This window comes from Chryseobacterium sp. 3008163, from assembly GCF_003669035.1.
In the GTDB taxonomy this organism is placed as follows: Bacteria; Bacteroidota; Bacteroidia; order Flavobacteriales; family Weeksellaceae; genus Chryseobacterium.
In genome coordinates this window covers 1,211,104-1,268,774 of sequence record NZ_CP033070.1, presented here as the reverse complement: position 1 = coordinate 1,268,774, position 57,671 = coordinate 1,211,104, and the positions used below count along the sequence as shown (strand labels likewise).

Annotated in this window: 55 protein-coding genes, 4 pseudogenes and 1 riboswitch (1 of these 60 running past the window's edge); of the genes and pseudogenes, 30 read left to right on the top strand and 29 right to left on the bottom strand. The window is 34.8% G+C overall.

Going from position 1 to position 57,671, the window contains the following annotated elements:
- Nucleotides 1–67: 67 nt before the first annotated feature.
- The 3 genes from EAG08_RS05680 (at nucleotide 68) to EAG08_RS05670 (ending at nucleotide 4,533) form a co-directional block, all read left to right on the top strand.
- The gene (locus tag EAG08_RS05680) at nucleotides 68–2,986 is read left to right on the top strand and encodes a SusC/RagA family TonB-linked outer membrane protein (protein WP_129534616.1); all 2,919 of its coding nucleotides are present in this window, start codon (nucleotides 68–70) and stop codon (nucleotides 2,984–2,986) included.
- A gap of 12 nt (nucleotides 2,987–2,998) precedes the next feature.
- Nucleotides 2,999–3,814, top strand: a complete 816-nt coding sequence (locus EAG08_RS05675) for a RagB/SusD family nutrient uptake outer membrane protein (protein ID WP_129534615.1) — start codon at nucleotides 2,999–3,001, stop codon at nucleotides 3,812–3,814.
- A gap of 86 nt (nucleotides 3,815–3,900) precedes the next feature.
- Nucleotides 3,901–4,533 carry a RagB/SusD family nutrient uptake outer membrane protein gene (locus EAG08_RS05670; RefSeq protein ID WP_164998528.1) on the top strand — a complete coding sequence of 211 codons (633 nt, stop codon included), beginning with the start codon at nucleotides 3,901–3,903 and terminating at the stop codon, nucleotides 4,531–4,533.
- A 103-nt stretch (nucleotides 4,534–4,636) separates the two neighbouring features.
- On the opposite strand, the gene EAG08_RS05665 is transcribed toward EAG08_RS05670, so the two are convergent.
- Nucleotides 4,637–5,065: a hypothetical protein gene (locus EAG08_RS05665; protein WP_228446786.1), complete on the bottom strand. Its 429-nt coding sequence runs from the start codon at nucleotides 5,063–5,065 to the stop codon at nucleotides 4,637–4,639.
- A gap of 136 nt (nucleotides 5,066–5,201) precedes the next feature.
- Nucleotides 5,202–5,471 (bottom strand): hypothetical protein, encoded by a 270-nt coding sequence (locus EAG08_RS05660; protein ID WP_129534613.1) that lies wholly within the window; start codon nucleotides 5,469–5,471, stop codon nucleotides 5,202–5,204.
- A 266-nt stretch (nucleotides 5,472–5,737) separates the two neighbouring features.
- On the opposite strand from EAG08_RS05660, the gene EAG08_RS05655 reads away from it, so the two are divergent.
- From EAG08_RS05655 to EAG08_RS05640, 5 genes are all read left to right on the top strand, one after another.
- A complete protein-coding gene (locus EAG08_RS05655) occupies nucleotides 5,738–6,751 on the top strand; it encodes a nucleoid-associated protein (RefSeq protein WP_129534612.1) in 1,014 nt (337 codons plus the stop codon).
- A 222-nt stretch (nucleotides 6,752–6,973) separates the two neighbouring features.
- Nucleotides 6,974–7,888 (top strand): GAF domain-containing protein, encoded by a 915-nt coding sequence (locus EAG08_RS21875; RefSeq protein ID WP_228446785.1) that lies wholly within the window; start codon nucleotides 6,974–6,976, stop codon nucleotides 7,886–7,888.
- The gene (locus EAG08_RS21870) at nucleotides 7,873–9,183 is read left to right on the top strand and encodes a sensor histidine kinase (protein WP_228446853.1); all 1,311 of its coding nucleotides are present in this window, start codon (nucleotides 7,873–7,875) and stop codon (nucleotides 9,181–9,183) included. The genes EAG08_RS21875 and EAG08_RS21870 overlap by 16 nt, the downstream gene beginning before the upstream one ends.
- Before the next feature lie 14 nt (nucleotides 9,184–9,197).
- Nucleotides 9,198–9,665, top strand: coding sequence for a biliverdin-producing heme oxygenase (locus EAG08_RS05645; RefSeq protein ID WP_228446784.1), 468 nt, complete (start codon nucleotides 9,198–9,200; stop codon nucleotides 9,663–9,665).
- A gap of 192 nt (nucleotides 9,666–9,857) precedes the next feature.
- Nucleotides 9,858–10,784, top strand: a complete 927-nt coding sequence (locus EAG08_RS05640; protein WP_129534611.1) for a malate dehydrogenase — start codon at nucleotides 9,858–9,860, stop codon at nucleotides 10,782–10,784.
- Between the two features lie 55 nt (nucleotides 10,785–10,839).
- On the opposite strand, the gene EAG08_RS05635 is transcribed toward EAG08_RS05640, so the two are convergent.
- The 6 genes from EAG08_RS05635 to EAG08_RS05610 form a co-directional block, all read right to left on the bottom strand.
- Entirely contained in the window at nucleotides 10,840–11,979 is a 1,140-nt protein-coding gene (locus EAG08_RS05635) for a hypothetical protein (protein WP_129534610.1), read from the bottom strand.
- 1 nt (nucleotide 11,980) lies between these two features.
- Nucleotides 11,981–12,451 (bottom strand): GIY-YIG nuclease family protein, encoded by a 471-nt coding sequence (locus EAG08_RS05630; protein WP_129534609.1) that lies wholly within the window; start codon nucleotides 12,449–12,451, stop codon nucleotides 11,981–11,983.
- Nucleotides 12,452–12,903: 452 nt separating this feature from the next.
- Nucleotides 12,904–13,293 (bottom strand): RidA family protein, encoded by a 390-nt coding sequence (locus EAG08_RS05625; protein ID WP_129534608.1) that lies wholly within the window; start codon nucleotides 13,291–13,293, stop codon nucleotides 12,904–12,906.
- Between the two features lie 67 nt (nucleotides 13,294–13,360).
- Nucleotides 13,361–13,930 carry a Crp/Fnr family transcriptional regulator gene (locus tag EAG08_RS05620; protein ID WP_129534607.1) on the bottom strand — a complete coding sequence of 190 codons (570 nt, stop codon included), beginning with the start codon at nucleotides 13,928–13,930 and terminating at the stop codon, nucleotides 13,361–13,363.
- Nucleotides 13,931–13,960: 30 nt separating this feature from the next.
- Nucleotides 13,961–14,809: a GLPGLI family protein gene (locus EAG08_RS05615; protein ID WP_129534606.1), complete on the bottom strand. Its 849-nt coding sequence runs from the start codon at nucleotides 14,807–14,809 to the stop codon at nucleotides 13,961–13,963.
- A gap of 57 nt (nucleotides 14,810–14,866) precedes the next feature.
- Nucleotides 14,867–15,775: an NAD(P)/FAD-dependent oxidoreductase gene (locus EAG08_RS05610; RefSeq protein ID WP_129534605.1), complete on the bottom strand. Its 909-nt coding sequence runs from the start codon at nucleotides 15,773–15,775 to the stop codon at nucleotides 14,867–14,869.
- An 84-nt stretch (nucleotides 15,776–15,859) separates the two neighbouring features.
- On the opposite strand from EAG08_RS05610, the gene EAG08_RS05605 reads away from it, so the two are divergent.
- On the top strand, nucleotides 15,860–16,234 hold the full coding sequence (locus tag EAG08_RS05605) for a Fur family transcriptional regulator (protein WP_129534604.1): 375 nt from the start codon (nucleotides 15,860–15,862) through the stop codon (nucleotides 16,232–16,234).
- 4 nt (nucleotides 16,235–16,238) lie between these two features.
- On the opposite strand, the pseudogene EAG08_RS05600 reads toward EAG08_RS05605, so the two are convergent.
- The 5 genes and pseudogenes from EAG08_RS05600 to EAG08_RS05580 all read right to left on the bottom strand — a co-directional run bounded on the left by EAG08_RS05600 (nucleotide 16,239) and on the right by EAG08_RS05580 (nucleotide 21,238).
- A pseudogene (locus EAG08_RS05600) lies at nucleotides 16,239–17,029 on the bottom strand (SDR family NAD(P)-dependent oxidoreductase).
- Between the two features lie 187 nt (nucleotides 17,030–17,216).
- Nucleotides 17,217–17,660, bottom strand: a complete 444-nt coding sequence (locus EAG08_RS05595; RefSeq protein WP_228446783.1) for a TetR/AcrR family transcriptional regulator — start codon at nucleotides 17,658–17,660, stop codon at nucleotides 17,217–17,219.
- A 103-nt stretch (nucleotides 17,661–17,763) separates the two neighbouring features.
- Nucleotides 17,764–18,468 carry a hypothetical protein gene (locus EAG08_RS05590; RefSeq protein ID WP_129534603.1) on the bottom strand — a complete coding sequence of 235 codons (705 nt, stop codon included), beginning with the start codon at nucleotides 18,466–18,468 and terminating at the stop codon, nucleotides 17,764–17,766.
- 109 nt (nucleotides 18,469–18,577) lie between these two features.
- Nucleotides 18,578–20,290 (bottom strand): S41 family peptidase, encoded by a 1,713-nt coding sequence (locus tag EAG08_RS05585; RefSeq protein WP_129534602.1) that lies wholly within the window; start codon nucleotides 20,288–20,290, stop codon nucleotides 18,578–18,580.
- A gap of 51 nt (nucleotides 20,291–20,341) precedes the next feature.
- Nucleotides 20,342–21,238 carry a hypothetical protein gene (locus EAG08_RS05580; RefSeq protein WP_129534601.1) on the bottom strand — a complete coding sequence of 299 codons (897 nt, stop codon included), beginning with the start codon at nucleotides 21,236–21,238 and terminating at the stop codon, nucleotides 20,342–20,344.
- 105 nt (nucleotides 21,239–21,343) lie between these two features.
- Between EAG08_RS05580 and pafA the strand changes: the two genes are divergently transcribed.
- A complete protein-coding gene (pafA, locus tag EAG08_RS05575; protein WP_129534600.1) occupies nucleotides 21,344–22,987 on the top strand; it encodes an alkaline phosphatase PafA in 1,644 nt (547 codons plus the stop codon).
- A 112-nt stretch (nucleotides 22,988–23,099) separates the two neighbouring features.
- Here the strand turns inward: pafA and EAG08_RS05570 are convergent, their stop codons facing one another.
- From EAG08_RS05570 to EAG08_RS05550, 5 genes are all read right to left on the bottom strand, one after another.
- Nucleotides 23,100–23,417 (bottom strand): barstar family protein, encoded by a 318-nt coding sequence (locus tag EAG08_RS05570; RefSeq protein WP_129534599.1) that lies wholly within the window; start codon nucleotides 23,415–23,417, stop codon nucleotides 23,100–23,102.
- Between the two features lie 77 nt (nucleotides 23,418–23,494).
- Nucleotides 23,495–24,106, bottom strand: coding sequence for a matrixin family metalloprotease (locus EAG08_RS05565; protein WP_129534598.1), 612 nt, complete (start codon nucleotides 24,104–24,106; stop codon nucleotides 23,495–23,497).
- Entirely contained in the window at nucleotides 24,093–24,575 is a 483-nt protein-coding gene (locus EAG08_RS05560; RefSeq protein ID WP_129534597.1) for a ribonuclease domain-containing protein, read from the bottom strand. Before EAG08_RS05560 ends, EAG08_RS05565 begins: the two co-directional genes overlap by 14 nt.
- Before the next feature lie 98 nt (nucleotides 24,576–24,673).
- Complete coding sequence (gene nadE / locus EAG08_RS05555) at nucleotides 24,674–25,468, bottom strand: NAD(+) synthase (RefSeq protein WP_129534596.1); 795 nt, start codon at nucleotides 25,466–25,468, stop codon at nucleotides 24,674–24,676.
- 13 nt (nucleotides 25,469–25,481) lie between these two features.
- Entirely contained in the window at nucleotides 25,482–26,009 is a 528-nt protein-coding gene (locus tag EAG08_RS05550) for a GNAT family N-acetyltransferase (RefSeq protein ID WP_129534595.1), read from the bottom strand.
- Between the two features lie 122 nt (nucleotides 26,010–26,131).
- On the opposite strand from EAG08_RS05550, the gene EAG08_RS05545 reads away from it, so the two are divergent.
- From EAG08_RS05545 to EAG08_RS05510, 8 genes are all read left to right on the top strand, one after another.
- The gene (locus tag EAG08_RS05545) at nucleotides 26,132–27,118 is read left to right on the top strand and encodes a gliding motility protein GldB (protein ID WP_129534594.1); all 987 of its coding nucleotides are present in this window, start codon (nucleotides 26,132–26,134) and stop codon (nucleotides 27,116–27,118) included.
- 23 nt (nucleotides 27,119–27,141) lie between these two features.
- On the top strand, nucleotides 27,142–27,468 hold the full coding sequence (gldC, locus tag EAG08_RS05540) for a gliding motility protein GldC (RefSeq protein WP_129534593.1): 327 nt from the start codon (nucleotides 27,142–27,144) through the stop codon (nucleotides 27,466–27,468).
- A 130-nt stretch (nucleotides 27,469–27,598) separates the two neighbouring features.
- Nucleotides 27,599–28,738, top strand: coding sequence for a cystathionine gamma-synthase (locus EAG08_RS05535; RefSeq protein ID WP_129534592.1), 1,140 nt, complete (start codon nucleotides 27,599–27,601; stop codon nucleotides 28,736–28,738).
- Between the two features lie 60 nt (nucleotides 28,739–28,798).
- Nucleotides 28,799–29,245, top strand: a complete 447-nt coding sequence (locus EAG08_RS05530; protein ID WP_129534591.1) for a GNAT family N-acetyltransferase — start codon at nucleotides 28,799–28,801, stop codon at nucleotides 29,243–29,245.
- A gap of 76 nt (nucleotides 29,246–29,321) precedes the next feature.
- Nucleotides 29,322–29,825, top strand: coding sequence for a DinB family protein (locus EAG08_RS05525; RefSeq protein ID WP_129534590.1), 504 nt, complete (start codon nucleotides 29,322–29,324; stop codon nucleotides 29,823–29,825).
- Nucleotides 29,826–29,870: 45 nt separating this feature from the next.
- On the top strand, nucleotides 29,871–30,371 hold the full coding sequence (locus EAG08_RS05520) for a hypothetical protein (protein ID WP_129534589.1): 501 nt from the start codon (nucleotides 29,871–29,873) through the stop codon (nucleotides 30,369–30,371).
- 116 nt (nucleotides 30,372–30,487) lie between these two features.
- On the top strand, nucleotides 30,488–31,036 hold the full coding sequence (locus tag EAG08_RS05515) for an L-threonylcarbamoyladenylate synthase (RefSeq protein WP_129534588.1): 549 nt from the start codon (nucleotides 30,488–30,490) through the stop codon (nucleotides 31,034–31,036).
- Nucleotides 31,037–31,325: 289 nt separating this feature from the next.
- Nucleotides 31,326–32,750 (top strand): CCA tRNA nucleotidyltransferase, encoded by a 1,425-nt coding sequence (locus EAG08_RS05510; protein ID WP_129534587.1) that lies wholly within the window; start codon nucleotides 31,326–31,328, stop codon nucleotides 32,748–32,750.
- An 82-nt stretch (nucleotides 32,751–32,832) separates the two neighbouring features.
- Here EAG08_RS05510 and EAG08_RS05505 read toward each other — a convergent pair whose 3' ends face one another.
- The 5 genes from EAG08_RS05505 to EAG08_RS05485 all read right to left on the bottom strand — a co-directional run bounded on the left by EAG08_RS05505 (nucleotide 32,833) and on the right by EAG08_RS05485 (nucleotide 39,276).
- Nucleotides 32,833–33,840: a T9SS type A sorting domain-containing protein gene (locus tag EAG08_RS05505; RefSeq protein ID WP_129534586.1), complete on the bottom strand. Its 1,008-nt coding sequence runs from the start codon at nucleotides 33,838–33,840 to the stop codon at nucleotides 32,833–32,835.
- A gap of 23 nt (nucleotides 33,841–33,863) precedes the next feature.
- A complete protein-coding gene (locus tag EAG08_RS05500; RefSeq protein ID WP_129534585.1) occupies nucleotides 33,864–35,150 on the bottom strand; it encodes a DUF5074 domain-containing protein in 1,287 nt (428 codons plus the stop codon).
- A gap of 23 nt (nucleotides 35,151–35,173) precedes the next feature.
- A complete protein-coding gene (locus EAG08_RS05495; protein ID WP_129534584.1) occupies nucleotides 35,174–36,298 on the bottom strand; it encodes a YncE family protein in 1,125 nt (374 codons plus the stop codon).
- A 12-nt stretch (nucleotides 36,299–36,310) separates the two neighbouring features.
- Nucleotides 36,311–38,335, bottom strand: coding sequence for a TonB-dependent receptor plug domain-containing protein (locus EAG08_RS05490; RefSeq protein WP_129534583.1), 2,025 nt, complete (start codon nucleotides 38,333–38,335; stop codon nucleotides 36,311–36,313).
- 120 nt (nucleotides 38,336–38,455) lie between these two features.
- Nucleotides 38,456–38,608, bottom strand: a riboswitch (cobalamin riboswitch).
- Nucleotides 38,609–38,793: 185 nt separating this feature from the next.
- Nucleotides 38,794–39,276: a cytidine deaminase gene (locus EAG08_RS05485; RefSeq protein ID WP_129534582.1), complete on the bottom strand. Its 483-nt coding sequence runs from the start codon at nucleotides 39,274–39,276 to the stop codon at nucleotides 38,794–38,796.
- Nucleotides 39,277–39,384: 108 nt separating this feature from the next.
- On the opposite strand from EAG08_RS05485, the gene namA reads away from it, so the two are divergent.
- The 5 genes from namA (at nucleotide 39,385) to EAG08_RS05460 (ending at nucleotide 44,803) form a co-directional block, all read left to right on the top strand.
- Nucleotides 39,385–40,437, top strand: a complete 1,053-nt coding sequence (gene namA / locus EAG08_RS05480) for an NADPH dehydrogenase NamA (RefSeq protein WP_129534581.1) — start codon at nucleotides 39,385–39,387, stop codon at nucleotides 40,435–40,437.
- 31 nt (nucleotides 40,438–40,468) lie between these two features.
- On the top strand, nucleotides 40,469–40,684 hold the full coding sequence (locus tag EAG08_RS05475) for a DUF2752 domain-containing protein (RefSeq protein WP_317126311.1): 216 nt from the start codon (nucleotides 40,469–40,471) through the stop codon (nucleotides 40,682–40,684).
- A gap of 96 nt (nucleotides 40,685–40,780) precedes the next feature.
- Complete coding sequence (locus tag EAG08_RS05470) at nucleotides 40,781–41,101, top strand: CCC motif membrane protein (protein WP_129534580.1); 321 nt, start codon at nucleotides 40,781–40,783, stop codon at nucleotides 41,099–41,101.
- A gap of 268 nt (nucleotides 41,102–41,369) precedes the next feature.
- Nucleotides 41,370–43,865: an ATP-dependent Clp protease ATP-binding subunit gene (locus EAG08_RS05465; RefSeq protein WP_129534579.1), complete on the top strand. Its 2,496-nt coding sequence runs from the start codon at nucleotides 41,370–41,372 to the stop codon at nucleotides 43,863–43,865.
- Between the two features lie 74 nt (nucleotides 43,866–43,939).
- On the top strand, nucleotides 43,940–44,803 hold the full coding sequence (locus EAG08_RS05460) for a lytic transglycosylase domain-containing protein (protein ID WP_129534578.1): 864 nt from the start codon (nucleotides 43,940–43,942) through the stop codon (nucleotides 44,801–44,803).
- Between the two features lie 75 nt (nucleotides 44,804–44,878).
- Here the strand turns inward: EAG08_RS05460 and EAG08_RS05455 are convergent, their stop codons facing one another.
- The 3 genes and pseudogenes from EAG08_RS05455 to EAG08_RS22595 form a co-directional block, all read right to left on the bottom strand.
- A complete protein-coding gene (locus EAG08_RS05455) occupies nucleotides 44,879–46,672 on the bottom strand; it encodes an endonuclease (protein ID WP_129534577.1) in 1,794 nt (597 codons plus the stop codon).
- Nucleotides 46,673–46,861: 189 nt separating this feature from the next.
- Nucleotides 46,862–47,389: a DUF4136 domain-containing protein gene (locus EAG08_RS05450; RefSeq protein WP_129537221.1), complete on the bottom strand. Its 528-nt coding sequence runs from the start codon at nucleotides 47,387–47,389 to the stop codon at nucleotides 46,862–46,864.
- Between the two features lie 102 nt (nucleotides 47,390–47,491).
- Nucleotides 47,492–47,572 (bottom strand): annotated as a pseudogene (locus EAG08_RS22595) (DUF5522 domain-containing protein); the annotation flags it as partial.
- 31 nt (nucleotides 47,573–47,603) lie between these two features.
- Between EAG08_RS22595 and EAG08_RS05445 the strand changes: the two are divergent.
- From EAG08_RS05445 to hemL, 4 genes and pseudogenes are all read left to right on the top strand, one after another.
- Nucleotides 47,604–47,932: pseudogene (locus tag EAG08_RS05445) on the top strand (hypothetical protein).
- 74 nt (nucleotides 47,933–48,006) lie between these two features.
- Nucleotides 48,007–48,909: a 1-aminocyclopropane-1-carboxylate deaminase/D-cysteine desulfhydrase gene (locus EAG08_RS05440; protein ID WP_129534576.1), complete on the top strand. Its 903-nt coding sequence runs from the start codon at nucleotides 48,007–48,009 to the stop codon at nucleotides 48,907–48,909.
- A 90-nt stretch (nucleotides 48,910–48,999) separates the two neighbouring features.
- The gene (locus EAG08_RS05435) at nucleotides 49,000–50,055 is read left to right on the top strand and encodes a glucosaminidase domain-containing protein (RefSeq protein WP_129534575.1); all 1,056 of its coding nucleotides are present in this window, start codon (nucleotides 49,000–49,002) and stop codon (nucleotides 50,053–50,055) included.
- A gap of 86 nt (nucleotides 50,056–50,141) precedes the next feature.
- Complete coding sequence (gene hemL / locus EAG08_RS05430; protein WP_129534574.1) at nucleotides 50,142–51,425, top strand: glutamate-1-semialdehyde 2,1-aminomutase; 1,284 nt, start codon at nucleotides 50,142–50,144, stop codon at nucleotides 51,423–51,425.
- A gap of 137 nt (nucleotides 51,426–51,562) precedes the next feature.
- Here the strand turns inward: hemL and EAG08_RS05425 are convergent, their stop codons facing one another.
- Nucleotides 51,563–53,401 carry a chloride channel protein gene (locus tag EAG08_RS05425; protein WP_129534573.1) on the bottom strand — a complete coding sequence of 613 codons (1,839 nt, stop codon included), beginning with the start codon at nucleotides 53,399–53,401 and terminating at the stop codon, nucleotides 51,563–51,565.
- Nucleotides 53,402–53,613: 212 nt separating this feature from the next.
- Here EAG08_RS05425 and EAG08_RS05420 point away from each other — a divergent pair, with 212 nt between their 5' ends.
- The gene (locus tag EAG08_RS05420) at nucleotides 53,614–54,639 is read left to right on the top strand and encodes a rod shape-determining protein (RefSeq protein WP_129534572.1); all 1,026 of its coding nucleotides are present in this window, start codon (nucleotides 53,614–53,616) and stop codon (nucleotides 54,637–54,639) included.
- A 94-nt stretch (nucleotides 54,640–54,733) separates the two neighbouring features.
- Here the strand turns inward: EAG08_RS05420 and EAG08_RS05415 are convergent, their stop codons facing one another.
- The gene (locus tag EAG08_RS05415) at nucleotides 54,734–55,894 is read right to left on the bottom strand and encodes a hypothetical protein (RefSeq protein WP_129534571.1); all 1,161 of its coding nucleotides are present in this window, start codon (nucleotides 55,892–55,894) and stop codon (nucleotides 54,734–54,736) included.
- A 230-nt stretch (nucleotides 55,895–56,124) separates the two neighbouring features.
- On the opposite strand from EAG08_RS05415, the gene EAG08_RS05410 reads away from it, so the two are divergent.
- Nucleotides 56,125–56,406 (top strand): hypothetical protein, encoded by a 282-nt coding sequence (locus EAG08_RS05410; RefSeq protein WP_129534570.1) that lies wholly within the window; start codon nucleotides 56,125–56,127, stop codon nucleotides 56,404–56,406.
- Nucleotides 56,391–56,699, top strand: a complete 309-nt coding sequence (locus EAG08_RS23105) for a DUF6896 domain-containing protein (RefSeq protein WP_410493337.1) — start codon at nucleotides 56,391–56,393, stop codon at nucleotides 56,697–56,699. Before EAG08_RS05410 ends, EAG08_RS23105 begins: the two co-directional genes overlap by 16 nt.
- Nucleotides 56,700–56,936: 237 nt before the next feature.
- Here EAG08_RS23105 and EAG08_RS22900 read toward each other — a convergent pair.
- Nucleotides 56,937–57,671: pseudogene (locus EAG08_RS22900) on the bottom strand (hypothetical protein); it runs 485 nt beyond the window's last position.

Genomic DNA, 57,671 nt, shown 5'->3' with positions numbered 1-57,671 from the left:
TTAACCTTCTTAAGTTTTAATTTAAATGAAAGCATCAAGTAAATAATCAATAATCACCAATCTTAGAATGAAGAAATCTATAGTAACTCTGGGTATTTTATTAAGTACCACAAGTTTTATCTTCGCACAGGAAAAACAACCGACCGGTACGACCAAGAATCAAGATACGATACAATCCAATAATAAAACTAAGGATATCGAAGAAGTAGTTATCATTGCCTACGGTACCCAAAAAAGAGGAGAAGTTACTGGTTCTGTGGGTAGAGTAAGTGCTGAAAGCTTTAAAGATCGTCCAATTTCGAGAGTCGACCAGGCATTAACTGGTCAGATTGCAGGGGTTAAGACGCGTGCAACTTCAGGAAAACCTGGCGAACCATTAGAAATCAGAGTTCGTGGTACCGCTTCAATTTCTGCAAGTAATTCACCTGTTTATGTTGTTGATGGGATGGTTGTAGACGATATGGCCAACGTTTCTCCTGATGATGTGCAATCGATTGAAGTATTAAAAGATGCTGCATCTACAGCAATGTACGGATCTCGTGGTTCTAACGGTGTAGTCATTGTAACTACTAAAAAAGGAATGACAGGAAAACCATCATTTACCTTCTCTCAATATTACGGTGTTCAAACGATCGAAAAAAAGCTGGATGTTATGAACAGCTCAGAGTGGATTGATTATGCTACAGAATCAATCAATAAAAGATGGGTGGCATTAGCACCCGGTAATTCAGCATCAGATAGTTACGAAGTAAGGGCTAAGTATTTTAATTTAGCAAACACAACCAATTATAATTTGGCGAATGTCAATTATATGATTGATCCTCGATGGGGAACCAATCAGGTTGCAAATATCGATTGGCAGGATGCGTTTTACCGTCCGGCATCCATTCAAAATTATCAGTTGTCTGTGAGAGGTGGGAACAAGAATGTGAAGTATGCTATTTCGGCTGCGTATTTCGATCAGGAAGGTTTGGCTCTTAATACCGGATTCAACAGGTTTAATTTAAGTGCCGTGGTTGATGTTAATATTTCAGATAAGTGGAAAGCTGGGATTGCCTTGAGACCAAGTTATTCTCAAAGTTACGGAGCAGCAGTAGACGGAAAAGATAATGAAGCTCACAAAATGCTTTCAATGGTACCCATAGCAGAGTTGTCCGCAGGTCTTTATACCAATTTTTGGAAAAATGATCGGTACCGATGGGCAAGTTCTTCACAGAGCCCGATTGGAGTGTTAGAAAATACGACCAACAATACCAATGAATTCAGGTTACTATCCAGTTTATATATGTCTTATGATATTTTGCCAAGTTTAAACTTAAAAATTTCAGGAGGGGCAACCAATAACTTTAATCTTAATAACGGATATACACCAACTTTTAACTTAGTGACCAATATTCCGGGGCAGGTGAGTATTGCCAGTAGAAGAACCGTTAATTACAACCGTTATTTAGGAGAAGCTTTATTATCCTACAAAAAAACTTTCGGAGATCATAGTGTTAATGTAATTGCAGGTTATAGTGCCGAAAATTACAGAACAACAAGTCAATATAACCGAAACAGAGGATTTCCTAATGATGATCTAAAGACCTTTAACTTCACACAATCTGCATCTGTACTTAACTCAGAATATACCGCTTCAGAATGGATGTTGGTCTCTATGTTTGGTCGTGTGAATTATGATTACAAAAAGAAATATATGTTGTCTGCCAGTATTCGTAGAGATGGGTCTTCCAGATTTGGATGGAATAATCTTTGGGGAACATTTGCAGCATTCGGAGGTGCCTGGAAAATAGATGAAGAAGAATTTTTAAAGGATTCAAGCTGGCTTACCAACTTGAAGCTAAGATACAGCTGGGGTGAGAACGGAAACAATTCTATTGGTGACTACAGAGCCTTCGGAACTCTTGCAGGCGGAAATTATTCATTTGGCGGAAATCTTTCAAATGGCTTGATTCCAAATACAATTCCCAATCCGGATTTGACTTGGGAAAAAACAAGATCTTCAGATTTTGGTTTTGAATTAGGATTATTCAACAGAATTGATTTCACAGCCGATTATTATATCAAAAAAACCAATGACCTTCTTTTGCAACAGCCAATACCATACGTTACAGGATATAATATCATGTGGAAAAATGTAGGTTCAGTGCAGAACAAAGGTTTGGAATTAGATTTAACGACAAAAAATTTAACAGGAGCTTTCAAATGGAATACTTCAGCGAATATTGCATTTAACAACAACAAGGTTCTGCAGTTAGGTACAGATAATGCGCCTATTTACACAGGTTTTAGTAACACCACAAATATTATTCAGGTAGGGGAAGAGCTTAATTCATTTTATCTGTATGAAGCAATTGGAGTACTTTCTAGCGCCGATATTGCTAATACAGGAATTGCCAAAACAAATGGTGCGATTGCAGGAGATGTTAAATACAAGGATGCAAATGGTGACGGAATTATCAATGAAAATGACCGTCACATTATCGGAAGTCCAACTCCTGATTATTACTGGGGTTTTACCAACACTTTTTCTTACAAAGGTTTTGATCTTTCTGTATTTTTCCAGGGACAAAAAGGTGGGTACAGCTATGCTTTGCTAGGTCGCGCAATTGACCGTCCAGGAATGGGAACCACAACCAATGTGATGGGAAACTGGGCAAACCGCTGGCGTTCTGATGCAGAACCAGGAGATGGAAGAACTCCAAGATTAGATGGTACAACAGGAAGTCTTTTAGATACAAGATGGCTGTATGATGCGACTTATATTCAGTTAAAAAATGTGACATTAGGATATAATTTTGAGCAGGATTTAGTGAATAAATTAAAAATTTCTAACCTGAGAGTGTATGTCAGCTTAGAAAATGTTTGGAGAAAAGATCATTATTATGGTGGCTATAACCCGGAATCTGTGCAGTCAGACGGTACCGATTACGGGGCATATCCAAATGCTAAAGTATATATGATGGGCTTAAACTTTAACTTCTAAATTTAAAAAAAAATGAAAATCAATAAAATAAATACTTCCCTTTTACAATTAAATATGAAATCTCTTACAAAAGCATTGATTTGCGGAACTATGATGCTGGGGATGCTCAGCTGTGAAGACGATTTGATGCTGGAACCCGAAAATAATATTACCCAAAACTCCTTTTATACTACCGAATTGCAGATTCAGCAGGCTTTGTCCGGAGTGTATTCAGCAATGGTGAATGCTTCATCAAGAGGAGGTTATGATGTTAATTTTTATCTGTTGGCATCAGAGGTTCGCTCAAATAATTTTAATGCAATTTCGCAGAACGGAAACAGAGATTATTATGCAATCAACCGTTTTCAGGATACTTCTTCTACCGACGAAATGGAAATTCTTTGGGAAGATGCTTACCAGCAGATCTCTTACGCAAATACGCTTTTAGTGAGAATAGATGCAGTGCCGTTTACAAATCCGGCAACTAAAGAACAATACCGTTCTGAAGCTCGTTTCTTAAGGTCTTACGCATATTTTGAGTTGATGAGAAGTTTTGGAAAAGTTCCGTTGATCGATAAACCAGTGAGTCCTGAAGAGGCCGCTAAAATACCAAGAACAGATCTGGCGACACTTTACAATTTCATTACATCAGAAATTGAAGCATCTGTAGCAGGCCTGAAAGATGTGTATGACGCCGCAAATAAAGGAAGAATAACGAAGTCTGCAGCTCACGCTATGTTAGGGAGAATTTATCTTACAGGGTCAGGATATCCGCTCAATAACGGCTCTTATGTTGCGAAAGCGAAGGATCATTTATTTGCAGTGATTCAGGGGAAGGGCAGTTCGTAACTTTTGCTCCTAATTATGCAGATGTTTTTAAAAGTGTAAATGATAACAAGTATCATATTTTTGAAATTCAGCATATCGGTGGAGGTTTGTCACAAGGTTCTTACTTACCAAGCTATGTGTCACCGAATTTTGGTTCTGCTGATCCATACTATAATGCGCAGGGTAGTTTATTCAGCTCGGCTGAATTGGGAGTTTCTCAATCATTAATTGATACTTATGAGCCGGGAGATTTGAGACTTCCTTTAACGATCAAAACAAGTTTTATTGGGACAAACGGACAACCTGATCAGGCTAAATTTTTCGTAAAATTCCGTGAAAAAGGAATTGTTTTGAGCAACCGCTACGACTGGCCAATTAACTTCCCGATCATTCGATATGAAGATGTTATGTTGATGTATGCCGAAATTTTAAATAATGAGGGAAATACAAGTGCAGCTGTTTTTTATTTAAACAAAATCCGTCAGAGAGCAGGCCTTGCACCGGTTTCTACATCGATATCTGCTGCTAATTTTACAACAGCACTTCGTAAAGAAAGAAGGGTGGAATTTGCCGGTGAAGGTGTGTATTGGCACGATTTAGTACGTTGGAATACAGGAGTTACTGTCATCAATCAGGCAGCAGCTGCTTTAAACTATAATTACACCATTACAACCAATGATTATTTGTATCAGGTACCTTTATCTCAAATTCAGGTAGCGGGGTATGATCAAAATCCTTAAATATCTTTTTAAAACTTAAATACAAAATCCCCGAGCATAGGCGAGGGGATTTTTAGAGAAATATCTAAATAATATTTATTTAAATAAAACGACTGCGCCCAAGCTAAAAGCTTGGGCGCAGTCTATTGCAAAATTTAATTCTTCTTAAACATAATCTCATCCAGTCTCGTCTGGTTAAGATAAATCTGTTGAAATTCGACAGGCATATACTGATACAGAATGTTCCATTGCTGGCTGTCAGTATGTTTTTTAAGCTTCCGAATGACCTGATAAACAGATTTTCGATAATGTGTTTTACATTGAAAGTTCCGTTTTTATAAATCCATTCCATCATTTTGATGTTTCTGTTGACAATATTGATTTTAGATTCTTTTAAAAGAACTTTTAGATAATCAACGGTCGACTGAATAATGCCCGGAAAATTGTTTTGTGCAGAAAGCTGCGAAATTTCGTTCTGAATTGATGGATAAAATATTTTTAAATGCTCGATTGCCTGAGTTTCATTAATAGTATCCGCTTCAAAATTCTTCATTGTTAAAATTTTTTTTAAACATTCTAATAGTTACTAAAAGTGTACCAAAATCATCAGAAAAAAATTAAAAAAATAATGTTGTTTAATTTTAAAACTAAAACGATTTTGATTAATAAACCCTTTGTTTATGAAGGTTTTAAAGAGTTTGGCAAAAATAAATTTTTGCTAACTGATTGATTTTTAAATCTATTTTAAAATGTGGTTTTTGATTAGGATGTAACGAAACCGTTGAAATATGTAATGAAACGGAAATGATAATGTCAGAGAAATAATTTTTGCTGACAATTTCCATAATTATTAAAGTCTCTTCTATAATTATTATGTCAATATCAAAATGATAAGTGACAAAATGTTTAACTGAAAATAATAAAAGCTTTCTGATATTGTTTTGATATTCATATTTCATAAGAAAAATTTTTATCAAATATGATTTCTGAAGCATCGTAGAAAAAGGACAACAAAAACTGAAGAGTATTATGTTGATTTTGAGCTATTTAATCTTTTGTGTGGCTTTGAGGTGTAAAATGTTTATTTGTTTTAATGCTGATAATCAAGTGTTTATTTTTTTATGTGTTCACCAATCGTGCATTTTCACTACCATTTTGTGAAAAAAAATAATTTGTCCTTTTTAAGTTAGAGATTAATATCTTTGCAGTCCACAAAAAATCAAAGATGTTTTCAAAAATTGCAGTACACAGAGTCGGAAATAAAATCAACGGTGAATCACTTATTCTTTCTCAGGAAGAACTTCAGCTGGATGAAGGAACCGTAGAATTGTTGGAGAATTATTTTTTAGGTTCATTCAAAACTGAAGAAACTTACCAATTTTATAGTGATACTTATTTGGTCAATAATCCTGTATTCAGTTCTGTGTCAGAAATTTTTGAAGACAAAGCGAAGTTCCTTTGGGAATCTGAAAATCTTGCAAAACATCTCTTTGAAGCAGCCGAAAATCCACGAGTTCAGGGTGGCGAATTGTTTGTTGTTTATTTTGAAGACGATAGAGAAGGTGACGATAAAGTGGACAAAATTGGTATTTTTAAAACCGAAAAAAGAGAATCTTTCCTAAAGATTTTCCCTAAAAATGAATCATTCGAAATAGATAAAGATCAGGGAATAAGCCTTTCAAAAATCGATAAAGCAGCATTGATTTACAACAGCAGTAAAGAAAGCGGTTACGTACTTTCTGTAGTTGATAATAACAAAAATGGCGACATGTATTATTGGTTCGAAGATTTCCTGAAAGTGAAGCAACGTGACGATGAATATTTTCACACGCAAGAGGCGTTGATGGTTTATAAAGATTATATCATCAAGCAGCTTCCGCAGGAATTTGAGGTTTCAAAGGCTGATCAGGCAGATTTTCTGAATCAGTCGATTAATTTTTTCAAAGAAAAAGAAGAATTTAAACTCGATGAATTTGCGGCTGAGGTTTTGAAAGATGAGCATGTCATTGAAAGCTTTAATAATTTTAAAACCGATTACGAGCAGGAAATGCAGATCAATATTGCAGAAGAATTTCCAATCAGTGAAGCGGCAGTTAAGAAAACGCAGAGACATTTTAAAAGTATCATTAAATTGGATAAAAACTTCCATATTTACATTCACGGAGACCGAAAAATGCTAGAGCAGGGTCAGGATGAAAAAGGAAAATATTATATGCTTTACTTTGACAAAGAGGTTTAAAAAAGATGAGTAATTTAATATTGTAAGCTACAGAATATTATGCATATCACAGAATATTTTAATAAAAATTAACTGTTATGCTTTGATAATCAGATACTCATGTTAAATTACTATTAAAAAGTGATAATTTTTATTAATAATCAGTACAAATTCCAACTTGAGTACCACAAAGTATTTATCAGGCAGTAAAAATGATTAACTTTGATTCTTTAAGTGTTATTTATGAATTTTGTTGAGTGTCATGATGAGCCCATCCATATACCGGGTTACATACAAAGTTTTGGTTATCTGATTGGCATCGATGCAGTATCTCATACCATTACATTTTTCAGTGAAAATATTACAGATGTTTTTAATGTTGAAAATTCTGAAATCTTTTTCGGAAAGAAACTGACAGACTTTCCGGAGCTTTTTCAGACAGTTATGACTTCTGATATTTTCGAATCTTTAGAAAATCTTACCCGCAGAGACAACGAAACCTACTTCGATAAAATTTTTATCGGAGATCAAGAATATCACTTCTCGATTTTTAAAAGCCAGAATCAGATTTTTTTGGAGTTTGAAGCACTTTTAAAAAATCCCGAAAAACGAATCACCAATAAGTACGATAATTTCTACATCGTTGATAACGATCAGGAAATTTGGGATCAGCTTTTAAGCACGCTTTTCAATATCATCAACTATGACCGAATCATGGTCTACAAATTCATGGAAGATGGTTCCGGTAAAGTGATTGCCGAAAAAGCCAATGATAGTCTTGAAAGTTATTTAGGCTTACATTATCCCGAATCTGATATCCCGAGACAGGCTCGTGACCTTTATAAAAAGAAAAGAAAAAGAATTTTCAGTAATGTGTATGCAGAGCCGGTGAAGTTGGTCAGCAAAACGATTGATACCATTGATCTCACTTTTGTTGCATCACGTGCAATGTCGCCTATTCATGGGCAGTACATCAAAAATTCTGGTGCTTCTTCAAGTTTCAGTGTGTCAATTATTATTGATGACAAACTTTGGGGGTTGGTAACTTGTCAAAATTCTGAGCCCAAACATATTGACCTCGAAGATCGTGTGCAGGCCGGCATTTTTACAGTTTTGGCATCCAATGCCTATTCCTCATTTAAATCAAAAAAGAATTAGAATATCGTTTAGATTTAAATTTAAAAGCATCACAGCTTAAATCTGAATTTTTAAAGCATAATACCTTATTCGAATCGCTTGTAGAAAACAAATCTGAAATCAGAAATCTTCCTGAAGCAGACGGTTTGGCAGTAGTTTCAGAAAATTATGTCGTGACCGACGGTGTTACTCCCCAGCGTGATGTTATTCACGAAATCGTCGATTGGGCATATCGAAATACTGAAGAAACCATATTCATGAGCCGTAGTTTTCTTAAAGATTTCGGTAATGAATTGGGTCTTGATGAAACAGCAGGTGGAATCGTTATTTATTTTGTTGAAAAAAGTAAAAACGAATTACTGATCTGGTTCAGAAAAGAATTTGACGATCATATCAACTGGGCAGGAAATCCCGAAAAGAAAATAGAAGTATTTTCTCAAAACGGAGAAGAAAGAAATATCATTTCACCGAGAACGTCTTTTGAAGCTTTTAAAGAAGAAATAAAGGGGAATTCCAGAAGATGGAGCAGCAGAAACGAAATTGCGATACAGTCAATCCGTGATGTGATTTTAGAAACGTCTCACAGACAGTATGTCACAATCAAAAGACTGAACGAGCAGCTGAAAAAAGTAAATGAAGAATTAGACAGTTTTTCATATACGATTTCGCATGATTTGGGAACTCCGTTGACAGTAATGAAACTGAATGCGCAGATGTTGCTGAAAAGTCTTTCTGATATTTCTGATAAAAACAAACATAAAATCAGTTCTATTATTGACGAGATCGACAATATGGCTGAAATGATGCATGACGTTTTGCAATTAAGCAGAGCCAAACACAGCGAAATTGAGCTGGAAGATTTAGAAACGCGGCATACCATAGACAAAATTACAGAAAATGCAAAACTGACCTTTGACACTCCGAAAAGCGTAGTAGTAGTCAAAGATTGTCCAAACGTTATGGCAGACAAAACTTTATTGCATCAGGTGTTTTTAAATATAATCAATAATGCAATCAAGTATTCATCCAAACAGGATCAGCCTGAAATTCTGATAGAAGGAATGGAAGACGGAGAGCTGGTTATTTACAAAATCACCGACAACGGTATCGGAATTCCTGAATCTGAAAAACACAGAATGTTTAAGATTTTCAACAGGATGGATAACGCCAGAAAGTTCAAAGGAAACGGAATCGGACTTTCAATTGTTCACCGAATCATGAATAGGATTGGCGGAAATGTCGATTACGAAAGTAGTATTAACGGAACTTGTTTTATTTTAACGTTTCAAAACCCTAAATTTGTGAAACAACTTTAAATTTAAAGCAAAAAATGGTATCTGAATATTTAAAACAAAACACGGCTGAATTTCATGATGCAGCTGAAAAACTATTTAGTTCTGATAAAATTTTCAGCAAAACATTCACTTTAGAAGATTACAAGAAAATCATCAATACCAATTATCTGATGCTTCTTCACAGTGAAAACAAAATATTCAGCAGTCTTTCTGACAAATTCTCTGAAAAACTTCATTTAGATAAAAGAGTAAAACTTCCTTTGATTGAAAAAGATCTGGCGAGTTTAGATTTAAAAAATCAAACTGCTTCTCACGATTTTGAATTGGCAAATGTGCACGAAGCTTTGGGAGCAATGTACGTGATTGAAGGTTCTACTTTGGGTGGAAATGTAATCGCAAAGCAGCTTTCAAAAACTGAAGGTTTTGATGATGTTACATTCAATTTTTTGGATGCTATCAGGAAAATACAGGACCGATGTGGAAGAATTTCAAAGAAGTTTTAGACACTGAAGTAACTGAAGAAAACTACAACGAAGTATTGTCAGGAGCTAAAAAATTATATACGTTTTTACTAAACGTTAATTAATTTCCTTAAATAATAATTAAAATTCCCGAAAGATTGCCCAATTTTTCGGGAATTTGTACATTTGGGAAGCAAAAATTAAAGCTAACAAAATAAACAATAAATAAATATTATGAAAGTAACCGTAGTAGGTGCAGGTGCTGTAGGAGCAAGTTGTGCAGAATACATCGCAATGAAAGACTTCTGTTCAGAAGTAGTTTTAGTAGATATCAAAGAAGGTTTTGCTGAAGGAAAAGCAATGGACTTGATGCAGACTGCATCTTTGAACGGATTTGATACAAAAATTACAGGTACAACAGGAGATTACAGCAAAACAGCAGGTTCTCATGTAGCGGTAATCACTTCTGGTATCCCAAGAAAACCGGGAATGACAAGAGAAGAATTAATCGGTATCAACGCGGGAATTGTAAAAGAAGTTACTGAAAACTTAGTAAAAAATTCTCCTGAAGTAATCATCATTGTGGTTTCTAACCCAATGGATACTATGGCTTATTTGGTACACAAAACTTCAGGTCTTCCTAAGCACAAGATCATCGGTATGGGTGGTGCTTTAGATTCTGCAAGATTCAAATACAGATTGGCTGAGGCTTTAGAAGCTCCAATCTCTGACGTAGACGGTATGGTAATCGCTGCTCACAGTGATACAGGTATGCTTCCATTATTAAGCAAAGCAACAAGAAACGGAGTTCCGGTAACTGAATTCTTGGATGATGCTAAACAAAAATATGTAATAGAAGAAACTAAAGTGGGTGGAGCTACATTAACTAAATTGTTAGGTACTTCAGCTTGGTATGCTCCAGGTGCTGCAGTTTCTGTAATGGTTCAGGCAATTGCTTGCGACCAAAAGAAAATGATCCCTTGTTCACTAATGCTTGACGGAGAATATGGCGAAAGCGATATCTGCTTAGGTGTTCCTGCAATCATCGGGAAAAATGGTGTTGAAAGCATTGTAAACATCACATTGACTGCTGACGAACAATTAAAATTTGCTGAAGCTGCACAAGCAGTAAGAGAAGTAAATGGTGATTTGAAGTTTTAATTTTTATTAAACTTTTTTTAGTATAAAAAACAGCGCGTCCGAAGGACGCGCTGTTTTAAAGTTTATTTATGTCAAATTGTTGTAAGGATAGTGCTATTTTTTCTTTTGTACTTTTTAAATTTGCTAAAGTACCTTTATCGGGCTCTATAAATTTATTGTATTCATCTTTTAAAGAATTCACAAAAATATTCTTTTGCTGCTTTGCATCATAAATGTTTTTTCGTATAAAGGAAGCCTTTTCAATCAGCTTTTCTATAGATCTATCATAATTTGCTATATTTTTACGGATATGAAGAGCATCAATTATGAATAATTTTAAGAGCTCACTTAATTTATTAAAATCAGTTTCTTGAATTATGTTTAAGTTGTTATTATAACTCTCATCTATAATTTCATAATATCGTTTAATTAATCCATTACAAATTTGTACTTCAGGTTTTTCTAAATAGTCTAATTCTGATTTAGGGCTTAATTTTGATTGATTATAGTGTAAATTAATAATTTGCGAAGCGTCGTCCAATAATATATTTAAATCATTTCTAATAATATATTTTGTATTTATAAAATTGCTTGAATATTTTTCATAATTGTCATATATAGACTTAAAAAATTCCGGTATAAAATTTAATAAATTATAAAGCGTATTATATGTTTTTAACTGTTCTTCTTTATCATACTCAATAAAAAAGCTAAAGCCTTTATAAATTTCTAATCTATCAATATTTAAGATTTTTGAATAATGGGTTGAAGGTGTTCTGAAAAGAGTATTAACTACTAAATTGTCCTGACTTTCAAGTTCAATAAATTCTTTTATCTTAATGTTTTTCTCATTAATGTCATTAATAATATATTCTAAATCTGTTAATAATAAAGAAATATGATGATAAGAATTATATCTATCATTATAAAGCCTTAAATCTTTTTCATTTTTAATAGTTTGATTGAATTGTTCAACTTGAATTTGATTAGCTTTTATTTGCATATAAAATGCGAGAAATGTCAATATAATTCCGCTAAGAGCAATAAAAGGGTTAATTATTCCCCCAAAAGTATCTCCAATCTGTCCTGTATCAGTAAAATCAATACTACTTGTAAATTGTGTAAATATGTAAGGTGAAATAAAAGAAAACAATATAATTACACCTGAAATACAAAGTAATGTAATTGTTAATTTATCCCAATTTTTAATTTTCATGTTAGTTAATAATTAGTTTAACTTTTTGGCCTCGTTTTCCCTTTAGACTATATTTTGGATCTATTTTGTAAAATAGTCTTTCTTCTAATTCTTTTCTACCCAAATTGACTAAGATATATGAAATAGTTAAATTATTAATGAGTTTTTCGTTTAAGAGTTTCTCGATTGATTCTGAAAAACTTTTTCTCGAACTTGGTTTCTCATATTCAGAATGTGATGAGAAATAAAAATTACCTAAGTTTCTTCTCAGAGTATGATTCTTTGTATTTAAAATGTCTGTCATTCTTCCTCTCAAACTTCCTGTTTCACCAATATAGCAAATTTCATCATCCTCACGAAAAATATAAACTGCTGATTCATTCGGGAAAGATTTTGACCAATTACGATTCAATTCAACATTGTATTTCTCCGCTTCAAATAATAATAAATTTTCTAATTTTAATAAGTACTCTTCAACCTGAGATTTATTCATGATAAAATATTGTTTTGTTTATTTCAAATATATAAAAATTAAAATCTGAAAAATCATTATAATTTAATAATATAGCTATGAGCTACGTAAGTATAAGTGAGGGGGCTGTAAGGGGTAAAACTCCTTCAGAAGTGATTGTGACTGATTTTTCAAGTGGTCGAAGGCAGTTGTAGCTATGGTCGGAGGCCGTTTTGAAGTGTTTTTGGCATACTTAAATAACCTGATATAGACACTTTTTGTAACTGGCTAAAGATAGTTCAGAATGGGTAAATGGTTATACATTAATTGAGGTCGGGCTTTAGCCCGACCTCAATTAATGATTTCAAATTTGGCTTTAGCCAAAACTTATTTTAAGATCGATGAATTCATGATGATTAAGAAAATCACAAAAGTTCTCGATACGCTGCGCTACTCGAACTGACGATGTATTGGAACTTCTCTTTTAAAGAGAACTACTTTACAACCGTCGCCTCCATTTCCACTTTCAGCGTTTCAAATAAAGTTTTTACTTCGATTACTGTACTCGCTTGTTGAATTTCGTTTCTCGTAATCCAGTTTTGCCAGATGTCGAAATTTTCGAAAAATGCAGGATGATCTGTTGTATAAACATTTAATCGGACAATGTTTTTCAATTCAAAATCTGCCTGAACAATAACTTTTTCAAGATTTTCTAAGGTTTTAATGACTTGAGTTCTCATGTCGGCATTGCTTGTAACTCCGTTATCGTCAATGGCGGTTTGCCCGGAAACGTAGAGTGTGCTTTGAACATTTTTAACTTCTACGGCTTGTGCATAGTTTCTGTCGTTTTGCCATGTCCACGGGTTGATGATTCTTTTTTCCATGTTGAAATATTTTAATTTAATTAATGGAATAAAGTTCGGCAGAACTGAAAATTGACCTGCGTCACAATTATTTTGATTCCAGAAAAAAGCGGCTCAAAGTTTCTCGCGACAAACCAAGATAAGCAGCCAAAGTGATTTTTGGTATTCTCTGCAAAAGAGAAGGGTAGTATTTCAGAAACTGTTCGTAGCGTTCTTTTGCGCTCATCGTCATCAGTGAAAGAATTCTTCTTTGGTTTGAAATATGTCCGCCGATGGCTTTTTTCAAAAAGAAATCAGTCATTTTGGGAACTTCAGTCAGAAGTTGTTGATAATCATTAAAAGAAAGTTTTGAAACTATCGTATCTTCCAGACATTGCAGTGACTGAGTAGCTTTTGATTGTGTGTAAAACGCTGCATAATCGCTTTCCCACCAATCTTCCATTGAAAACGAAATGATGTGTTCTTTGGCTTCAGCGTCAGTGTAAAAAAGTTTTAAAAGTCCAGAAACAATAAAATAGACATGATCAACCTGATCATTTTCATGAATAATCATTTCACGTTTTTTGAAATGCTGTTCTTCGAAAAATAACTCAACAACCGAAAATTCTTCGTCGGTTAACGAAATTGTTTTGTTAATATGTTCTTTGAGGACATTCATTTAGTTTGATTTAATAATCAGTTTTGCTAATTATCTGTACAATTCGAGATCAAGAAAATTATTGTTTTTTACTAAATTTTTCTTTGCTTTTTCTGTTCCTGCTTTTTTAAAAGCATTTGCATCCATTTCATTCCCGTTTTCGTCGTAGGATTTAAAATTATTAATTTGTGGATTCATCAATAAAAACTGTTCGTTTGCGCTAATCGGATTTTTCCTGAAATCATTCCATTTTTTATTAAACTGCTTCCTGTTGACCTCATAATTTTTCAGTAAATGAGATGGTTTGATAACGGAGGTCCCATCAGTGGTTTTATAATTGGCAATGAGCTGGAAAGAGTGATGCTTTCTGGAATCTTCAATAGCCACAATCAAACCTGGAAGTTTCCTGAACAAATGCGGACCGTCCTGAAATGGTAATTCAGTTGTAAACCAAGCTGTCCATTCTCGCTGTCCAAACTTTAATACTGCTTTCTGGCAATTATAGTTTTGAATCTTTTTTGTTTCATCAATTAATGTCCATTTAAAATCAGTTTCGTTGGTCACTTTATAAGATTCCATCCCTATGAATTCAGTAGAATAATTTTTGATATTATTTTTATTTTTCCAAACCATCGAACGTATATTTCCGGGCAAAAGATTAGTCCCGATTTCTCCATTACCTTTTTGTGAAGATCTTAGAATTGCAGAATCCCTTTTTGCTTTCATCTCACTCAAAAACTCCGAATGATCTTTAAAAACCGTGAGACGCATATTTTCGGTTAAAACACTATCGAATTTTGTAGAATCAGGAACGTATTTGTATTCATAGATAAATCTATGATTCTGCGCATTAAATTTTGAGATTATAACTAAAAATAAGATTGTGAAAGCTTTATTCATTTGTATTTGATATAATTAATCAAATCTACAAAATTGATTGAAGAATCTATCCTTGATCTAAAAACAATCCGTCACCAATTCCATATTCACCATTGCGCCAGCTACATTTCCTGTCATCACAGCGTTGGAAACCGAACGCATCATCGAAGAGTTGTCACCACACACGAAAAGACCGGGAACATTTGTTTTCTGAAACATATCTGTTTTGATATGACCCATTTCTGTGAGCTCGCAACCTAAACTTTCAGGGATATCAGAATGTTGCTGAAAAGGAAAAGCTCCATAAACCGCTTCAAAATCGATTTCTTTTTCATCATCAAAAACAAGGCTTTTTACATACCCATTTTCATTTTTCAACTCTGAAATTTCTGTTTCAATAATGTCAATCTGATTGTTTTTAAGTTTTTCCAATTGTTCAGAAGTGAAATTGGCTTTTCCTCTTGTCATAATCGTAACATTTTCTGTCAGATTTTTTACTAAAGAAGCGATGTGAACAGCCTTATCTCCATTCGCAATAATTCCAGTTTTCTTGCCTTTGTATTCATAACCATGACAATACGGACAGTGAATAAGAGAAATTCCCCATGACTCTTTAAAACCTTTGATATTTGGAACTTCGTCAACAATTCCGGTAGCAACAATCAGTTTTTTTGAACTAAATCTTTCACCGTTTTCTGTTTGAATTTCAAATCCAAAATCTGTTTTTTGAGCTGAAATTGCTTTTCCATTATAAAACTTTACCGTATCATATTCTTCAACCTGACTTTTAGCTATTGTTGAAATTTCGGCAGGTGAACTTCCGTCATGAGTCAGAAAATTATGCGAATGAGGTGTTTGTTCATTACAAGGTTTTCCGCTGTCGATAACTAAAGTTTTCCTTAAAGATCTTCCTAAAGCCATTGCGGCAGATAATCCTGAGTAGCTTCCCCCGATAATGATAACGTCGAATAAATTAGGCTGTTTCATATGATATAACTGATTTTTCTTGTTTAAATTCTTGCCAAAGTTAGAATAATTTTTTATTATTGCAACGTAATCGCATTAATAAAAATGAAACGAAGAAGTACACCTACCAAGGAAGCCGTTCTTACATTGCTCACCAACACCGGAAAGGCAATGAGTCAGGATGCCATTGAGAAAAAGATAGAACTAGATATGGATCGGGCAACGATTTATCGTGTACTCAACCGTTTTTGTGAAGACGGAATTCTCCACCGCATCGTTGCAGAAGATGGTAAACAGTATTTTGCAGTTTGCATCAAATGTGAAGAAAAGAAACTTGCAGACCATCATTTTCATTTCAGATGTACGAATTGTCTGACGATAGAATGTATGCCGGTTCCGGTGCAGTTTTCTTTACCACAAGGATATCAGGTAGCAACTGTAAATTGTATTTTGACTGGCGTTTGTAAAGATTGTGCTTAGGACTTTATATAGTTTTCAAAACGCCACCATCTGCTCTCAGACTTGCTCCGTTTGTCGCAACAGATAATGGACTAGAAAGATAAGTTGCAAGATTGGCAATTTCTTTTGGATTAATAAATCTTTGGAGTAAAGAATCTGGATTGGTTTGTTGTATGATTACAGCTTTCATCTGATCTACAGTGATGTTCTGAACTTGTGCAAAATGTTCTACGGTTGCAGCTACACCATCAGAATAAGTCGGTCCGCCAAGGATGGTATTGACAGTGACTTCCGTGCCTTTGGTTAATTTTGATAAACCGTTGCTGATTGCCATCATCGAAGCTTTTGTCATTCCGTAATGGATCATATTTCCCGGGATGTTTACTCCAGATTCACTGCTGATGAACAAGATTCTTCCCCAGTTTTTTTCCAACATTTTGGGCATAAGCTTTCTTGATAATTTTATGGAGCTCATCACATTCACTTCAAAAATATGATACCAGTCTTCATCGGAAATAGTTTCAAAATTTTTCAGCTCAAAAATTCCGACATTATTAATTAAAATATCAATATCATTTAGCTGTTCAAGCAAATTGTTTACTTCATTTTTATTGGAAAAATCGGCAGGAATTCCTGAAACTTTTGCGTCAGGAAATTGTTCTGTTAGTTGTAAAACTGCTTTTTCAGTTTTTTCTTTTGTCTTCCGTTGATGATGACTTCTGCGCCTTCCTGTAATAACTGTTGCGCGATTGCATATCCAATTCCCTGTGTTGAACCGCTGATAAATGCTTTTTTTGATGTTAATTCTAAATTCATTGTAACTAAATTTTATTTTTGTAATGATTAATCCAAAAATAGATAAAAAAATTAGCTGAGAACAGCCAATTGCATTTCTATTTGTTGAGACAAGATTTTTTTATCGGGATACATTCGTCTTAGGGTATTCAGGCCGCACCAGAAAGTGATGAGGTATTTTCCTAAAATAGATGCCTCGGTTTTATTTTTAATTCTCCTTTTCTTGAGCTTCTCGGATCGCTTTAGTGTACATTTCTTCAACTTCTTTAAGGATTTGTACGGCTTCCTTTTCCAGATTCTCATCAATGTAAGTCATTTCTACAACTGTATTTGCGATGATGCAACCTTTTAAATGAGCAGGTTCGTTTTCATCAGCAATTGCCCGGAAGAAATCTTTAATCAGTTCAATGGGGGTGTTATTTTTCTCCAGATTATTTTTAAATTCAGCAAAAGCCAGTCTTCTCTGGTTGATTACTTCTTTGAAAACCTGCTTTTTTCCCCCTTTAAAAGTGTTGTAGAAACTTCCGCTTCCTGCTCCGGTAACGGTTAGCAGGTCATTCAGTGAAGTCGCAGTATAACCTTTTTTCCAAAAAATATCCTGTGCCTTATTAATGAGTTCTGCATTGTCGTGAATGTTGGGTCTTCCTCTCATTTTATTTATGTAATGATCGATACAAAATTAGCAAAAATATTTTTATAAACAATATTTTCATAAAAAAAACACATTGAAATGTGTTTTAATATTTGGAATAATTTTAATTTTTGTCTTTTAAAGAATCTACTTTCGGTTTTTCTTCGACAATAGACATTTTATTTTCAAAAGGTTTAGCTTCTAAAACTGTAATGCTGGTCTGTTCTTTTCCAAGATTGTATTGTACGAAAACGGTTTTTTCTGTACTGCGGATGATGTAGGTGTTTACGTTTTTCCAGTTGTTGCAAGAGTGCATATATCCTAAATTATATGCTTCTGGATCTTCTTTTTTCAGGCGTTCTTCTTCACCTTCTCTCAGCGGTTCGCCGGTATTTATTTTTACACCACCCACATTTTTTATCAGCTCATCAAAACTCTTCTGAATCTCGAGCGGAGAGAATTTTTTGTCTTTAAATTCCTCAGATATTCTTATTTCTGCTTTAAAGGTTTTGCCTTCCATTGCAGTGTACGTTCCGTGGTCATAGAAATATTCTTTATCAAAATCTTTGGTTTGTCCGTTACCATGATATAAGCTGGGGTCGGTAAATGCATAACCTTCCGGAAGCTTAAAATAAGGGAAAGTTCCATGAAATTTATTGGTCACAGGAATTTTACTGATGTTATAACCCGTATCCGAAATTGCTTCTCCTGAGTTATCTGTAACGGAAGTCAAAGTGGTAGAATCTTGCAGAGGTGCCGGTTTCTCTTTTTTATTGCATGACCACAAAGTAAGTGCCACCAAGGCATTTAGTAAAAGGGTATTCTTCATAATTCAATCAATTGAGAGGTGTCGTTATGCTTTTCTGTGGTAGCAAAATTGATGCTAAAGAGAGTGAATACTATTTAAAATTATGTTAAATAGTAAATGAGGTGATTAATTATTTCAAATCATTCAAAACCCTTTCAAACTCTAAATCTTTTTTATCTAAAATATCCTGGTCTTTATATTTTATCAATTCATTGATTCTGACCCCTGTTTGCTGGGTTTGGGAGTTGTCTGGGTAAAAGATTCCGTTTCCTGTAAATTCTAAAAGGTAATCTCCGGGTAGTTTTACTTTCACCAAATCACCGTCTCCACCGGAAGTTTGTTGGCCAATGGTTAATGATTGAGGAAATATTTTCTGTAAACTCATAGAATACCATTCGCTTGCACTTCGGGTTTCAGGATTGACGAGAATGAAAACTTTTCCTTTGTAACTGTGTGCTGTTTTACCGGGAATTGAAGGGAAATAATCGTAATCCTGATAGGTAAATGTTCCGATGTTTTTTAAATTGGGTTTGTAATATTTTCCAAAATAATTTTCAGCAGGCGAGAAGTATTTATAGATATAATGATATGGAAAACCACCCCAATCCGGATAAGCTCTCATGTCAAAAACAATCGCTTTTTTCTGTGAAGCATTGCCTAAAATACTATCCATCTTCGCATCTATCTTGTCGTCATCTACATTATTAATAAACCCTAATGTTTCATTAATTTTAAAGTAGGCAATATCCTTATGAGTTATTTTGCGGCTTTCTAACTTCTTGATTTTCTCTTGAAGATAATTTACAATAATCTCATACTTTTCCTTATTGGAAGTGTCGATCATATCAATTTTTGTAGAAACTTTCTTGTTACTCCTAGCTGATTTTAGTTCTAAAGTTTTTTGTGGAAGATCATCGGGCCAGATGAGATTATTTTCATATTTCGAAAGAACATATACCAACTTTTCTCTGTTTGAAGTAGATAAAAGTTCTCCTTTTTCTTTAATGATTTGAGAAATGCCTTTCCCATTGATGGATGTGGTTTTGTCGCCCACGTTAATTTGAGCTTTTGAACAGAGTTCAGGTAAAATAAGATGCGTTACCAAAATGTGATCATCGACAATCTGAAAATCAAATGGTGCAAGATAGGTCATGTGATAAATATCTTTCTTGTAATTCAGCTGTTTGTAAAAGCTAAACGCATGGCTGTCTTTAAATTTTGAAACCAATTTAGCTAATATAACTTCAAAATCTTTTCTCGAATTTACTTTTGAGTTTTCATCTAAACTATTCTTGAAATATTCATCAAAGCCTTTGTCCATGATATACTTATGCGGGAAGAGGTAATCTACAACTCCCTGTATTTTCGCCAGAGCCAACAAACGATATTCTAAAGGCAAATTTTCGGTTTTTGGAAAAGAGTATTCTTTTTCATCACTGACCAGCTTACCTTTTGGCAGGTTTTCAAAATTGTATCGATGCTTATAAATATTGTTGAGCAAATCTTTATTGCCGGCGCTTATTTTTTTGTTCTTCCGAAACCAGTCAAAATTCTGATTCTGCAACATCAGATCCTTTGAAGTCTCAGCGGGAGCAGATGTGACGAAATTTTTATTCAGCTTCGACGTTAATTTATTGATGACGGCATTGAAATCATCATCAGTATTGATACCTTTTACATTTGCCAAAAACAAACTGTCGGCATTTACTTTTCCGCTGGCGAGATCGGGATGATAATATTTAATGAAATTCCAGGTTTTGAAAAAGATGTATTGTTGTTCGGTTTGTGCAGAAAGTGTTTGCTGAAACAATACTATTGTAAACAGTAAAATAAGTCTTTTCATAATTTAATAATGATTAATAAAGGGAAAATTAAAGTTTTTGAGCAAATTCTCTCATATAGTCCGCTGACTTTTTTTCATAATTTTCATCAAACATATCCATTTCGTCTTTTTCTTAATAATCATCTTTAAATCATCTCGCTTTGAGAGATCGGCAATTTTCTTCATTAAGAAATTTCCACTCCAAAAGAAGTCTTTTTCAGCTTTTTTAAAATGTATCGTCAAAAAATTGAGAACTTCAGGGTCATCTTCTTTTACAATTAAATCAACCAGTCCGAGATCAGTATATTCGAATTTATTTATTTTAAAAAAGAGGTGTCTCAGCTTTTGTACCTGATCATCATTTAACTTGAAATTTCTTGAAAATGTTTCTTTTCTATCATCATAAAATGACATGAAATCGCTCTCAGGAGAAAGTTCGTAAAGTCCTTCCCATCTTGTAGATTTCTCAGATGCGCAAAGAATTAGCCAATCTACTGTTTTGTTTCTCTTTACTTCTTCATCCTTTATTTCTAAAATAGTTTTCATTTCGAGGATACGGTTTCTGTAATGAGAAAATTCTTTACCGTTAATATGTTTTGCCCCGTAAGAGAGTGCATGAGTGCTATAGATATTTTTTCCTTTTTCTTTATCTAAAAACGCCAATACTGTTTGTCCCTTTTCATAATGTGCGGGCATCGGGCACGAATATTCTGGCGAAAAATAGACTTCTACATTTTTTGTATTGCTTATTTTGCCCTGTAAAACTTCATAGATTGTAATAACGGCAATGTGAGATTCGCTCCAGTCTTTTAATGATTCTTTATTTTCTTTAACTGCAGTCACCTTTCCATATACAATATTCTCGGATTCTATAATAAGATTTCTTAACGGCCTTGGAGAAATTGGATAAGCTAATAAATGATGACAGAATAGCAATAACGCAAACAGATAGAAAAATCTAAGTTTCATTGGATGTAGTTTTTATTAAATCTTATAACGGTTAAATTTAAATAAAATTTCACATACCAAAACTTTGAAAACCCGTAAATTTGTGGTCACAAAAAAAGTTATTCAATGCTAAGGAAAATTACGATTGCTGCAGTTACTTTCATTTCTTTAATGACGGTGAACGCTCAGAAAAGCAAAAAATCACAGTTGGAAAGACCAAAATTGGTAGTAGGTTTGGTAATCGATCAGATGAGGTGGGATTATTTGTACCGTTTTCATGACAAATATGGCGATGATGGTTTCAAAAGATTGCTGAATAAAGGTTTTTCTTTTAATAATGTAATGATTCCTTATGTTCCTACGGTTACGGCGATTGGACATACCACCATTTATACAGGTTCAGTTCCCTCCATTCATGGGATAGCCGGAAACGATTGGACAGACAAAGCAACCGGAAAAAATGTATACTGCACAACGGATGCTGACGTAAAAGGTGTAGGAACAAATGATAAGATTGGTGGTCATTCGCCAAAGAATCTTTGGAGTACCACAATTACCGATCAGTTGAGAATTGCAAGTAATTTTCAATCAAAAGTAGTTGGAGTTTCATTGAAAGACCGAGCGTCTATTTTGCCGGCAGGTCATAATCCGACCGGAGCTTTTTGGTTTGATGAAACGAACGGGAATTTTGTGACAAGTTCTTATTATATGAACAGTTTGCCGGATTGGGTAAACAAGTTTAACGATCAGAAATTAGCTGAAAAATTAGTTGCTAACGGATGGAATACGTTATTGCCCATCAATCAATACACAGAAAGTACAAGAGACGATGTGCCTTGGGAAAAACCTGTGGGAACTGCTAAGAATCCAACTTTTCCTTACAGCAATCTTGCCGCTGATTTTGCAGTAAATAAAGGGGTTTTAAGAACTACACCATTTGGAAATACCTATACTTTAAAGTTTGCTGAAGCTGCCATCGATGGATATCAGCTGGGTGCAGACCCCATCACAGATTTTCTTGCCATCAATGTAGCGTCTACTGATTATGTAGGTCACGCATATGGCCCCAATGCAATTGAAGTAGAAGATACGTATCTGAGACTGGATCTTGAATTGGCAAATTTCTTTAAAATGCTTGACAAAAAAGTAGGAAAGGGCGAATATCTTGTTTTTCTTTCGGCAGATCATGGTGGCGCTCACGCTGAGGGTTTCATGAAAGAAAATAAAATGATGACCGGATTTTTTGATGATGGTCTAGAGAAAAACCTCGGTGCAGAATTAGAAACAAAATATGCTTCAAGTAAACTGATTTTAGGGATTGATAATTATCAGATTTATCTTAATCACCAGTTGATTACAGAAAATAAATTAGATGAAGTTGCCATCAAAAAAAGCATCATTGAAAATCTAAATAAAGATCCACGTGTTTTATATGCGGTTGATTTGAAAGATGTAGCCAATGCACCTATTCCTGAGCCAATTAAAACCAGAGTAATCAACGGATACAACTGGCAGCGAAGTGGTGATATTCAAATCGTTTCTCACGACGGAATGCTACCTACGTATGCTAAAAAAGGAACAACGCACAGTGTCTGGAATTCTTATGATGCACACATTCCTCTTATATTTATGGGTTGGAAAGTTCCGCACGGCGAAAGCAATGCTTCGCATTTTATGACCGATATTGCACCCACAATCGCACAGTTTTTGAGAATTGAAAACCCAAGCGGAAATGTAGGACAACCATTAATGGAAGTTTTAGGAAAATAAGATTTTAAATATATACAACAGAATCGGGCGCAGCTTTGCTGCGCCCGATTCTGTTTGATAATGATTTCCTCTATAGGAAACCTTGAAGGTTTAATTCTGTCGTAAATAATTTTTACTCAGTTGTTTCATCTTCATCAGAAGCCTCTTCTTCATCGTCATACTGTTCCAGATAATATGCAAAAGAAAAATCTTCCACATCATCTTCCGTGTCTTCTAAAGTAGTAAGTAAGTCCTCGAAGATTTCTAGCTGATCTACACTCATATTTACAAATTCTAAATGCAGAGGCATTTGCAGTTCTCCGGAAATCACATCTGAAAGTGCATCAAGATTATCCCCAAAATGAGCGGGAAGTTTAATTTTTTCTTTAAGCTGAGTATAAAAATCTTCGTAATCTCCAAGGTCTGCGAAGTCGATGTATGTTGTATTCATAGTTTTATTTTTATTAAGATTGATAAAGGTAGGATTTTATGTCATTGCGAGAAGCGTAGCGATGAAGCAATAATGTGCTACTCAAACTTCCAGTTCTTAGTTTTTAAAAAGTTCTTACAGTCGTTACAAAAGTCAGTTTCTTCGTCAGTATGATTTTTACCTTCCGCATCTCTCATAAAGCAAGATTTTTCCGGACAGTGTTCAAGACCTTGCGTATGCCCAATTTCATGTATTGCCACTTTGAAAAACTGTTCGTTTCTGTTGTTTTTATTTAACCTGAAATTGGATGCAACGCATGATTTTCCAGGTCGATACCCTAATCCCATGACTCCGAAATCTTTTATTGCGCCTTTTGTCGTGCTGATGTCTTTTGTTGTTAAACCAATTTTTACAAACCCTTTTTCTGTATTTTCACTTAAAATTTTAATAATAGAATCTGCTCTGTACCGGTTTCTGTCTTTATAATAAGCTTCTTTCGGTAAATCAATTGCATCTAGAATTTTTACATGCGGATAAATATTTTTGATTTCATCTGCAACAAATTTCGTAGTTGCAGAATTCATATCCTTGAAGGGTTGAATCAAAATAACGACCTCTTTATCATCCCTGAAAAGATTGGTCTTTTTATCGCTGCATGAGAAAATTAATAAAAAGATAAATGTGAAAAGTAACCAATTACTGCTTCTCAAAACTCTTGTAATGATTTTTAGTTAAATAAACCTCGCCATTTTTAGTGAAAACAATTCGGTCGCCATTTCTGTTTCCACAGCTGTAATTAACGTCAGCTTCAAAGTATTTCACCCCTTTCGGTAGATTTCCTTCTCGGTTTCCAAAGTAATCTCCACCAATTGCTTTTCCGGGAAGAACTTCACAAAGATTTCCCTGAGAAGGATTCCATCCCGCTTTTTTGGCTTCATTTTTTGTAATGTAATAATCAGGAAGCTGATGGTTTTGTTTGACGTAATTAATTACTGTATTTTCTTTGGTAAGTTCATCAATTGCTTGCCTGTCAGATTGGCTTTTTGAAGCTTTCGAAGCATTCTCAGTTTTAGTTGAGGCTTTCTTCTCAGCAATAAAATTATTATAAATATACATCACCGACATTCCGAAAAGAAGTCCTATGCAGGCAAAAAGTACCGAACGTATTTTAGAATTCATAGTTAAAATTTTAATGTACCAATGTAACAATCTAGCAATGTACTAATCCAGAAATATTACAACTCATTGGTAAACTGTTATATTGGTAAATTGTTAAATTAATCAACCCTCCATTCTTCCGGAATATCGCACACTGGTATGGGATTGATTTTATGCTGTGCCGCTTTATTCATTCTGCTGAAAATCTTAAACACTTCCAAATCTCTTCCGTTGTAGTCTGCTTCTGTTTTAGTTCCCCATTCTTTTTGGATTTTTTCTAATTCAGGGTAGGTTGCGCCAATCTGCATTTCGTCGGTTCTTTCAGCATCCCAAAGTCCGTCGGTCGGAATTGCTTCCTGAATGTTTTTAACTAAGTTTAAAGCTTTCGCCAATGCATAAACTTCAGTTTTATAAAGATCTGCGATAGGAGAGACGTCTACACCACCATCGCCGTATTTGGTGTAAAAACCAATCCCGAAATCTTCCACTTTATTTCCTGTTCCACAAACCAAAAGTCCGTTGATTTGTCCATAATAATAGAGAGTAAGCATTCTCAAACGTGATCTTGTGTTGGCAAAAGCCAGTTTCTCGTTAGGGAATTCGTCGTCGTGAACATCAAAAGTTTTGTACAATTCCTCAAATGCTGGCGTAAGATTCACAGACATGGCTTCAACATTCGGAAATTTAGATTTTAAATCATTCATGTGTTCCCAGGCTCTGTTCACCTGATCTTCTTTTTGGCGAATCGGCATTTCGATGAGCAAAGTTTTCAAGCCGGTCATTGCTGCCAAAGTAGAAACTACACCAGAATCTACGCCACCGGAAACTCCCAATACATACCCTTTAACCCCTGATTTTTCGGCATAATCTTTTAGCCACTGTACGATATGATCTATTACTTTTTGTGTCTGCATTGTATATTTTTTATTATTTAAAATTTTCTTTTTTAAGTTCGTACCAAAAGCAATGGTCTCCTTCATCAATGAAGGTTTCTTTTTCCTCGAAACCTAATTTTCTCAAAACATGATTTGATACTTCATTCTCTACATCAGCGTAGGCAAAAACTTGGTCAAGCTTCATTTCGTTAAAAGCATAATTCAAAACGGCAATAGACGTTTCTGTAGCATAACCTTTTCCCCAATACTCCGGTGTGAAACGATAGCCAAGATCGTGAATATTCTGATGATTGTTGATTTCTTTAATCAGTTTTAAACCGCTCCAGCCGACTAGTTTTCCGTCTTCTTTTCGAATGACTGCCCATCTTCCGATTCCGTTTTCTGTATATTGATTTCGGATGCTTTCAATCATTTCTGCACTTTGGCTGATGTCGGTTAAAGGTTGTATTCCAACATATTTTACGACTTCCGGATTGCTGTCCATCGCAAAAAAAGCTTCAACGTCTTCGGGAACGATCTCTCTTAAGATCAATCTTTCGGTTTCAAGATAAATATTCATCGTTTGTATGGTCTTATTTTAAAGATTTTAATATAATTTTTATAGCCACAAAAAAATCCTTTTTCGGCATAAGTTTATATTTATATCCTTATTTTTGTAAACTTAAATTTCATGTAAAAATAATGAAGATTTTTAGAATTGCCGCACTTTCATGCCTTTTAGTTTTAAGTTTGAATTCTTGTAAAAAAGAACAGGAAACTGATTGGAAAGTAGAAATAAAAAATCCTGCCGAAAAGGTAGAGGTTACCGATATCTCAAAAGAGTTTTATGACCAAAATGTTTCGTTGGAGCAGTTCACGGCAAAGTTTCCTTGGTTTCAGGGCACCGTTCCTGATGAGGATTTTGGCAAGAGAAGAGCAGATGCACAAGAAGTAAAAATCTACAAAGAAGCGATTGGCAAAATTGATCAGAAGAAATTGCAGAATGAGCTTCAGGATTTGTTTTCGCACATCAAGTTTTATTTTCCGCAGTTTAAAAGTCCAAAGGTTTTCCTTTTTTCATCAGCTTTACAGATGGTTCAGGAGCCACTTTTGTATGATGATAAAACAAATTTCCTGTTTATTGATATTACAGGATTTATGGGAGACAAAAATCCAAACTATAGAGGTTTGGAATTGTATTTTCAAAAATCAATGAACCCAAGTAATATCGTTCCGAAAGTTTCAAGAATTTTTGCCGAAAACATTGTTCCGTATACGGGGAATAGTCAGAAATTCATTGATTTGATTGTTTATAATGGTAAAATAATGACTTTACAAGATGCATTTTTACCCGAAACTCCGGATTATCTGAAAATGGATTACACGAAAGAGCAATATGATTGGTCAGCTGCAAATGAAGCCAATATTTATAATTATTTTGTTGAAAATAACCTGATTTTTGGTGATGATCACCGATTAGCAGAACGTTTCATTGCTCCCGGGCCGTTTTCAAAATTTTACACAGAAATTGATAACAACTCTTCACCAATGGTCGGAATTTACACTGGATGGCAGATTTGCAGAGAATATTTAAAAAAGAAACCTGAAACAAAACTAGTAGATTTCCTAAAAATGGACGCTACACAAATTTTTAATGAAGCAGGTTACAAACCGAAATTAGAAGAATAATAAAGTTTAGAAAAAATAGAAAAATGAGAAAGACTCAAATAACGATAGATGTAGAGCTGGATGAAAACCACATTCCTGAACTAATCACTTGGAATGCTGCAGATGGCGGAGTAGAGAAAGAGGAAACAAAAGCAGTAATGATTTCCGTTTGGGACGAAAAAGCATCGGAAGCTCTAAGAATCGATCTTTGGACAAAAGAAATGCCGGTTGATCAAATGAAAATGTTTATGCACCAGATTCTTATCTCTATGGGAAGCACCTATCAAAGAGCAACAGGCGAAGATGATGTAGCAGCATGGATTGAGCAGATTGCTGAAGAATTTGCGGTGAAATCAGCGATAAAAATGTAAATAAACCATAGGCTGTAAGCAGTAAGCGGTAAGCTTTTTGCATGCAGCTTATCTTTTTAATAATATTTAAGTTTTAAAGCAATAAAATAAAGCCTATTGCCTAAAGCTTAAAGCCTAAAGCAAAAATATTATGAATTTTAATACAAAAGTTATACACGGAGGACAACATCACGAATCTGCAACAGGTTCTGTGAATGTTCCTGTTTTTTTAACATCAACTTTCGCACAAAAAAGTCCGGGAGTACATTCGGGATACGAATATTCAAGAGCGGCAAACCCTACAAGACAGGCTTTGGAAGACTCTTTGGCAAGCATTGAAAACGGAGCGAGAGGTTTAGCTTTCGGTTCTGGTTTAGCTGCTATCGACTGTGTTTTAAAATTATTAAATCCAGGCGACGAAGTTGTTGCTGTGGATGATTTATATGGTGGAACGTACAGAATGTTTACCAGACTTTTTGAAAAATATCAGTTAAAATTTACGTTCGTGAATTTTGATGATGTTTCTAAAATCGCCGATGTTATCACTGATAAAACTAAATTGATCTGGGTGGAAACTCCAACCAATCCATTGATGAAATTGGTAGATATCAAAGCAGTTGTAGAAATTGCAAAAGGACAAGATATTTTGGTTGCAGTTGACAATACATTTGCAACACCATATCTTCAAAGACCAATCGATTTGGGAGCTGATATTGTAATGCACTCTGCAACGAAATATTTAGGTGGTCACTCTGATGTGATTGCAGGAGCTTTGATTGCTAAAGATGCTGAGTTGGGTGAAAAACTTCATTTCATTCAGTTTGCAAGCGGTGGAATTTTAGGCCCTCACGATTCTTATTTGGTGTTGAGAGGAATTAAAACATTGGCATTAAGAGTTCAAAGACATTCAGAAAACGGAATGGCTGTTGCAAAATATCTTGAATCTCATCCGGCAGTTGCGCAGGTAATTTACCCAGGATTGGAATCTCACCCGCAATATGAACTAGCAAAATCTCAAATGAAAGATTTCGGAGGAATGGTTTCTTTCACTTTCAAATCGGGTAAAAAAGAAGATGCGATTAAGTTTTTAGAGAAAGTGAGAGTGTTCACTTTGGCTGAATCTTTGGGCGGAGTAGAATCTTTGGCTAATCATCCCGCTTTAATGACCCACGCTTCCATTCCTGCTGAAAAACGTGCAGAATTGGGAATTACAGATGATTTAGTTCGTCTAAGTGTCGGAATTGAAGATGCGGAGGATCTGATTGCAGATTTGGAGAAAGCATTCTCTTAAAATAATAAATTATAAGCATCCGTTTTTTAACGGATGTTTATTTTTAATCGAATTTTAAACATGAATAGTACAAGAAAAGCTACGATTCAGGATTTGTTTCAATTAGCCGAATTGTTTGATCAATACAGGATTTTTTATAATAAAGAATCTGATATTCCTGCAGCGGAAAGTTTTTTAAAAGAAAGAATAGAAAAAGCTGATTCTGAAATTTTTGTTGCTGAAAGTGAAGGGAATCTGACTGGATTTGTACAACTATATCCACTTTTTTCTTCCACAAAAATGAAGCGCTATTGGTTATTAAATGATTTATTTGTCAATGGAAATTATCGTGGAAAAGGTTTTTCAAAAGAATTAATCGAAGAAGCCAAAGAATTGGCAAAATCTACAAATGCAGCTGGAATTCTTCTGGAAACCGGAAAATCAAACGACGTCGGAAATGAATTATATCCATCTTGCGGATTCGAGATTTACGATGAGGTGAATTTCTACGAATGGACGAATAGATAATGTAACAATTTACCAATTTTTTTAATTGTTACATTAAAATATTACACATTACCAATTACTTATTACTCATATTAACATGACAGATTTCGAAAAATACATTCAAAGATATTTAGATTTAATTCCATCTGAAAACTGGCTGGAAGAATTGAAATTAGTTGGTGAGAAAACCGTTTCCTTATATTCCTATCTGACCGAAGAACAATCGAAATTTGCTTATGCAGAAGGAAAATGGACTTTAAAAGAAGTTTTGCTTCATTTATCAGACACCGAAAGAGTTTTTCAATATAGAATTTTAGCTTTTGCAAGAGGTGAAAAATCTGAATTGCCCGGTTTTGATGAAGAAAGTTACGTTGCCAATTCTTTTGCGAACGGGAGAAGTTTAGAATCTTTGTTGGAAGAATATCAATTAGTAAGAAATTCTTCTCAAATTTTGCTGGAAACATTGAGTCCTTCAGTTTTAAATAACATCGGAATTGCTAACGGAAACCAGATTTCAGTTGAAACAATTTGTAAATTGATTGTTGGTCATAATATTCATCACTTGAATGTGGTGGAAGAGAGATATTTGCCGGAATTGTAAGGTAAAAAGAATATTAATCATATTTTTTTAAAAAATATAGTTTTGATGAGTACTAATGTTAAAATATCAATACAGTATTTGTTGTTTGCAATTCTGTTTATTGGGATTTCATTTTTCAACGCTTATTTTTTCTGGTGGCGAATTGATAATGGAACAGAAGAATTTTTTATTATTGTGTTTTCTGTGATGATTTGTTGGATTGGAATAGGTTACTTAAGTACTATGGTAAGTGGGAAAATTGTATTTAAAAATCTTAAAGAAGTTGGCTTTATTTCTCCATTTACATTAGTGTTGAGTGGTTTTTTATATGAAAAAAAAGGATTGCAGATAGCTAAGAAATTTAAAACTACATTTTCATCGTTTGCATTTCCAATACTCATCTTTTTTATTTTTTTGTTTTACCAAATGGTACATTTTGTAGAAAAAAATGATTTGGCACATTATAGAATTGAAAAACAAGCAATAATTGAAGAAATTTCTTATTATAAAGGTTCTAAGAGAGCATGTGTGGTTTTTGATTTTGATAAAAAAAGATTAGAAAAGTAATTTATTTGAAAGATAGTTTTAAAAACAGAGGCGATTATGAAGCTATAGTTTTTTCTTCAAGAAATCCTTACATAGCTAAAAGTAAAGCAGAATATGAAGAAAATTTAAAATAATTTATGGAAAATATTATACAAATATTAAAATCCGGTGGTACGATTCTTTACCCAACAGACACCATCTGGGGAATTGGTTGTGATGCAACAAACATAGACGCCATCAATAAAATTTTCGAAATCAAAAAGCGTGAGAAAAACAAATCCATGATTATTTTGGTAGAAAATGAAAAGAGATTGCAGGATTTGGTAGACGTTCCGGAAATGGCTTGGGAAATCATGGATTTGAGTGAAAAACCGGTAACATTGGTGTATCAGAATCCAAAAGGTTTGCCAAAAGAATTGCTTGCAGAAGATGGAAGCATCGGAATTCGCCTTGTAAAAGATCTTTACTGCAAAAAACTGATTACAAAATTGAATAAACCTTTGGTGTCCACTTCAGCCAATTTCAGTGGCGATAAAAGTCCGTTGAAATTTTCTGATATTTCGAAGGAAATCATTGATCTGGTAGATTATGCAGTTGAAGAAAATAGAGAAAAAGTGTCACAATATTTAGGATCTTCAGTGATTAAAATATGGAGTGATAACAGAATAAAAGTTTTAAGAGAATAGTTTTTGTCCCGCAGATCTCACAGATTTTCACAGTTAAAATTCTTACAAAATCCTTCGACAAATTCAGAGAACGAGATTGTAAGAGAGATTTTATTAATCAATGGTGTCAGGCTGAGCTTGACGAAGCCTTCAAACTTATGTGTTCTTCTCTTTAAACGCATTTTAACTAAAACTCATGTGACTCATGTGTTAAAAATCTTTTGTGACTTTTGTGGTTTAAAAAAATACTTTTAATCTAAATATTTATCTTTGCAAAATTAATTATCACCCAACATCCAGCATCAAAAAAATGTTCATCAACCTCAATCAAAATCAAAATTTAAAACTTTTCAAACTCATTTCTGAAGTCGCTGCGGCAAATAACCAGTCGGTGTACATCGTTGGCGGTTTTGTGCGTGATCTTTTAATGAAAAGAAAAGCGTCTACCGATATTGATTTTGTGACCGAACAAAGCGGAATTGAGCTGGCTCAAAATGTGGGAAAGGAAATTGATCCTAAAATGAAAGTTTCCGTTTTTAAAACGTACGGAACAGCTATGATCAGATACAAAGATCTCGAACTGGAATTTGTAGGTGCAAGAAAAGAAAGTTATACCGAAGACAGCCGCAAACCTGAAGTGGAAGGCGGAACGATTGAAGATGACCAGAAAAGAAGAGATTTTACCATCAATGCGATGGCGATTTCTTTAAACAAAGATAATTTCGGGGAACTGATTGATCCTTTTGACGGAATTGGTGATTTACAAAAAGAAATTCTAAGAACACCTTTAGAACCTGCACAAACCTACTCAGATGATCCGTTGAGAATGATGAGAGCAGTTCGTTTTGCTTCAACTTTAAATTTTACGATCGAAGAGAACTCTTTAAACGCCATCAGACAAGAAGCGGAAAGAATCAAAATTGTTTCTATGGAAAGAATCATGGTTGAATTTAACAAAATCATGGTTTCAAAAAAGCCTTCAATTGGTCTAAAATTAATGGAAGAAACAGGTTTAATGAAATTAATTATTCCTGAATTAATTGACTTAAAAGGAGTAGAAGAAGTAGAAGGACAAACACATAAAGATAATTTTTACCACACGTTAGAAGTGGTAGACAATATTTCTAAAAATACCGATAATCTGTGGCTTCGTTGGGCAGCCTTACTTCACGACATCGGAAAAGCACCGACGAAAAAATTTGTTGAAGGAACGGGCTGGACTTTTCACGGTCACGAATTTTTAGGCTCAAAAATGGTAAAAATATTGTTTCAAAAACTAAAATTACCATTGAATGCTGACATGAAATATGTTCAGAAAATGGTGAAACTTTCATCGCGTCCGATTGCTTTGATTACAGATGATGCTTCTGATTCTGCATTGAGAAGGCTTCTGTTCGATGCTGGAGAAGATATGGAAGATTTGTTCACGCTTTGTAAGGCAGATATCACGACCAAAAATTCTAAAAAACAAGATAAGTTTAAAAAGAACTTCCAATACGTTGCTGTTAAAATAAAAGAGGTTGAAGAGAAAGATCAGGTAAGAAACTTCCAGCCACCGATTTCCGGGGAAGAAATTATGGCAATGTTTAACCTGAAACCTGGCAGAGAAATTGGGATTTTAAAGGAAAAAGTGAAAGAAGCAATTTTGGAGGGTGAAATTGCCAATGACAGTGAAGAAGCTAGGGATTTTGTTATTGTAGAAGCCGAAAAGCTTGGACTGAAAATCCTTTCTTAGAAAAGTAAAAAAGATTTAATTTAAAAATAAAAAACCTCTTTCAAATAATCTTGAAAGAGGTTCTTACTATTTTAAACTCATCTTATTTTGAGATAATCAACTTAAGATTTTGTTTATTGGAATTGTTATCAATTTGAATGATGTAATTTCCATTCAATAAATCTGAAACATTCAATGTCTTATTAACGGTTTTCCCTTGTTTTACAAGAGCTCCGTTTGCACTGTAGATTTTTACTTCAACATCTTTGTCTGTATTGATTTTAATGAAATCTTTAGCAGGATTCGGGTAAAGACTAATTTTGGTTTCTGCCTTCTGATTTTCTGCAGTTGATAATACAATAAATTCATTAATCACACCCACAGCATCCAGATCAAATCCTGAAGAACCACCAGGAGTTGGGAAAGGGTCTATCGCAACATTTCCGAAGCTGTCGTATGTTCTGTAGGTGTCAATGTTTGTGCCTATAACATCAATTATTTTGACATGAGTAATCTTTGTTTTATCTAAAAGCGGGTTATCCGGAAGATCGCTGATGTCGAAAGGAGTTCCGAAGCCAGAGGTGTATTTTCCTGCAAAATTATTAAGATATGTGGCATCCATTGTTGCAAAACCTGGACCTCCCATATCCGTAGTATTCTGAACGAAATTTGCAGGATATTGATTATGAGAAGGGAAACGGAAGAAATTAACACCATCTGAACTCACTTCTACAAAAGCCAATTCTAAAAATGCTCTGCCAGACTGGCCAGACATAAATCCGTTTTCAAATACGGCAAAGTCAAAACCGCTTCCGTTGGTGATTGGTTTTGCAAAAGTAAGTATAGCATTACCTCCGTCTCCCAGACTTACAATAGATCCGTTAGAAGGCCCAATTGCATTAGCATCAACACCAGCATTAGCAACTGCAGATACTGCGGTGTTGATTTGCTGGTAACCACGTAGAACAGTAGCACCTGTTGCCCAAGATTTAAAAAGATTACTGTTGGCAGGAATTGCAGTAGAACCCGCAACGCCGGCTTGTGGAGCATAACTTTGAGCCATTAGAAAGTTAGCAGAAAGAAATGCAGCAGCGATGAATATATTTTTCATTTTTATTTAAATTTTATATCAAATTACTTGATGATGAATTTCTCAGTTTGCTGAACATTCTTACCTGAAATCTGAATAATATAATTTCCTTTGTTCAAGTCTGAAACTGTAATTCCGTTTTGGTAAACGCCAGATTTTACAATTCTTCCTGAAAGATCAATGATTTTATATTGTGAACCATTCGCATTTTTGATATAAAGGATGTCTGATACAGGATTTGGATAGATTGAAATGGTGTTGTTTAGTTTTGTTTCTGCTGTTGAAAGACTTGCAGGAGTGAATACGTTTTTATAGAAATTATTAGCTCCAACAGTTGTTGTAAAGGTATTTAAAATAGTTCCTGTTTGATTATAAACATTTACAGTAGATGTAGGATTCACAAAATATGAGTTACCTTGGAAAATTTTTCCATCAATAGCAGCAAAACCATAGAAGTCACCGCCGTTGCCACTTGCTGTTGTCGTAAAAAGAGGAGTACTACTGAATGTTGCTAAATTTGTATTTAATGAATAAACACTAGTTGCTCCTGCAATGTACAGAGTGTTTCCTTCTGATGAAAATTTCAAAGCATCATATTGTGATGGTGGTACAATTGTAGAATTTGCAATATTTGCTGATACTGTATCTGTGGTCGTATTGATTTTATATACTGTAGATCCTGTAGCTCCTGTACATAATGCAAAAATATCATTTCCAACTACCGTGATAGACTGCAATCCAGCACTTAAAGTAATGGTGCTGATAATTGTATTGGTAGTAGGATTAATTACATCAATACTATTTCCTGCTCTGTAAGAAGATTTATTCACATATACTTTTCCGTTCACGGTAATAATCTCCTCTGGATTTTCACTTAAAGGAATATTTGTAATAAAGGCTAAAGTGGCTGCATCATGTACTGAAACATATTGTGAAACAGCGTTATAATCACCCCAATTGGTAGTGAAAATTTTTCCGTTGGCAACTGTTGTATATCTTGGAAATTCAAGATTGGTAATTTCTCCTGATTTTACAAAACTTGCTCTGTTTGTTACTACTACTTTGTTGGACGCATTTAATACTAAATAAGATTTATCTCCATTAAAATACATAGATTGCAAAACGTCTCCCAAAGCTTCATTATTGTTGGCAAGATGGTAAATATTATTTGTGATATTATTGTTGGCATCAATGTAAGAAATTTCCGCTGTTGGAGAACCAAAGTTCCCTTCATTGGATACAATATACCCATTAGAATACTGTGCAGATGTCAATACAAAGCCTGCCAATGCAAAACTTAGCTTTAAAAAATTAGAGTAAAAATGTTTCATTTTTTTGAATTATTTTAATTGAATTATTTATATAAAAAAGTTAAATGTCCCGGAATGTCTCCCGTCTTGACTTTCCATTTTAATTTTCCGAATTTGTTGTAGCAGAAAAGCTCGCCGGAAGAAGTGTAATCTTTAGCGTCTGAAATAAAAATGTCACCATTGACAGGGTTTGCAGCAATGCCGTATGGAATGACAATTTTGGTGTCTGTTCCGTCTGTTATAAAATTATTGCTTGTTTTTTCTAGCGTGTCAGTATTAATGATTCCGTAACTGCTGGTTGCGCCTCCAGAAGTCCATTCATAACTGATATAGTACAGTCTGTTTTCAACAATTGAAAAATTACTTACAGGAATATTAAATTCTTTGATAACCTGATCAGTCTGAGGATTTAAAACATACGTTTTTGGAGGAATGTTACCGAAGTTTCCACGCGAGGTTATCCAAAGCTTTCCCGTGTCATCTTTTTTAATTTTACTTAAATTGATGGCAACAGGTATTTTTTTAATCTCGGTAAAAGTATTCAGATCAATGACAGAAACAGTATTGTCATAATCAGGACCACTGTATGCACCAGAATTCGTAACATATAATTTATCTCCTACAACTTCTAGTTCGTCGGGTTGTTTTCCAACATAGAGCTTACCGACAATTTGCAGGGTATTGACGTCTACTTTTACCACATATCCGGGCTGTGATGCTCCAACGGCACCACCGTAAGACGTAATGTAAGCGTAATCTTTATGAAAATTAATGTACCTGCAGTTTTGAATCTGGATTTCTCCAATATGTTTTGCTGTTTTGGCATCCATCACTTCAATATAATTTGAAAGATTGATGACAGCGTACAATTTATCTTTATACGTTTTAATATCGTTTCCTACATCTCCCAGACTGTTAACTACTGTAGGATTTTGAGCATTGTAATAATTTTCGGTAAAAACTCCGGTAGAATAATCAAAAAAATCTATAGAAGCTTTGTTGCTTCCCATATTGCCCTCATTAAGTACATAAAGACCTTTGATGTTGATGTCTTCCGGCTCCTGAACTCCCGTATAGACTGCACCATAATTAATGTAATCATAATCTTCTCTACAAGACTGAGCTGTAAGAATCAAAAAGAAAACTAAGAATAAATATATTTTTTTCATGTCTAAATCTCATTAAAAGGTTACTCTCAGGCTGACTCTGTAATTTCGTCCCGGCATTGGGTAATTTTTGATAACGCTGTAATTCTGATCCAAAAGATTATTCACTTCCAAGCCTAATCTGAATTTCCAGTCATTCATTTTAAATTCTTTCGTTCCCGAAATATCGCTCGTGTACCAAGGCTGTTCATAGTTTACAGGAATATTTTCAGACATATTGTACCTTTCGCCAACGTAGACGAAACTGTAATTCAGTTGCCAGTCTTTGTAGGTAAGCCCGAGCAGGGCACTTGCATTATTCTTTGCAGTATACGGAATCTGATGCCTGTAGTAAGAAGTAATATTGGTTTTGGTAATATTTAAAGCTTCTGTAAAAGTATAAGTAAAACGGTTGCTCAATAATAAATTTTCTGAAAGCAACCAGATTGCCTGTGCCGAAAGATCTACGCCTTTTATTTCCACTTCACCCAAATTCTCCATCGTCCAACGGAATAGTTGCCCTTTTGGATAAGCTATAATTTTGTTCTGAACACGATTGTAATAAGCATCAGCAATCAGGTTGATGTTTTTTAAAACGCCAGTATTAAAATCTTTGTTAAATGTAAATCCTAGATCGTACTGATTGGTAAATTCAGGTTTCAGTTGCGAACTTCCGACTTCCGTGTAATACAAATCATTGAAGGTAGGCATCCTGAAAATCCTTTTATAAAAACCGTGAACTTTAAATTCTGCGGAAAACGGCTGATAAGAAGCGAATACCGTAGGCGTAAATTCAGAACGGTTTTGAGGTGTTGAAAATAGGGTGTTTTCTATTTTTTCCTGCACAAAAGTTCCTAAAATGCTTCCTTGTATTTTAAATTTTTTAAAATCAAGCTGAGTTGCCAGTGCCACAAGCTCTGTATTTCTTTCGGGATAGGCAAACTGTCTTAAATTGGCATCCAAAGTATTAAATTGATAATCTACAGATAAATTGATTTTCCAAAATTTATAAGGAGAATATTGGTGTGCGGTTGATATATAAACCTCCTGCTGTTTGTATGTATTATCGATGAAAAGTGGCGTTCCGCCTGGGTTATCATTGTAATAATGAGTGTAGTCATCAGCAAATTTTGAACTAATGAGAAATTTATATTTAGGAGAAATTTCTTTTTCAAAACTTCCCTGTACAAAGAAATTTTTATCCCATTGTCGGCTCGAGAAAATATCATTGTATTTTGTCACGGCGCCAGGAACTCCTCTTTCAGAATCGTAATAATAGGTTTTCAGTTTCCAAGTTCCGTTATTGATTTTACCGAAAACTCCTGCTTCAGCTCTTAGAGCTTCCACATCACCATTCGTTCTTGTACCTTGGCGTTCCCAACCGAGGCTTCCATCGGGTAAAGCAACTCTCTGATGAAATTTATATTCGCCATTTGCAGTAAGATATTCTGTGCTTAAGGCAACGCTTATATTGTCATTAAGTTTTTGTTCAAGCAATACTGATGGGTTAATTATTCCAAAAGATCCCGAGCGGAAGTGAAGATTCACATTGGTTTTTTTAGAATCTTTAAAAACCGGAGTTCTGCTTTTCAAATAAATAGATCCTGAAGAACCAAAGTCTTTCGCGGACTGAAAAATTTCGCTCTTTTGACCGTTGTACAATGAGATTGATTCTAAATTATCTAAAGAAAATCTGCCTAAATCTACCGTTCCGTTTTGTGCATTTCCAAGGGCAATTCCGTCATAGAAAACACCAACGTGTTGCGTTCCCATCGCCCGGATATTTACGGTTTTCATACCACCAATTCCGCCATAATCTTTCAGCTGGACTCCGGAAAAATACCTCACAGCATCTGCTACAGAAGTACTGTTCAGTTTTTCAAGCTCGGCACCGGAAAGTTTTTGTGAAGAAATAACACCGGTTTCCTGACGCTTCATATTGAGGATAAGAGCCCTTATTGTTTCAGTACGAATGCTGTCACTTTCTTTTTCTTGCGAAAAAAGAGAAACAGGTGTAGCCAACAAAAACAGCAGCGAAGCAGAGTAAAAATATTTATTCATTCAATTCTAATAAAGCCTTAATGATGGCTTTGTGAATGTAATGAATAGAAGGAATTAACCTATTATTGTTTGATACAAATAGGTTTTTAAACCGACTACGCCTCACTCCACGAAAGCTTCATCTATGTAATAAATTTAAAAAGGTGTCTGACTTGTGTATGTTTTCTTAATATAATCAAACATCACTTACAGTAGCGGGTCTGCTTCGGATTTTCACCGAATTCCCTTTTTTAAATCAGTGCAAATTTAAGTTTTTAATTCATAAGAGGCAATGAGAAATTGTTAATTTTTACGATGGTTTTTTAAAAATTCTATAAAACATCAATTGAGAGAATTTTCTCGCACAATGATTTGAAATTAAATTTTGAGAATAATTTTTATATGTGCAAATTTGCGTAATCTGTGGGGCTTGCACTTATTTTTTTAACCTAAGTCTCAGCCTTAACCTTATCCTCAATCTACAAAAATGTCGAGTCAAAATAAAACGGTAGCAAATCTTTTATGGAATTTACTTTAAAAACTTCTTCATTTAAATTTGAAAAATAAACATCAATATTTTCATTCTGCTTCGTTTCATATTCCATTAAACTTTGTCTGCACGCTCCACAAGGTGGGATAGGTGGTGTTTTTTCTGAAAATTCTCTCGGTCCGCCAATAATAAATATTTTCTTAATGATTTCATTCGGAAAATTAGCGCCGATCCAAAATAGAGCGGTTCTTTCCGCACAAAGTCCCGATGGGAACGCTGCGTTTTCCTGATTGTTTCCCGTGTATATTTCTCCGTTTTCCAGCAAAACCGAGCATCCTACCAAAAAGTTGGAGTAAGGTGCATAGCCATTTTCACGTGCCTGTTTTGCTTTTGCAAAAAGCAGTTTTTCTGTTTCAGTCAGTTCGTTGATGCTTGTGAAATGTTCGTAACCTATTTGTATATCTTTTTTCATTTTGTCGCCGTAAAAAGGGCGATAAATGTAATCCTTTTTAGGGAAGCTGGCAATATCTTTGTTACGATACTAAATTTGTAATTTTAAACTTTTAAAAAATTAAATCCAATGTTATATACTCCGATAAAATTTAGAAATGTAGAACTGAAAAACCGTTGGGTGATGTCACCAATGTGCATGTATTCTTGTGAAAACGGATTGGCTAATGATTTTCATTACGTGCATTACGGAAGTCGTGCTCAGGGCGGAACAGGTTTAATCATGGTGGAAGCTACCGGCGTAGAACCTCGTGGTCGCATTACCAATAACTGCATGGGAATCTGGAACGATGAGCAGGCTGGAAAACTTCAGAAAATCGTAGAATTTGTGCACAAAAACTCAGATTCAAAAATTGGAATTCAGATTGCTCACGCAGGCAGAAAAGGTTCAACTTGGGAAAGTAAACAAATTTCTTTGGAAGTAGGCTGGGAAACCATTGCTCCAAGCCCGATTCCGTATCATCCGACGGAGAGAATTCCACAAGAATTGTCAGTGGAAGAGATAAAAGATTTAGTTCAGAATTTTAAAGATGCAGCAAAAAGAGCAGTACATGCAGGTTTTGATGTTATTGAAATTCATGGTGCCCATGGATATTTAGTTCATCAGTTTTTATCACCGCTTTCAAACATACGAACTGATGAATATGGCGGAAGTTTTGAAAACAGAAGCAGATTTTTACTAGAAATAATTGATGCAGTCAACGAAGAATTGAATCAAAACGTTGCGCTATTCGTAAGAATTTCAGGAACTGAATATGCTGAAAACGGTTGGGATATCAATGACAGTGTAGAATTAGCTAAAATGTTAAAGAATCATGCTGTAGATTTAGTAGACGTTTCAAGCGGAGGAAATATTCATGGTGCGAAAATTTCTGTTTTTGACGGTTACCAAGTTCCATTTTCTTCTCAGGTTAAAAATGAAGCAGAAGTGAAAACAGGAGCTGTTGGTTTGATTACTTCAACTTCTCAGGCTGAAGAAATTTTGCAAAAAGGCGAAGCTGATCTTATTTTTGTGGCAAGAGAGATTCTCAGAAACCCATATATTGCGGTTCAAGGTTCTTTTGAAATGAATGAAGAAAGTTTTTTTCCGCATCAGTACCTCAGAGCGAAAATTTCTTCTTAATTTTAGCCTCATCAAAATCACAAAATAAATTATGAAGATTGAAGATTATATGTTGCCTTGCCCAAGCAAAAAATTCTTAGGGATAGAATGCTTCGGATGTGGTACCCAAAGGGCAATTGTATTAGTTTTTAATGGTAAGTTTACCGAAGCATTCCACATGTTTCCTGCAGTATATACTTTACTCTTGTTTTTTGGTTTTGTAGCCCTCAATTTTATTGATAAAAAAGAAATTATGGTCAGATTTTAATATTTTTAGCAATTATTAACTCACTAATCATGGTATTTTCTTACTTTTATAAACATTATTTTTAAATCAAAATATTAAACATTAAAAAATCAAATTATGAATCAAAAGCTGCCAAACGCACAAACGGTGCTAATCTTGGGAATCGTATCAATCGTTGGAACTTGTTGTTGTACAGGTTTAGTAGGTATTATCTGCGGACTTATCGGATTAAACAAATATAAAAGTGATAAGCTTTTGTATGATCAAAATCCATCAGAATATTCAGATTTTAGCAATTTGAATACAGGAAGAATTTTATGCATTATTGGGCTTGCCTTAGGAGCAATTCAGCTTATTTATACTATTTTCATTCTTGCAACTGTAGGAGTAGACGGTTACATGCAACAATATGATCAACTAAGAAATATGGGTAGATAATCACCTTGTATAAATTACACTAAAAGAAACCGCAGCAATGCGGTTTTTTTATGCTTGAATATTTTCGGAAAAATCTATTAAAGCATATGAGTAAATCTTATTAGAAAGAGTTTTAAAATTCAAAACAATTAGATGTAAAATTATTATTCGATTCCAAAAACACTCACACTCTCAAATAAACCATTATTAATTTTAGTGATTGACAAAAAAACTTATTTTAGTTACACCAAAATAAAATGTCACCACAAATATTAATATTGAAAAATAAATGGGAGTATTAGTTACCAACGAAACAGTAAAACAACTTTTTCACATTGCCCAGTCCATTGCAAGAGAGAATTACAATGCGACATACGGCGGTCCACACATTCTTCAGGCTTTAATGCATAAAGATATCGGACTTAATGAATTCTTAAAAAACATCGATAAAGATCCCGGATATTTCTACGAATGGGCAGACGTCCGAATCGAAGATTATCCAAAAACCACACATCTTCCTGCTGAGGTAGGTGAGGGCGAATTTGTAGACCAGATTCTTGAAGAGGCCGATGATATCAGGTTAAAATTAGGCTTAGATGAGATCACTCCGATTTGTATTCTGACTGCAATTGTAAAACCGCAGGTTGCTTTCACATTACAACAACTTAAATCTTTGCCTCTTAGGGAGCACGAAATATTCAATTTGTACAGAAAAGATACGCCTTACGCTTCATCTGAAAACAGTGAAATTTCTTCACTTTTTTCTAATGGAAATGACTATTCAGACAATTCTTTCCCCTCGATTAAAAGTTATTGTATAGACAGAACTGCACAGGCAAGACAAGGAACTTTAGAAAATATTATCGGCCGTGATAAAGAACTGAGAATGCTGGTCGAAATTCTTTGTAGAAGAACAAAGCCTAACGTTATCATTATTGGAGAGCCTGGTGTTGGTAAAACCGCTTTGGTAGAGGGTTTCGCGACAGAAATCATCAAAGGGAATGTTCCAGAAATGCTTAAAAATGCTACTTTGCTAGAATTAGACACGGGAGCATTATTGGCAGGAACTTCTTACAAAGGTGAAATTGAAGACCGCCTGAAAAAAGTAATCAACGAGTGCAAGAAGATTGAAAAAGCCATTCTTTTTATTGATGAAATTCACTCACTTTTAGATCCAAAAGGCAGCATCGGAAATATTGGAAATATTCTTAAACCTGAATTGGCAAGAGGTGAAATTACTGTTATCGGTGCGACAACTCAAGAAGAATATAGGAAAATAATTGAGCCGGAACAGGCTTTTAACAGACGTTTCGAAGTTCTTACAGTTAATGAACCGGATGAACAAACTTGTGTGAAAATGATTGATGTTCTTCTGGATGGTTATAAAAAGCACCACGGTATCGAAGTTGATAAATCTGCACTTCCCGAATGTGTACGTCTGGCAAAAAGATATGCAAAAGGTAAAAAATTGCCGGATGCTGCAATTGACCTGCTTGACCGAACAATGGCTGCTATCAAAATGTTGGATGAACTTTCAGAAAAAGAACTCCAAGACTGGAAAGAAAATTATGAAAATATTCTGACAGAAGAATTTTTGGATGAAAAAGATAAAGCCGACGAATTAATCTGGAATTACAATTTACTGAGAGATAAAATAAGTCCGATTTTGTGGGGATCTTTGAGAGAACAGCCGCAAATTGATAACTCAATGCCGATCGAGCATCTTCAGAAAGTCATTGCAGATACTTTTACAGAATTGATAGAACACGCTTCTACAAAAAGAGAAAAAGTCGGCAAACTTGAGTTGGCAGCTGTAATGGCAGCAAAAACGAATATTCCGATTGGGAAACTTCAGGCTCAGGAAAAAGAGAAGCTTCTGAATATGGAATCTCTTTTACTAAGCAGAGTTGTTGGTCAGGATCATGCATTGAAAGTACTTTCTGATGCTATCGTTGAAAACCGAAGTGGGTTAAACAAACCCGGACAACCAATCGGATCATTTTTCCTTTTGGGACCAACTGGAACGGGGAAAACTGAGTTGGCAAAATCTATGGCAGAACTGCTTTTCAATGATGAAAAAGCGATGGTTCGTTTTGATATGTCAGAATTTAAAGAAGAGCACTCAGCAGCATTATTATATGGTGCACCTCCCGGATATGTTGGTTATGAAGAAGGTGGTATGTTGGTCAATAAAATCCGTCAGCAGCCTTATACCGTAGTTTTATTTGATGAAATTGAAAAAGCACATCATTCTGTTTTCGACGTCTTTTTACAAATCATGGATGAAGGAAAAGTACATGACAAATTAGGAAAAGAAGGAGATTTCAGTAACGCTTTAATTTTATTTACTTCAAATATCGGAAGCGAAGAAATTGTAAAACAATTCGAGGAAGGAAAAGTTCCGGAATCGTCTTCTTTGATGCAGATTATGTCAAATTCAGGGAGATTCAGACCAGAATTTTTAGCGAGAATTACAGAAATTATTCCTTTTGCGCCAATTACAGAATCTATTGCAGAAAGAATTTTTAATATTCAGTTAAAATCGCTTCACAAATCGCTTCACAGATTAGGAATGACGCTTTCTATCACCGATGAAGCTGTGAAGAATTTAGCATTAGGCGGATTCAGCAGCAAATACGGAGCAAGACAGATTTCTGGAGTGATCAGAGCTCAGTTGGCAAGACCAATCTCAAAAATGATTGTACGGGAAGAAGTGAAATCCGGGCAAATCCTTACCGTTGATTGGAACCAAACCGATGAAAAAATTGATTGGAAAGTCGAATAATTTATTCAATTGAAAAAAGTCAGGATGCTTAAACTTATTGACGCATTCTGATTTTTAAAATTAAGATAGTAAGAATGAAAATTTATTTCAATAAAATAGTATTTGCAGCAGTCTTTTTTGTTTCTTTTGAAATGGCATCTGCTCAGTATTTGTCGGCTAGTGACACTTCTGAAAATAGCGTAAGAAAATACAAAAATATCATCAATTCGAATAAAGACATTGTTCAGTTTATAGAAAATTCTTTAGCTAAAAAGGGACTTCCAAAACATTTGAGAAATTTACCTTTAATTGAATCTCATTTTGACAGAAATATTACTTCGCACGCTGGTGCAGTCGGGGTTTGGCAGTTTATGACCGCTCACGCAAATCAATACGGACTTACGGCAGATCGTCGCAATGACATTTACAGAAGCACAAAAGTAGCGGTAGTTTCTCTTGGAAATCTTTATAAAAAGTACGGCAATTGGGTAACTGTTATTGCAGCGTACAATTGTGGAGAAGGAAATATAGCTAAAGCCATGCAGTCTGCTAACTCAAGTCAATACCATGTTTTCTCTAAATATTTGCCGGCTGAAACCATTAACCATGTTAAAAAATATCTGAATGCTTGCTATGCAACAGGAGAACTCAACAGTGTTTTGACCAATTACAATTCTTCAAGAATGCAGAAAGTATTTGATGCAAGATCCGGCTTGAAAGAAGAATCATCGTTATCTGAAACCGAAATTAATGCAGGATTCAGCTTAAAAATTATTGCGGAAGAATTAAAAATTAGTTTAAATGACATTCTCAATTGGAATCCTGAAATTGAAGAAGAACTTCAGACCACTGGAGAAAGTATTTTACACCTTCCAACAGATTTAATGCCTGATTTTTTATTAAAGAAAAATAAAATTTTGTCCCGCTCAATAAAAGAGGGAAACAATACTTCAAAATAATTTTATACTATACTATACTAAAACTAAAAGACTTCCCTGTAACAGAGAAGTCTTTTTTTTAAAATTAAAATAATCTTATTTCACAATAAACTTCAAGCTCAATTCATCTAATTTTAAAATATAGATTCCTTGCTGAAGATTTCGTGTTCTGATAGATTTCCCGTTTTTGAAAGGCAGATTTTCGGTTTGCATTACTTTCCCTTGAAGATTGTAAATTTCAGCTTTTTGAATATTTTCAGTTTCACCTTTTACAAAAATCTCCTGATTTGAAATCGGGTTGGGATAAACTTGCAGTTCATTGGGCTGCGTATTTTCTGTATTCATCACACTTTGTCTTGCAAATCCTGAAGAACAAGTCCAGCTTAGATTGTCTATGGCTACTCTGTTGCTTGATGAATTATTAACTAGACTTACCACTACATTTCCTGAGACATTAATGTTGTTAATCGTAGTTGTTGTCGCAGTTGTACTGTAAGGAATCGTTCCTACATTTACGCCATTTACGAGCACATTGAAATTTCCGTTACTCCCACTGAATTTTAATTGCGTTGTAACAGTTAAAGAATTAATACCATTACTAAATGTGCTTGATTTCAACGAACCGTTTCTCACTGTAATTGCTTTATTTGAAATAGTTTGGTCACTTCTTGAATCTGTAGCTGTCCACGTAATTCCGCTGTTTGTCCATGTTTTTGTAGTGTAAGATGATGCGCTGGATGTCGGGATGGTTTCAAAAGTTTCGTTCACGCAATTGGTAGGGTTCGGATTGGTTGTTCCTGCGTTTGTGGTCGCCGAAACGGTTGAACTGTTTGCAGAAGCATTTCCTGCAGCATCTTTCGCTTTAATGTAGAAATTATAAATTGTCGAAGGATTTAATCCTGTAACCGTCGTTGAGGTAGTGTTTACATTAGTTTTCAAACTTCCGTTCATATAGACATCATAAGAAGTCACTGCGACATTATCAGTTGCGGCAGACCAAGCTAGAGAAACACTGTTTGAGGTTTTCCCCGAAACGCTAAGATTAGTAGCAACAGTAGGAGCTTGTGTATCCTGCGTTGGAGTTTGAGATCCCCAAATCTGATTCACATAATTTGGGTTGTCAATAAACGGATTTCTGTTTCCCTGAAAAGTGTATGAAGCATTATTTCTGTTGATTTCAGCCTGAGAAACCGGATCCTGATTATGCCAGGCCAGCAAGACGTTCAGCTCCCAAGTCTGCAAGCCAGGAAATGCCGAGCCTCCCAGCATATTTCCTGAAGAAAATCCTGATAATTGATTTTGATATCTTGTCACAAAATAGAAAACCATTCTGGCAACATCTCCTTTAAACTCATCAATCGGCTCAAAAACCGTTCCCGAAAATCCTGAAGACGACGAGCTTCCTAATTTTGAACCATTTTGAGAAGTGAAAGTTGTGCTTCCCACTTTCCCGAAAGGATAATTTGATCGCATTCCGTTTACCTTTCCGTCGGTTGCTCTGATGAAGTGCACGTCGTTTTTCATTGGTGAAGCTTCATTAAATAAGCTTTGCGGAACGATGTGTTCGCGGTTGTAACAATTCCCTTCAGTAGAATATGTTCCACATTGGTTACCGCCAGGTGTGTAGTTGTACGGATCAGACGAGGTTGGTCTTTCAGAATAAATGTCTAAAATAGAGCCGTCATTTTCATAGTTTTTGTCGATGTCGGTAGTTTTGTATGCAGTCCAAAGTCCGCTGTAGCCTTTATCCTGATGTCCGCTGGTAATGATTGAGCTTAAAGCGGTTTTCAAAGGTGCTCCAGTGAGTCCGTTTGCTGACGAATAATAGCCTGAAGGTGCTTGAGCATTAGCGAATTGCGCTAATACAAGGAATAAAAGATGTTTTTTCATATCTTATTTTTGTATGTGATAATTTGGTCAATGTAAAATTACATTTTTCTCGAAAGCAAATTATCAAATTCTTTTGAATCTGAATGTTAAATTTCAGTAAAATTAAATCACAACTCAATCAGGTTGTTAACATAAAAAGGTCAATACAAAATTTTGTACTGACCTTTTTCTTTTAGAATTATTAAATTCTTATTTTTTCATTCCCGGAGGATAGTTTGCCATTATTTCAGCAACAATCTGAGGGATTTGTTTTTGTTTCGCCTGCGGTCTGTCAACAGAAATACCGCTTCCGATTCCCTGCCAAACTAACTTGTTGGTTTTAGAATCAATTAAATCTACGATGATTGCTCCTTCGTTATAGTTGCTCGTCCAGGTTCTGTTCATGCCGATTCCCCATCCGAAGCCACCGCCCCATCCCCACATTCCGCCGGGATTGGTTGTATTGATATCAGTGATTTTCTTGTGATTTGCTTTTACGTTGACAATCAAATCAGGATTTTCACCTGATTGAAGGCCTTTTGTTTGCAATTGCTTAGACAGTTCGTTCAAAACTCTGTCTTTATCGATATCATTCAATTTCAAATCATCAATTCTTATTTTGTAAGTTTTGTAAGAAGTGAAATTTGCAGTTTCTGCATAATCTGAACGTACTTTAAAAGGACTGCAAGAAGATAAACCTAAAGTCGCTGCCAGCAAAATAAAAATATATTTCTTCATTTTATTTATTTTTTTAATGATTTTTATAAATGTGTCTGTCTTTTTATCGTATCCGTACGGGCAGTGTCTGCAGCCGCTTTTACAGCAATATCCACGTTTCAGATGGAATTTTTCTGTGAAAACCTTGTAGCCTTGCTCGTTGTAGTAAAAGTCTTCATGTTCTTTGATGTCAAAATGCGCCATAAGTTAAATCAAAACTTTTATATTTGTTATTATGATAATTGTGTGCCAAAAGCTCCTCAAAAATACAAAAATAAACGGCATTACGCTTTATCCTTTTATTTTCATCAAAAAACCTGAAGATAAGAAGAATAGAGTGCTCATCAACCACGAAAAAATTCATCTGAAACAGCAATTGGAATTATTGATTGTCTTCTTTTATATTGCGTATGTTGCAGAGTATTATTATCATTTATTTAAACTAAAAAATGGTCATCAGGCTTATCGTGCTATCTCTTTTGAAAGAGAGGCTTATGCAATGGAGTATGATTTTAATTATTTGAAAAAAGAAAGTTGTGGGCTTTTTGGAAATATTTGAAATAAATTAGATTTAGGATTTTCTGTTTCTTTCTAATAAAAATTAAATGGTTTAAAATAAATTCAGGAAATTTGCAGTAATGAAAATTCCAGAAATTCATATTCCGATTGTTGAAATTCCGATTGAGAAAAATGTGAAACTCTTTATCAAAAGAGAAGATCTCATTCATCCTCAAATCTCAGGAAACAAATACTGGAAGATTTTTTATAATCTTAATCATTATCTCGAAAGTCGGCCTGAAAAACCTTTAATTATTACCTTTGGTGGTGCTTATTCCAATCATATTTCAGCGGTTTCGGCAGTTGGAAATTTATTTGGAATTCAGACTTTAGGTATTATCAGAGGTGAAGAATTAGAGAAAAAATGGAAAGATAATCCGACTTTAGTTGCTGCTAAAAGAAACGGGATGAATCTAAAATTCGTCACCCGTGAAGAATACCGACACAAAGAAAAACTGACTGAGTTTCTGCAACAGGAATTTCCTGAAGCTTTGATTATTCCTGAAGGCGGAACGAATGAAAACGCTGTTCAGGGAATCAAAATGATGCTGAATAACGATACAAAAGATTTTGATTATCTTTGCACCGCAGTTGGAACCGGAGGCACGATTGCTGGGATTTCGGAGTTTTGCGAAGAAAATCAGAAAGTTATAGGTTTTAAGGTCGTTGAAGATGCTTCTTTGGAAAACAGAATTTCAGAATTAACCTCAAAAAGAAATTATCATCTAACCGATGCTGCTCTTGGTGGTTACGGTAAGATAAATGATGAAAATATACTTTTTATCAATGATTTTAAAGCTAAGTATAATGTTCCGTTAGAACCTGTTTACACAGGAAAAATGATGCAGAAAGTTTTTGAAATGATTGATGATAATTATTTTCCTGCAGGAAGCAGAATACTATGTTTTCATACTGGTGGTTTGCAGGGAATAGAAGGAGCCAATATGCTTTTGGAAAAACAAAATAGAAATTTAATCCTATAAAGTTGAAAAACATGAAACACTTATGTGAAGATTTAAATTTCCAAAATAACTTGATGAGTGTTCATTTAATAATTCAAAAAAAATAGAAACATGAAAAGACTTTTCTTACTAATTAGCCTTTTAGTTTTATCAAAATTCTCAGCTCAGACCTGGGCTACTGAAGACCAATACATCCAGAAATTTGCACAGTATGCAGTTGAAGAAATGGAAAAGTACAAAATTCCTGCTTCAATTACGCTTGCACAAGGACTTTTGGAGACGGGTGGCGGACAAAGCCGTTTGGCTCAGGAAGGAAAAAATCATTTCGGAATAAAATGTAAGGAAGACTGGACCGGGAAAACCATGAAGCACACCGATGACGCTCCCAATGAGTGTTTCCGTGTGTATGAAGATCCGAAACAGTCGTATGAAGATCACTCAATATTCCTGACGACTAGAAAATATTACACCAAGCTTTTTGATTTGGATATGAAAGATTACAAAGCATGGGCGCATGGTTTGAAAAAAGCAGGTTATGCAACAAATCCGAGATATGCATCAATTCTGATTGGAAAAATCGAAAGATATAAATTGTATGAATTTGATGAAGTAAATTCCACAGAAGTTCTCTATGCCATTCTGAAAAAATATCCCGATCTTAAGGATGACAGAAGTTTTATGGCTCGTCTTGAACCCGCGAAAAAAGTTAAAAAAGCTGAACCGGTTACTGTGAAAGTTCCATACAAAGCAACTTCATATGCACAACAGCAAAAAAGAGTAGAGCGCATCAAAACCAAAGCAGAAATACTTAATTCTATCTTAATTAAAAGCCATCCGAATGGTGGTTTGAAATATGTGGTGATTCCTGAAGATACAAACGTGCAGTTTATCGCCAATAAATTCAGAATCAGCGACAGCAAATTGACAAAATGGAATGATCTGGAATCTGATATCCTTAGAAAAGACGATATTGTATTTCTTGAATCAAAAAATTCTGAAGGAAACACTGCTACTTACAAAGCTGAATTTGGTGAAGATATGCATGATATCGCACAAAAATTCGGAGTAAAACTCAATAAGTTATACGCCAAAAACAGAATGGATGAAGGCCAAAAACCAGCTGCAGGACAGCTGATCTATCTGATTGACAAAAAACCTAGAAACTAAAATTAGTTGTTGGTTTTCAGTTGATGGTTGTTGGTTTTAATACTGATAACAATTTGCTTTAGACTAATACCTATCAACTTACTATAATGAAATACCAAAGAAGTTCAGCTTTATTTGATGAAGCATACAAATATATTCCGGGTGGAGTAAATTCTCCGGTTCGTGCATTCAAATCTGTAGGCGGAGTGCCTGTTTTCATGAAATCTGCAAAAGGTGCATATCTTACAGACGCTGATGATAATACGTATGTCGATTACATCAATTCTTGGGGACCTGCAATTTTAGGTCATACGCATCCTGAGGTTTTAGAAGAATTAAAGATTCAGGCAGAGAAAGGTTTTTCTTTCGGTGCACCTACAGAGCTGGAAACTGAAATTGCCAAATTCATCACAGAAAATGTTCCGAATATCGACCAGATCAGAATGGTCTCGTCAGGTACAGAAGCTTGTATGAGCGCGGTAAGATTGGCGAGAGGATTTACAGGAAGAGATAAGATTGTAAAATTTGAAGGCTGTTATCACGGTCACTCAGATTCGTTTTTGATTAAAGCGGGAAGTGGTGCGGCAACTTTTGGAAATCCGAATTCTCCGGGTGTAACGGCCGGAACTGCGAAAGATACTTTGCTGGCAAGATACAATGATTTTGAGCAGGTTCAGGATTTGTTCAGACATAATCAGGGTGAAATTGCTGCAGTAATTATCGAGCCGGTTGCCGGAAATATGGGTTGCGTTTTACCTGAAAATAATTTCCTTCAAAACTTAAGAAAAATCTGTGACGAAAATGGCGCTTTATTGATTTTTGACGAAGTGATGACTGGTTTCAGACTGGCTTTTGGCGGTGCACAGGAATTATATAACGTAAAAGCGGATTTGGTAACCTATGGAAAAGTAATCGGAGGCGGTTTGCCGGTTGGTGCTTTTGCCGGAAGAAACGAAATTATGGATCATTTGGCGCCAAAAGGTGGCGTTTATCAGGCCGGAACATTGAGCGGAAATCCTTTAGCAATGAGAGCGGGTCTGAAAACTTTGCAACTCATCAAAAGCGATGAAAACTTCTTTAATAATCTGAATAAAACTACAGAAACTTTAGATTTTGAAATCGGAAAAATTTTAAATGAAAAAGGAATCGCTCATAAAATCAACAGAAAAGGTTCGATGATGTCGGTGTTTTTCCATATCAACAGAGTTTCAAATTTTGATGAGGCGCAACAAGCGAATCATTCACTATTCAATAATTTCTTTCATCAGATGCTGACCAACGGAATTTATCTTCCGCCAAGTGGTTACGAAACTTATTTCATCAGCGATGCGATAAAAGACAAAGAAATTGATATGACTTTGGAAGCGGTAAGGAAGTTTGAATATTCTTAAAATTAATTAATATAAATTCTTGAGGGATGAGGTGTAATGCTTCATCTCTTTTTTATATGTGTAAATTAGTCATACATTCATATTATTTTTTAGGATAGAAATTAGCTTATTATCTACATCAAAAAATAGCCAAATACTTAAGAATAATCTTTCAGCAATTGTCGGTAACTCGTTAATATAGCTGATTTGGAAATAAATCCGATAAACTTATTTTCTTCGTCGACCACGGGAAGATTCCATGTGGAGGTGTCATCAAAAGTTTGAATAATCTTCACAGGTTTATCGCTTAGCATTACCACTGCTGCAGGTACTTTTACTAGTTTTGAGAGATTCAGTTTTTCGTTTTCGTTAAACAAATAAGGACGAACGTCATCTAGTGTCAGAGTTCCTTTGAGCTGACGGTCATCATCAATTACGGCAAAATTGTTTTTTCTTCCGTTGCTGATGAGGTCGTATAAATCCTGCAATGATGCATTTTCATTGATGGTCTGAGAATCAAAATCTATAAAATCTTTTGTTTGTAATGAGGATAAAAGATTGCTGTCGTGCTGATGGGTGAATATTTTTCCCTGGTCGGCTAATGTTTTTAACTCTGGAGAGATAGGTGCAAACCATTTAGCAATTAAATAAGAAATTACAGCAACAATCATCAGCGGAATAAACAGATCATACCCAAAACTAGATTCTGCAATCAGGAAAATCGCCGTTAAAGGAGCGTATAGAACTCCACTCATGGCACCAGCCATTCCGACCAGAATAAGATTGGTGACAGGAACATCTGAGAAACCTAGATTTTGACATATTACCGCAAACAGAAATCCTACAGACCCGCCGGCAAATAATGAAGGCGCAAAATTTCCACCATTTCCACCACTAAAAATAGTAAATGAAGTGGCGAAAGCTTTGAGAAGACAAACCAAAATCAGAAATAGAATGATCGTCCATTGTTTGATTTCAAAATATCTGAAAAAGCTGTTGTGAATCACTGAGTTTACATTTCCGTTGGTGAAATCTTTTACAATATCGTAACCTTCACCAAAAAGAGGCGGAAATAATACACACAATAAAGAAAGTACAGCACCACCGAACATTGCTTTTCTCAGTCTGCTTAGATTTAAACCATTGATGAAATGTTCAACTTTTTGCGACACCACCACGAAATATCTGGCATATAATCCGGTAATAATTCCAAGGATGAGATAATATGGGACATTCAGATAGTTAAAAGGTTCTCTTGTATAAAATCTGAATAAAATATCTTCCTGAAGTAAAATTCTGGATAATAAACTTCCGCAGACCGCAGCAACAACCAAAGGAATAAAATCTGTGAAAACTACGCCTGTAAGCAAAATCTCAAAGGCAAACATGATCCCAGCAATAGGTGCATTGAAAGCCGAAGCAATACCGGCAGTAGCGCCAGCCGCCAAAAGTAAAGTGCGTTCTTTGTAACTTAATCGGTAAGTACGTGCATAGTTAGAGCCGATAGCAGCACCTGTAACAGCAATCGGACTTTCAATTCCGGCGGAACCGCCCAGCCCGACAGTGACAGCACTCTGAATGATTTGAGAATACATCTTAACATTAGAAACGATGCTCGAATTTTGAGCAATTTCGTATAAAATAGCACCAATTCCTTTTCTGTCTTGCCCCTTGAATATGGCAATGACAATGGCCGCTGTTAAGACAATTCCTAAAAAAGGAAATATGATGTAGAAGATAATCTGATATTCAAAATGGACATCATGAGTAATAAAATGATGAATGTTATGGACAATAGTCTTTAAGATCACCCCAGCCAAACCGGCAGTACATCCTACAAGAATTCCTGATAGTACCAAAAATTGATTTCTGCTCAAACGGTTTTTCAGCCAATGCAGAATAATCTCATAACTGCGTGCTTTTTTGAGACCATACTGCTGAAAATCTCTTTTAAACTTTAGAAAGCTTACGTATTTTTTTTTGTTTTGGAAATTCAAAATCTGTCTGAAAAATGAAATTAGTAGTTGATGATCTGTTGCAAAGGTAAATAATTCTTAAGGTTTATGTGAAACATTACCCAACGCTTTTTTTATTTGGAATCTTAAATATCAAGAACATTTTAACGTATGTTTAACTCCTTTCGCAATTAATTTAGGCAAGTATATAAAACTAATAGCCGTACATTTAGCCACTATAAAATTGATGTAAGATGGGGCTAGTTGATATGTTTACGGAAGAGATTGCAATTGATCTTGGGACGGCTAATACTTTAATAATTCATAATAATAAAATCGTCATAGATGAACCTTCAATCGTTGCAATTGATCGTTTGACGGGGAAGGCAATCGCAGTGGGAGAGCAGGCAAAACTGATGCAAGGTAAGACGCATGAAAATATAAAAGTAATAAGACCGTTAAAAGATGGTGTTATCGCAGATTTTCATGCTTCTGAACACATGATTAAAGAATTTATCAAGAAAATTTCTGAGATCAAAGGTAAATTTATACGTCCGGCACTGAGAATCGTGATCTGTATTCCTTCAGGTATTACAGAGGTTGAAAGAAGGGCGGTAAGAGATTCTGCTCAGAAAGTAAATGCCAAAGAAGTAATATTGATTTATGAGCCAATGGCAGCAGCAATAGGAGCGGGTATCGATGTGGAAAGTGCTGAAGGTAACATGATTGTTGATATTGGAGGTGGTACCACCGAAATAGCTGTGATTGCCTTGGGCGGAATCGTGGTCGACAAATCAATAAAATTAGCAGGTGACGTTTTTACAAACGATATAACTTATTTCATAAGATCGCAACATAATTTGGATATTGGCGAAAGAACGGCAGAAAGAATAAAAATTGAGATTGGTTCTGCCTTAGAAGAATTAGATTTTCCTTTAGAGGAAATTTCAGTTCGCGGAAAAGATCTTCTTACTGGGAAACCGAAAGAAATTATGGTCAATTATCAAGAGATTTTCAAAGCCTTAGACAAATCTATTATGAGAATTGAAGATGCTATTATGGAAACACTTTCAATTACTCCACCAGAATTGGCTACGGATATTTATAAAACTGGAATTTTTCTTGCAGGTGGCGGTGCACTTCTTCATGGATTGGCAGACAGAATTCACAGAAAAACAGGATTGCCGGTATTTGTAGCAGAAGACCCTTTGAGAGCTGTCGTTCGTGGGACGGGTATTGCACTTAAAAACATTAATAAATTCAGATTCTTGATGAAATAATCTGATCTAAAAATATTGGTCTTTGATGATCAACTAAAAATTCCTCAGAGATTTTCTGAGGAATTTTTTATTAAGCTAAAATTTATTTAAATTATTACAATCCAGACCAGCCTGTAGCCCAAGATGGTACTAAAATACCGTTTCCTGCTCCGGTTGCATCAGGTTTCTTTGTGTAAGTTGTATCAATAATCGTAACGGGTGAGCCTGCAGAAGATTTTAATGAGACTTCTGTCGTTGTATTTTCAAATAAGAGATTTGTGATTCTCTTTTTTCCGTTAAAACGTGCAACGGTAGAATCGCTTTCTATGGTAACGCCTTTCGACCAATTAGAAAAAACGATATTATCTAAGACCGCATACGTTCCTTGTTTTAATTTGATTCCATCAGATTCACCGGAATTGGCACCGATGAACGTGACGTTTTTGATGGTGGGGTTTGATCTTGGTGAAGCGTTATCGTTGCTGGCATTATTAATGCCTGTAATTCCCGTATTGCCTGTGCCGTCTGTTTTTCTTTTGGTGTAAATATTTGAGGCATTGCCCACCCATCCGTCTTTATAGCTGAATGCGTGATTGGTGTTGCCAACAGAAACGATGTTGGAAACATTGACAGTTCCACCATAAATTTCTATACCGTCATCAGCAGTATTTAAAAGTGCTACACTTTCAACCTTTGTTGTATTCCCAATTCCAAAAAGTGAAAGTCCGTTGAATTTTTTGCCAGCAGAAAATTCAGCCCCCGCATATTCAATTCGTACAAAAGTTAAAGATCCGGAATTATCGGTCGCCTCAGTTCCACCATAGATGGAATTTGCAATTTCAGAAGAACCTGAACTTCCTGTGTTAATGGGAGCTTTTCCGCAAATGACGATTCCGCCCCAGTTTCCTGTTTCGGTGGTTTCTGATGTGAATACAACCGGAGATCCTGCTGTTCCGTTGACGTAAATTTTCCCACCTTGTTCAACCAAAATATAAGATAAATGACCTGCTGTTGCAGTAATTTTTATCCCGGCAGGAATGACAAGCGTTCCGCCATTTTTAATAATAACTGTACCTGTGAGTTGATAAGATTTCAGTGGATCAAGCGTTACCACCTGTCCGCTGGTCACTTCACCTTTAAAATTATCAGGATCCTGAGCAATTCCCGTCGTTACTATTTCGGTAATTGTTTCTTCATCCTCACTACATGAATAAATGATGGATGACGAGCCAATAATGAATGCAGCAATGATTAATCTAAAGTAATTTTTCTTCATAATTCTCAGGTTATTCTCCTTCAACGGTTTTTTTGTCTATCTATTTTGAATGAGAATACCAAATTACCATTTTTCTGCTTAGTTTCCCAATTCAAACTGCAATGAATTTAAATCTTTATAAAAAATAACCGCGCCCGAAAAGTTAATTCCCGGCACGGTTTTCAATTTGATATAAAGAAACTAATTACTTAATTCGGCTAAAAAGAAACTTGAAAATATTTGAATGAAATTTGCAAAATAATATAAAAAAGTATATATTAAATGGATATTATGGCATAAAAGCGGCTATTTTGGAGAATCACCTCTTGATATTCAAGATTTATCAAGAACAAAAGCAATGGAGAAACATTCCGAAAAGGTCAAACAAATTGAACAGGGTTTATTTGATTAACAATATAGATTTTATGGTAGAACAAATATTAAATGATTATCTCATTTTTATTAAAAATTTTGAAAAGGCTATTAGAGAAAAGTATGATATAAAAAAAGTGATAGAATTTTATCAGGGATAGGGGTCTATTTCCAGAGAGAAGGAGAGCTAGATAGGTACACATATAGATTTCATGGGGCAGGCTGCTGTGTAGAAAAAGATGGTATTACATGTGATTATGATTATTCTGTAAATAATATTTCTTTTTCTTTATGGAAGTTTAAACAATTCATTATGACTCATCCTAAATATAAAAATGAGAATTTATCAGATAATTATTTAGAAATAGAATTATATCACTTAATAGAACAAGGAAAGTTATCTTGGATGACTTGGGGAGGTACAATTTGGAAAGTATATGAGTATATTATCTAATCAGTCATACCTTAAAATCTGATTTAGTTATTGATTTTTTAATTATATATACTTTACTTTTGTGAAAAAGTGATGTAATCTTCACTAAAAACAATATGTTCAAATGTTTTACGCAAATAGCAAGTCTACAGGTAAATTTAGAAAAGAACCTTTCACAATACCTTTGAAGAATAGAAAATCCCTCAGGTAATTTTCCTGAGGGATTCAATTTGATATGAAGAAACTAATTACTTAATCTTATAAAGCAGAAAGAAGATTAACTCCGTCTACAGTTGCCCAAGCTCCTGCTGGTAAAGAAACTTTAGTTACAGTAGCTGTATTGGTGAAAACTTTAGCTCCATTAGGAGTATAAGCATAACCCCAAACTAATGGGTTATCAGAGTTCAAATAAGTAAGAGGTGTTACAGCAATTTTTCCTGTGTTTACCTGGCTAGTTTCAGTCGCAGCATCTTGGATAAGAACTGCATAACTCTTTTGAGTTCCGATGTTTTTGTATCCGCTAATATAAACATTAGAGAAAATACCTGTTCCGTGCTTCTTAAATTGGATTGCAGAAATCTCTGGTGAATTTGCTGATTCAGGATTAGTGTTGGTATTTCTGATTAAAGTTATGTTTGAAACCTTTGGAGCAACATTATCTGCATTTCCAGATGCTTCAATCTCCATTCCGAAATTTCCTGTACCTGTTTGGAATGCATACCAATTGGTATTGTTCTGTCCGCTCCAAGCATCTTGCCAGTCGAATGAGTCATCATAATTACCATAAGAAACAATGTTTTTAGCACTTACAGTTCCTCCGAAGAATTCATATCCGTCATCAGTTCCTTTGTATGCAACTAAATTTTCTAAAACAGTTCCTGCTCCTACAGCGTAGAATGTCATAGAGTTTGTTTCTGAAGTACCATCACCAATTTTTTTACCTGCATATTCTACACGTACAAATTTCATGGTTCCAGAATTATCATTAGCATC

Coding starts and splice junctions, on each gene's coding strand:
- EAG08_RS05440 (WP_129534576.1), top strand. CDS start 48,007: ATGAAAATTCCAGAAATTCATATTCCGATTGTTGAAATTCCGATTGAG.
- EAG08_RS05635 (WP_129534610.1), bottom strand. CDS start 11,979: ATGAAAATTAAAAATTGGGATAAATTAACAATTACATTACTTTGTATT.
- EAG08_RS05595 (WP_228446783.1), bottom strand. CDS start 17,660: ATGAGAGGAAGACCCAACATTCACGACAATGCAGAACTCATTAATAAG.
- EAG08_RS05475 (WP_317126311.1), top strand. CDS start 40,469: ATGAAGATTGAAGATTATATGTTGCCTTGCCCAAGCAAAAAATTCTTA.
- gldC (WP_129534593.1), top strand. CDS start 27,142: ATGAGAAAGACTCAAATAACGATAGATGTAGAGCTGGATGAAAACCAC.
- EAG08_RS05545 (WP_129534594.1), top strand. CDS start 26,132: ATGAAGATTTTTAGAATTGCCGCACTTTCATGCCTTTTAGTTTTAAGT.
- namA (WP_129534581.1), top strand. CDS start 39,385: ATGTTATATACTCCGATAAAATTTAGAAATGTAGAACTGAAAAACCGT.
- nadE (WP_129534596.1), bottom strand. CDS start 25,468: ATGCAGACACAAAAAGTAATAGATCATATCGTACAGTGGCTAAAAGAT.
- EAG08_RS05520 (WP_129534589.1), top strand. CDS start 29,871: ATGAGTACTAATGTTAAAATATCAATACAGTATTTGTTGTTTGCAATT.
- EAG08_RS05490 (WP_129534583.1), bottom strand. CDS start 38,335: ATGAATAAATATTTTTACTCTGCTTCGCTGCTGTTTTTGTTGGCTACA.
- pafA (WP_129534600.1), top strand. CDS start 21,344: ATGCTAAGGAAAATTACGATTGCTGCAGTTACTTTCATTTCTTTAATG.
- EAG08_RS05505 (WP_129534586.1), bottom strand. CDS start 33,840: ATGAAAAATATATTCATCGCTGCTGCATTTCTTTCTGCTAACTTTCTA.
- EAG08_RS05455 (WP_129534577.1), bottom strand. CDS start 46,672: ATGAAAAAACATCTTTTATTCCTTGTATTAGCGCAATTCGCTAATGCT.
- EAG08_RS05610 (WP_129534605.1), bottom strand. CDS start 15,775: ATGAAACAGCCTAATTTATTCGACGTTATCATTATCGGGGGAAGCTAC.
- EAG08_RS05435 (WP_129534575.1), top strand. CDS start 49,000: ATGAAAAGACTTTTCTTACTAATTAGCCTTTTAGTTTTATCAAAATTC.
- EAG08_RS05605 (WP_129534604.1), top strand. CDS start 15,860: ATGAAACGAAGAAGTACACCTACCAAGGAAGCCGTTCTTACATTGCTC.
- EAG08_RS05680 (WP_129534616.1), top strand. CDS start 68: ATGAAGAAATCTATAGTAACTCTGGGTATTTTATTAAGTACCACAAGT.
- EAG08_RS21875 (WP_228446785.1), top strand. CDS start 6,974: ATGAATTTTGTTGAGTGTCATGATGAGCCCATCCATATACCGGGTTAC.
- EAG08_RS05500 (WP_129534585.1), bottom strand. CDS start 35,150: ATGAAACATTTTTACTCTAATTTTTTAAAGCTAAGTTTTGCATTGGCA.
- EAG08_RS05580 (WP_129534601.1), bottom strand. CDS start 21,238: ATGAAACTTAGATTTTTCTATCTGTTTGCGTTATTGCTATTCTGTCAT.
- EAG08_RS05510 (WP_129534587.1), top strand. CDS start 31,326: ATGTTCATCAACCTCAATCAAAATCAAAATTTAAAACTTTTCAAACTC.
- EAG08_RS05570 (WP_129534599.1), bottom strand. CDS start 23,417: ATGAATACAACATACATCGACTTCGCAGACCTTGGAGATTACGAAGAT.
- EAG08_RS05485 (WP_129534582.1), bottom strand. CDS start 39,276: ATGAAAAAAGATATACAAATAGGTTACGAACATTTCACAAGCATCAAC.
- EAG08_RS05625 (WP_129534608.1), bottom strand. CDS start 13,293: ATGGAAAAAAGAATCATCAACCCGTGGACATGGCAAAACGACAGAAAC.
- hemL (WP_129534574.1), top strand. CDS start 50,142: ATGAAATACCAAAGAAGTTCAGCTTTATTTGATGAAGCATACAAATAT.
- EAG08_RS05530 (WP_129534591.1), top strand. CDS start 28,799: ATGAATAGTACAAGAAAAGCTACGATTCAGGATTTGTTTCAATTAGCC.
- EAG08_RS05675 (WP_129534615.1), top strand. CDS start 2,999: ATGAAAATCAATAAAATAAATACTTCCCTTTTACAATTAAATATGAAA.
- EAG08_RS05655 (WP_129534612.1), top strand. CDS start 5,738: ATGTTTTCAAAAATTGCAGTACACAGAGTCGGAAATAAAATCAACGGT.
- EAG08_RS05525 (WP_129534590.1), top strand. CDS start 29,322: ATGACAGATTTCGAAAAATACATTCAAAGATATTTAGATTTAATTCCA.
- EAG08_RS05550 (WP_129534595.1), bottom strand. CDS start 26,009: ATGAATATTTATCTTGAAACCGAAAGATTGATCTTAAGAGAGATCGTT.
- EAG08_RS05450 (WP_129537221.1), bottom strand. CDS start 47,389: ATGAAGAAATATATTTTTATTTTGCTGGCAGCGACTTTAGGTTTATCT.
- EAG08_RS05620 (WP_129534607.1), bottom strand. CDS start 13,930: ATGAATGTCCTCAAAGAACATATTAACAAAACAATTTCGTTAACCGAC.
- EAG08_RS05665 (WP_228446786.1), bottom strand. CDS start 5,065: ATGAAGAATTTTGAAGCGGATACTATTAATGAAACTCAGGCAATCGAG.
- EAG08_RS05585 (WP_129534602.1), bottom strand. CDS start 20,290: ATGAAAAGACTTATTTTACTGTTTACAATAGTATTGTTTCAGCAAACA.
- EAG08_RS05470 (WP_129534580.1), top strand. CDS start 40,781: ATGAATCAAAAGCTGCCAAACGCACAAACGGTGCTAATCTTGGGAATC.
- EAG08_RS05415 (WP_129534571.1), bottom strand. CDS start 55,894: ATGAAGAAAAATTACTTTAGATTAATCATTGCTGCATTCATTATTGGC.
- EAG08_RS05460 (WP_129534578.1), top strand. CDS start 43,940: ATGAAAATTTATTTCAATAAAATAGTATTTGCAGCAGTCTTTTTTGTT.
- EAG08_RS05640 (WP_129534611.1), top strand. CDS start 9,858: ATGAAAGTAACCGTAGTAGGTGCAGGTGCTGTAGGAGCAAGTTGTGCA.
- EAG08_RS05465 (WP_129534579.1), top strand. CDS start 41,370: ATGGGAGTATTAGTTACCAACGAAACAGTAAAACAACTTTTTCACATT.
- EAG08_RS05535 (WP_129534592.1), top strand. CDS start 27,599: ATGAATTTTAATACAAAAGTTATACACGGAGGACAACATCACGAATCT.
- EAG08_RS05420 (WP_129534572.1), top strand. CDS start 53,614: ATGGGGCTAGTTGATATGTTTACGGAAGAGATTGCAATTGATCTTGGG.
- EAG08_RS05560 (WP_129534597.1), bottom strand. CDS start 24,575: ATGAATTCTAAAATACGTTCGGTACTTTTTGCCTGCATAGGACTTCTT.
- EAG08_RS05630 (WP_129534609.1), bottom strand. CDS start 12,451: ATGAATAAATCTCAGGTTGAAGAGTACTTATTAAAATTAGAAAATTTA.
- EAG08_RS05615 (WP_129534606.1), bottom strand. CDS start 14,809: ATGAATAAAGCTTTCACAATCTTATTTTTAGTTATAATCTCAAAATTT.
- EAG08_RS05515 (WP_129534588.1), top strand. CDS start 30,488: ATGGAAAATATTATACAAATATTAAAATCCGGTGGTACGATTCTTTAC.
- EAG08_RS05645 (WP_228446784.1), top strand. CDS start 9,198: ATGGTATCTGAATATTTAAAACAAAACACGGCTGAATTTCATGATGCA.
- EAG08_RS05495 (WP_129534584.1), bottom strand. CDS start 36,298: ATGAAAAAAATATATTTATTCTTAGTTTTCTTTTTGATTCTTACAGCT.
- EAG08_RS05660 (WP_129534613.1), bottom strand. CDS start 5,471: ATGAAATATGAATATCAAAACAATATCAGAAAGCTTTTATTATTTTCA.
- EAG08_RS05590 (WP_129534603.1), bottom strand. CDS start 18,468: ATGAAGAATACCCTTTTACTAAATGCCTTGGTGGCACTTACTTTGTGG.